We start from the raw sequence: 57,671 nt of genomic DNA on the forward strand, positions 1-57,671 counted from the left end.
CCATTACACAAACTTTATTTGGAACGCAATTTGGTTAATAAAAGAAAACTGGCTCTGGGATACAAAGCCCAAAACCAGTTTGTCTACAGTCTGAGGCAGCAGCAGCTATCAATGATTATCATTGATGCTGCTGCTGCCTTTTGGCATATTTAGATTGTGGTTTTCCAGAAACCGTGAAGATTGCAGTATGCGTATGCGGCAACCGGACGGTCGCCGTCACATAGGAAAAATTCTGCTACAGGTTCCTCGTCAGCCTTCAGATTAATTCTCTGGCAGCCTTTTTCTGTTTCCAGATAGACCCACTCAATGCTGTGTTCTTCAGACATGGGATGGAACACGCTGCCTACTTTGACAGTTACCTGATTGCCGCTGCACTCTACAACCGGCAGATGCTTTTCCTGTGCCCCGTCAGATGTGTTGGGGGTGAGCTTGTTCAAAGGAATACCGCAGCAGGAAAATTCTTCTTTCTCCCCGCAGATCTCCTCGATCATAATGCCGCACTTATCACAGGCATAAAAGGCAGGTTCTTTTTTCGCCATAATATAGCCCTCCTTAATTTTATAATATGTCTCATGAAGATGACGCTTATAGTTTCCGCAGTTTTTTTGAAATCATTCTTTTTTCTATATAAGAGGAGTCAATCCCCCGGGGAGGCTTGCGGCAGAAAAGAGAGGGTGTGTATAATCAAAGGTATGAAGATAGAAGTAGGATAATGCAGGAGGTGCTGGGATGAAAGACAGGGAGACTTTGTGGAAGGAATGCGCAGCATTTCACGGACATGAGTGCGGAGGGCTGGCCATTGGATATCAGGCTGCCCTGTATGCGGCTGAGCTGCTGGAGCTGGGATTTTCAGATGATGAAGAGGTGGTATGTGTGACGGAAAATGACTCCTGCGGAGTGGATGCCATCCAGGTGATACTGGGATGCAGTGTGGGAAAAGGAAATCTTTTGTTCCGGCTGAGGGGAAAGCAGGCGTATTCCTTTTATAACCGATCCGCAGGGACCGCAGTGCGGCTGGTACTGAAAACAAACCGTGGAAAACGGGGAGGAGACTGGGAGAATACAGTAAAAAATGTATCCCCCAAAGAGCTTTTTGATGTGAAGGAGGCTAAAATGCAGCTTCCGGAACGAGCCAGAATCTTTAAGTCTTACGAATGCGAAGTATGTCATGAGAATACGGCAGAATCCATGCTGCGCATAGAAGATGGCAGATATGTGTGTCTGGACTGCTGGCATACATATGACAGATTTGGGCTTTAGGAACCTCAGGAAAGAATGGGTGCCGCTATCCCCCCATGGGGCTTGTGGCGCCCTTTTTGATTTGTTAAAGTAATTCTATAAAATAAATTGGAGAAAAAGAGAATACTATGGCGGAATTATTGGAAAAAATTGCAGAATATTGGAGCACCCGTACCGAGGGGTACTCTGAAGTAAACCATAAAGAACTGGAGGGCATGCAGAAGGAAGCGTGGCTTGGGACGCTCACCGGGCAGTTTCCGCAGGTCCCCAAAGAAGAACTGAGGATTCTGGATATCGGAACAGGTCCCGGATTTTTCCCTGTGATATTGGCAGAGGCAGGGTATTATGTGACGGCAGTGGATTACACAGAGGAAATGCTGCACAAGGCTGCGGAGAATGCCGGCCCTCTCGGAGAACGTATCTCCTTTTACCGGATGGATGCACAGAACCTGGAATTCGAGGACGAGAGCTTTGATGTTATTATTTCCAGAAATCTTACCTGGAATCTGGAGCGGCCGGTACAGGCGTATAAGGAGTGGTACCGGGTGCTGAGGCCAGGCGGACGTCTGCTGAATTTTGATGCCAACTGGTATGGATATCTCTACGATGAAAGCCAGCGTGAGGGATATGAGCGTGACAGAAAAAATGTGGAACAATATCAGCTGGACGACCACTATCTCTGTACAGATATTGACGCAATGGAGGAAATTGCTTTAGAGGTTCCTCTGTCCCGGATGCAGAGGCCCCAGTGGGATCGAAGCGTATTGGACAGGATTGGATTCTGTGAGATAAGGGCTGATATGGATGTTTGGAGGCGGGTGTGGAGCAAAGAAGAAAAGCTGAATTATGGCTCTACGCCGATGTTTATGATTCTGGGGAGTAAAGGACAGGTAGATGTACATGCATAAAGAAACGGAAAATACCATCAGAAAATTTTGCCTGGAGGGGCTTTCCCTAAGTCCGGGAGAACGTATAAGCGGAGAACTGGAACTGGCCGGAGGAAAATTCTCCCTTCCGGCTGCTGTCGTCCATGGGACAGAAGAGGGAAAAACCGTAGTAATTACAGCAGGCATCCATGGGGGAGAGTATGTAGGCATTCAGGCGGCTGTGGAGCTGTCGCAGAGCCTTAAGCCAGAGAAGCTGCAGGGAACAGTTATCATTGTAAAGGCAGTGAGCCGCCGGGCATTTGAACACCGGGCCGGAAGTATGGGCACGGAGGACGGCAGAAATCTGAACCGGGAATTTCCCGGGGATTCCCAGGGAAGTGAGACTCAGCAGCTGGCCTGGGCAATTTCAGAGGAACTCTTTGGGGCAGCAGATTATTACATCGATCTGCACAGCGGCGATGACTATGAACAGCTGGCACCCTATGTGTATTATGCAGGAAAGGCCAGTCCGGAGGTTGTGGAGGCCTCCAGAAAAATGGCGGAGCAGGTGGACGTTCCTTATATGGTCCGCTCCACAGTGTCTACCGGAGGCGCGTATAATTATGCAGCATCCAGAGGAATTCCCGGGGTCCTGATTGAACGGGGCGGCATGGGCACCTGGACACCGGAAGAGGTGCAGTCAACCAAACGGGATGTGCGGAGTATTCTATGCAGTCTGGGGATTTACCGGGGGCAGCGGGGGTACAGAACCTATTATCCTCTGGATGTATCGGACATTGTGTATCAGGCCGCGGAGCATACGGGGTTCTGGTATCCCAGAAAGATGCCTGGGGATCTGATCCGGGGCGGAGAGGAACTGGGGGTTGTGAGAGATTACGAAGGGGAACTTCTGGAAGTGTGCCGGGCGGAGTACGATGGTGTGATTCTTTATCAGACGGGCAGTCTGCAGGTACTGGAAGATGGTCCTATGATAGCCTACGGCAGGATTGTGAGACGGCATGATGACAGAAAAGAACGAATTACTGAGTATTGGACAAAACGAAGTGAAAGCTTTCTGGAACAGAGAAGGGCGGAGCTTGACAGTCCTCTGGCCAGGCGTTGGATGGAAAGGATAGAGGAACAGATTGGCACTGGAAGGAGGCTGAAGATACTGGATGTGGGCTGCGGAAGCGGTTTTTTTTCCATTCTTCTGGCCAGACGGGGACATGAGGTGATTGGGACAGACTTGACGCCTGAGATGGTGGTGAACTCCAGAAAGCTGGCCGGAGAACAGCAGGCAGGCTGCAAATTTTTGGTGATGGATGCGGAGGCACTGGATTTTGACGACGAAACCTTTGATGTTGTGATCTCAAGGAACCTCACCTGGACTCTTCCGGATGCGGAAAAAGCTTATACGCAGTGGTGCCGCGTGCTGAAGCCGGAGGGGATTCTTCTGAACTTTGACGCAAATTACGGGGCTTCAGATTTTTCTGATACTTCGGAGCTTCCGGAAAACCATGCTCATTTTGAGGTGGGAGATGAGATGATGCGGGAGTGTGAAGAAATTAAGCGTCAGCTGCCGATCAGTACCTATATGCGTCCGGCCTGGGACTTGGAGGTTTTGGGGCGAACTGGTCTGGAAAGGTTTGAAATTGACCTGGGAGTGAGTAAAAAGGTATATCTGGAAAAAGATGCTTTCTATAATCCCACGCCTATGTTTATGATTTGTGGAAAAAAGGGAAATACTGTATGAAAAAATATATAGCAAAACGGCTGCTGCAGCTGATCCCCATCTTGCTGGGAATAACACTCCTTTCGTTTGCACTTATGCACAGCGCCTCCGCAGATGCGGTGGACGTACTGGAGGCAAACAGGGGCGGGGTGCTGTCGGAGGAGGCAAAGGCTAAAGCCAGAGAGGAGCTTGGACTGGACAAACCGTTTCTTGAGCAATATGCAGTCTGGATGAGACAGGTTCTTACCGGTGATATGGGAAAGTCCTATGTGTCTGGAAAACCTGTATTTTCTTCCTTTGTGCAAAAACTGCCGGCAACCATTGCTCTTACCATATCCTCTGTGATTGTGACCATTCTGCTGTCTGTTCCCCTGGGGGTTCTTGCAGCAGTGAAGCAAAACCGGTTTTTGGACTACCTTATTCGTTTCCTGAGTTTTATCGGAAACTCCCTGCCTAACTTTTTTGTTTCCCTGCTGCTGATTTATTTCTTTGCACTGAAGCTGGGATGGTTTCCGGTTATGGGGAATGCGCAGGGCTGGAAAAGTATCATTCTCCCTACTTTGACTCTTGCCATTGCTATGGCATCTAAGTATACCCGACAAGTGAGAGCCTCTGTGCTCGAGGAGCTGAACAAAGAATATGTAATGGGGGCAAGGGCCAGAGGGGTAAGAGAGGGGAGGATCCTATACTTCAGTGTCCTGAAATCGTCTATGCTTACCATTGTGACGCTTCTGGCTCTGTCTATCGGATCACTTCTGGGAGGAACGGCTATTGTAGAATCCATTTTTATGTGGGACGGTGTGGGAAAAATGGCGGTGGATGCTATTACTATGAGGGACTACCCGGTGATACAGGCCTATGTAATCTGGATGGCTGTAATCTATGTGGCAGTCAATCTTATCACGGATATCCTCTATCATTATCTGGATCCGAGAATACGTCTGGGACAGGAGGAAGCTGCATGAGTAGACAAAAAGTAAAGCTGTATGTTCTGCTTGCACTGGTTCTTCTGCTCCTGGGAATTGCGGCCTTTGCTCCTTATCTGGTTCCCTTTGATCCTTATGAACAGAATCTGTCCCAGGCCCTGCAGGCTCCCGGGGGCAGTCATCTGCTGGGGACAGATCGGTATGGAAGGGATATGTTGTCCAGGGTGATTATGGGTTCACAGACGACTATTTACTCCGCGCTCCTGCTGGTGGCGGTGATAACAGTCACGGGTACGTCTGTGGGCCTGTTCTGCGGCTGGCGGGGAGGAAAGCTGGATTCTTTGATCATGAGGATATCAGATATCTTTTTGGCTTTTCCCGGTATGGTATTTGCCATAGCGGTGGCGGGAGTTCTGGGAGGGGGAATACTCAATGCGGTGATCGCTCTGGCCTGCATCTCCTGGCCAAAGTTCGCCAGGCTGGCGAGAAGCCAGGTGCTTATGATCAAAGATGCCCCGTTTTTGGCCGCGGCCAGGTTGTCCGGATCAGGGGGAACAAAGATTGTATTCAGACATATACTTCCCAACATACTTGGGCCTGTTCTGGTGACAGCAACACTGGACATCGGTACTATGATGATGGAAATTGCAGGCCTTTCCTTTTTGGGGCTTGGGGCCATGCCTCCCATCGCAGAGTGGGGATCGATGATGAGCAGCGGGCGCAGTATGCTTCAGACGTCACCGTGGGTGATTCTGGCTCCGGGATGCGCTATATTTGTAACAGTAATGCTATTTAATCTGCTGGGAGACACTGTGAGAGATGTGATGGATCCAAGACAGTCGGTACAACATGTGGAGAGGAGATAAGGAATGAAGAGAAGATTGACAGCAGTATTGCTTTGCGCTGTTATGGCAGCGGGAATTCTTGCCGGATGCGGAGATTCCGGGGATAAAAAGGCAGAGGAAGAGAAACAAGGGACCACGGCCCAGGCGGGGGAGAAGATATTTAACTATGGAACCACTGCCTACGGAGTAGAGATGGGAAATACAGGTCTAAACCCTCATGACAATTACTCCGGTTGGTCCGCAGTGCGTTATGGCGTGGGGGAGACGTTGTTTAAATTTACGGAAAATATGGAATTAGAGCCCTGGCTGGCAGAGAGCTATGAACAGGTGGATGAGTATACGGTTAAGATTACACTGAAGGATAATATTATGTTTTCCAGCGGACGAAAGATGGACGGCCAGGCGGTGAAGGAATGCCTGGAAGACCTTGTGGCAGTGCATGACAGGGCTCCCGGGGATCTGAAGATCAAGGAGATTGCAGCAGACGGCCTGACAGTAACGATAACATCGGAGGAAAAGGTTCCTGCGCTCCTGAATTATCTGAGCGATCCTTACGGTGCAATTATTGATATGGAATATGGAGTGACAGAGGATAAAAACGTGGCCGGAACCGGGCCGTTTATCGCAGAGAATGTTTCGGATACGGAGATAAGCCTCAGGAAGAATCCTGAATATTGGGGCGGAGAGGTAAAGATGGACAGGGTAAATGTAAAAGAGATTATTGACGGTGATACTCTTACCATGGCGCTTCAGTCCGGGGAAATAGATGCCGCTCAGGGGCTGCCTTATGCAAGTCTGCCTCTGTTCCAGGAGAATGAAAGCTATAAGGTGAGTTCTGTAAACACCTCACGGGTATTTTTTGCGCAGCTGAACTATGATACGCCGGCTCTCCAGGATGGCAGGGTGCGAAAGGCAATTGCTATGGGGATTGACAAGGAGGGCTTTACTACAGGACTGCTTGGGGGCAACGGGACACCTGCAGTGGGGATATTCCCCTCTAACTTTTCCTTTGGAAATGAAGCGGTGAATGCGCCCCAATACAATCCGGAGGAAGGAAAAAAGCTTTTGGAGGAAGCCGGCTATACAGATACAGACGGCGATGGGTACGTGGATAAAGGGGGAGAACCTCTGGTTATCCGCTGGCTTACGTATCCGGGGCGCCAGGAGCTGCCGCTTCTGGCTGAATCCGCACAGGCAACCTTAAAAGAAATGGGTATAAAGGTGGAGGTAAACAATACGGCAAATCAGCAGGATTTTCTGGATAAGGGAGAGTGGGATATCTATGCCAGCGCCTTTGTGACAGCGCCTACGGGAGATCCCGAATATTTCTTTACCACCCATTGCCTGAAGGACTCTGCCAAGAACAGGGGGAAGTATTATAATGAGGAACTGGAAAAATTGGAAACACAGCTCCACGGAGAATTTGACCCGGCAAAAAGGGGAGAACTGGCGGTGAAGATGCAGCAAATTCTCCTGGATGACGGAGGCTTTATCTTTGCGTCCCATTTGAAAATGTCCTTTGCTATGAAGGCAAACGTGACAGGATTTGAAGCCCATCCGTCAGATTACTATGAAATCACAGCAAATCTTGATTATGAATAGAGGACAGGCAGATATGAAACAGCCGCTGCTAAAACTGGAACAGGTAGAAATCTGCTACCGCAGAACTCCCGTGGTGCACGGCTTAACCTTAGAAGTGGCGCCAGGGGAGATTCTTGGGATTGTAGGGGAGTCCGGGAGCGGAAAAAGTACAGTCATCAAAGGGATTATAGGACTGCTGGGTAATGAGGGAGCTGTGACAGAGGGAAAGATCTATTACAAAGGGGAGGAGCTTCTGCATGGGACACCGGAGGAACTTAGGAATATTCGCGGCCCTGAGATGGGGATGGTATTCCAGAATGCGGGAGCATCTCTTTGTCCGATCCGTAAGATAGGAGATCAGCTCTATGAGGCAGTGCTCCAGCACGAGCGGGTCAGCCGTACAGAGGTACGCCGCAGAGCCATGGAGCTTTTCGAGAAAATGAAGCTGTCTGAGGGCAGCCGGATACTGGACAGTTATCCTTTTGAACTGTCGGGGGGCATGAACCAGAGGGTGGGGATTATGATGGCCATGATTCTTAAACCTGCTCTGCTCCTGGCAGATGAGCCTACCAGTGCCCTGGATGTTACCATACAGGCGCAGGTGGTGAGGGAAATGATGAAACTGCGGGATACCTTTGGGACCAGTATTATTATAGTCACCCACAATATTGGTGTTGTGGAGCACATGGCAGACAACATAGCGGTCATGTGCCAGGGAAAACTGGTAGAGTATGGTACAAAGCACGAAGTGATCCATTCTCCCAGAGATCCTTATACCAGAAAACTTCTGGGAGCTGTGCTGCGTCTGAACCGGAGGTGAGGATATGAAAAATATTTTAGAAGTCCTTGATGTAAAAAAAACATATTATAAGGGGAAACAGCCTTTTATGGCAGTGAATGGACTAAGCTTCTCAGTAGGAGAAGGGGAATGCCTGGGCCTGGTAGGAGAGAGCGGGTGCGGGAAAAGCACTGCGGCGAGGATTATTACAGGCCTGGAGAAACCAGACAGCGGAAGCATCCGGCTGGAGGGCAGGGAGATCCTGGATGCGGGGAGAAAAGAATGGAAGCGGATTTATTCCTGCATACAGATGGTGTTTCAGACACCTCAGGATTCTTTTGACCCAAGACAGAAACTGGAGGACGGTATCCTGGAGGCACTGTGCAACCAGGGGTTGAAAAAGAGGGAAGCGCAGGTGCGTATTCGGGAGCTTCTGGAGATGACAGAGCTGGAGGCAGAATATGCAGGCAGATATCCCCATCAGGTCAGCGGCGGCCAGTGCCAGCGTGCTGCCATTGCCAGAGCACTGGCGGTTTCCCCGAAACTTCTCATCTGTGACGAGGCCACCAGTGCTCTGGACGTCACTGTGCAGGCCCAGATTGTAGATCTGCTGAAAAAGCTTCAGAGGGATACACAGATGTCTTATCTGATGATCAGCCATGATCTGGCACTGGTACAGGCCATGTGCGACAGAGTTTTGGTGATGTACCAGGGAAGGGTTATAGAAGAGGGCACACCGGATGAGGTGATTCGCTCCCCCAGGGAGGAATATACCAGAGTATTAGTGGATTCGGTGTTTTAAGGGGTATCCATTTTCAGCAGTGGGAGAAGAAAGGTAAAGGCTGCTCCCTCTCCTTCCCTGCTGTCAACCCGGATTGTCCCTCCGTGAGCCTCGACGATCCACAGAACCATAGAAAGTCCCAGACCGGAATGGGTTTCCTCTGTTCCTTTTCTGACTTTATCTTCCCGATAAAAACGTTTCCAGATGTCTTTCTGGTGCTCCGGTGCAATGCCTATGCCGTCATCTCGCACACAGCCCTCCACATAACTCCCTTTTTTTCGAAGAGTTATCCACGTGGAACCTCCGTGTTTTCCATATTGAATACTGTTTTCTATTAGATTAACCATCATGCGCATGAGCAGATTCTGATCTCCCTTCACAACCAGACTCTCCTCTAATTCCAGACTCAGATGAATATTGTTTCCGGATGCGGACTCTTCCAGTTCGCCGGCAACAATCTCAGTCAGCATACTTATGTTTACTGGCTCCAGCTCCAGCCTTTCCTTGGCCGAATCCTGCCGGGCAAGCATAAGAAGCTGAGAGATGAGGGCAGATATTTTTCTGCTCTGGCCCAGTATCACTTCTATACATTCGATCATTTCCTCTCTGGTAGTATCCGGGAGAAGGGCATACTCACACTGGGACAGAATTACAGCTGCGGGTGTGCGCAGTTCGTGAGAGGCGTCGGCAGTGAAGCGCTTTTCATTTTCAAGAGCTGCCTCTACGGGTTTCAGTGCCTTTCCCGTGACAAAATACCCGCTGATGATTGCCAGTACTGCCAGTAGAGGACATACGATAAAAAGCAGGTTAAGCAGAATGGAATTAATCTGTGAAAATGCGCTGAGTGAGGCCACACCTCTTACCCAACAGACGACCTGTGTCTCATGAGTCATAGCCATATCGTATGTCAGCCAGCGATGGCCTTCCCCCTTAATACTCTGTACCTTAAGATTTTTTAAGGTAGTATCCAGGGGAAAATCAGCAGGGACACTCCCTCCGGTCAGCCGTCCCTGAGTATCATATATGCTGAAAAAGAATCCGCCATCATAAAAATCACTGGTTTCCTCTTCTTCATCATCCACATCTATATCATCTGCGAATTCGCGCACATGTTCAATTAAGTCTTTCTCTGTGCCGGAGAGCAGCAGGCTTTCCGACAAGGAGGCCACAATCCCCAGAACAAACAGGGAAATGGCTATCACGAAGCAGGCATACCACAGTGTTATCTGCATCTTAACTGACATTTTTTTCATGAGTCTCTCCTCAGCACATAACCGCTTCCCCGAACCGTATGAATCAGCTTCTCTTCAAATCCGTCATCCAGTTTTTTCCTGAGGTAACGGATGTAGACGTCAATCATATTGGAGCCGCCCATGTAGTCATAGCTCCATACATGCTCTTCTATGGCGCGCCTTGAGAGAACGATTCCTTGATTTCTCATTAAATATTCCAGTACGGCATACTCTCTGGAAGACAGCTCGATTTGCTGTCCTCCCCGCCATACCTGGTGGCTCTTTGTGTCTACCTTCAGATCCGCGGCTTCCAGTACATTTACTTCTCCGGAGGATTCACAGGGCACGCCCCGTCGTATCATGACACGGATTCTGGCAAGAAGCTCTTCAAAGGCAAATGGCTTCACCAGATAGTCATCTGCCCCCAGATCCAGTCCTCTGACCCTGTCTTCTATGCTGTCCTTTGCGGTCAGCAGAAGTACTGGCACAGGGTTACCCTCCGCCCGCAGTTTCCGGAGTACCTCCAGTCCGGATATACCCGGCAGCATAATGTCCAGTATGACTGCGTCATAGGCTGTCACTTCTGCGAAATCCAGAGCCTCCTTCCCGTCTGCACAGGCATCTACGCTGTAGTATTCCCTCTGCAGTCTCTTTTTTATAATAGTAAGCAGATTGACTTCATCCTCTACGACTAATACTCTCATATCTTCCTCCTTTTCCTGTTAATGTTTATTATATACCACAACCTGTCTGATTTCCTTAATTGTATTGCATAAAAATGAAATTCTGATTAAAATTTGCGTTTTAATACTGTTTTAATCTTTTCCCTGTATGATGAAAATATAAATACTAAATACTATCCATAAAAGGAGGATGCTAATATGAAAGCGAAAAAAATTGGCACATTTGCCGCCGCTGCTCTCTTGGTATCTGTGACTCTTTTCAGCGGCTGCGGGGATGACGGCCGTGAAAAAGAGCTGGAAAACCAGGTGGAACAGCTGGAACAAAAGGTTACAGACCTTGAAAAGAAGAATACGGAGACAGAAAATACCGGAACAGAATCGGCAGATAAGCCGGGGGAGAGCACATCAGAAACGCAATCCGGTGCGGAGCCCCAGGTAACGCCGGAACTGCCCTCCCTGGAAGAACTGACGCAGTCGGTCAGCGCTGCGGCAGAAAAAGTGAAGGCTGCAAAGCCTGCCGGAACAAAGGAAGAGCAGCTCGCCCAATACCGGGAACTGAAAAAGGAGATTGACGCCTTAGATCGCAATCTGGATGACTGGGATGATACTGTTGAGGCTCAGTACGAACAGGGAGCCATGACACGTGAGGAATACCGGGCAAAAGACCGGGAGATAGATTCCCTTGAGGATCAGCTGGATGGGAGTGAAGAACAGCTGGAATATCTCTTTGGTATTGATGACTAGGCGCAGAACGTAAAACTTCCAAATATAGGGATGCATTTATTTCTTAAATTTCAGTAAAGAATCCAACCTTTTTCCAATCGTAGTCCGACGAAAATCTGAAAATGAACTGATAAAATATAAAATAGTACAAAATGGACTGCGATCTGTCCGCTGGCTGCTGCCAGTTTACAGATAAATAGCCTTTGCTGCAGACAGAAGAAAGCAGGGAGTGTCTCAGCAAAGAGGAAAAAGGAGGAAAACATGAAGAAGGCAAAACGAGCGATCGCCTGGATGCTTTCGGTGATTATGACTGTGGGCTGCTGCATTCCTGCAGGAGCTGCACCGAATGAGCTGGAAGGCGGTGCAAAACCAACACCACTGGCCTGGTATCCCCTCACAGAGGATGTCGGTGATTACAGCGGAAACGATTTTAACGGAGAACTTGTGGGCGGGGCCACTGTGGGGGAAGACGGCCTGTATCTTCCGGGGGGAGGTAAACGGCGCGACTATGTAAAGCTGCCGGGAGAGATCTTTCAGGGAGAGGATAATCTGACGATATCTGTATGGCTGAAGAGTAATACAGATAAGGGGAATTATGCAGCGCTATTTTTCGGGACACCGGCAAACGCCAACAGCGTTCCCACCAATTATTGGCTGTTCAACCCAACAAACCCAAACAATCTCTTTAAATCTGTGTTTACAGATTCCGACAATGAGACAAAGCCATGGGAGACAGAAGCGGGAGTAGCGGCACATGATACTTCGGTCTATAAGAATAAGTGGGTGCACTACACCACAGTACTGACGCCTGACTCAGTGGAAGGATATGTGAACGGCAGACTGATAGGAACTGCAGAGAAGACGAAGACAGTCGCTGAATTCGGGGATGTGCTGGAAGCATACATCGGGTGTTCAAACTATCTGAATGACCCGGACTATTCCGGAACCTTCCAGGATTTCCGTGTCTACGGGGAAGCCTTGGATGCTCAGGGCGTGGCGGATGTCTATCAAGACACAGAAACAGTTACAGAGCCCATTATTGACAGCCTGCTGGAGGATGCCAAAGGCCAGCTGGATCTGGGAGAACTCAGCGCAGTGACTCATAATCTGGAACTGCCGTCTGAGGGCGCCAATGGAACAGCAATTACTTGGGAGACATCTGACCCTACCGTGATCAGTACGACCGGTGAAGTATTTCTGGGAGATGAGGCAAAAGACGCCATACTGACAGCAACCCTGTCAATCGGCGGGCGGTCAGTCCAAAGGGAGTTTCCGGTACACACCCTTCCCCAGAGCGAAGTGTCCGGATATATACTGGGCAAGCTGAGTCTGCCCTATACCATTTCCGAACACACTGTTCTTCCGGAGTCCATTGAGGGAAGAGCTATTACCTGGACCAGTGACAATCAGGCCATTCTTGGTGATGACGGAGTTCTCCACGGGCCGGAATCCGGCTTTGAAAAAGTAACGCTCACTGCCCAGATCGACCTGGGAGCAGAGGGCATACAGTCCAAACAGTTTCAGGTACAGGTGGCGGAAACAGGGGCTTCTCTGGCGGCAGGCTACACAAGAAGTACGAGCAACAAAGAAATCGGAAAAAGCATGCATCTTGCTCTGAGCGCGGATGGTTCGGCCTACGAAGCACTGCACAACAACATGGGGCTGCTTTTTGCCAAAACATACAATGTAGATGCAGAGGGGGATGAATCCAAGATTCTCTCAGAACCTTATATCTTCCGTATGCCGGACGGCACCTTTGGCATTGTGGCTGTGAGAGCACAGACCTCAGGCACAGATGCGGAGGATGCAGGAAAATTATTGTTCTGCACATCAGAGGACTTAATTGATTACCGGGAAATTGGTATGATTGATCTGAAAACAGAAGGGCTCATCAAAGCACCAGCCTGTGAATACGACGGCGCAAAGGATCAATACCGCATTACCTGGAAGGGGGAAGATGGTAATACATACAGCAATACCATAGGGGATCTGAACAGTTTATCCTGCGATGACACACCGAAGGAGAGCATTGCGGCGGATAAAGCAAGTGCAGACCTTGGCATTCCTAATGCAGAATCCGGGAATGTGATTCCTGTCACAAAGGCAGAGGCAGAGCGTCTGCAGAACCGTCTTGGAGAAATTGTTAATACTGGTGTCTCCCTGAATCAGGAACAGATTACCACCAGCACCGGGGAAGCAGCTGACCTATCTGGTATTAAGGCCAGCCTTACCTACAGTGACGGACAGACCTTCCAGCGTTCTGTTGATTGGGATACAACAGATGTGAACTGGAATCAGCCGGGTACTTATACGGTTAAGGGCACCATTCGCCAGTCCGATATTGACTTTCCGGTAATTCAGGATCGGGCAGATCCTAATATTTTACATTACAATGGTAAGTATTATTTCATTGCCACAGATGAAAATGGGCAGGGCAAACTGTATATCCGCAGCGGAAAAACAGTCAGTGAGCTGAAGAATGCTCAGGATCATTTAATCCTGAACAAAACCGGCGGCGGTGATATGTCCGGGTGCCTGTGGGCGCCGGAACTGCATGTGGTAAATGGGGAACTGTATATATTCTTTGCTGCATCTACCAATGGAGCCTGGAATGCGGTGCAGTGCAGACTGATGAAATTAAAAACACCGGATGCAGATCCCACCAATGCGGACAACTGGGAGGCTCCGGTACGGGTAGTCAGAAAGGATGGAAGTGCCCTGTACAGTGAGGGAATTACACTGGATATGACTTACATAGAGGAGAACGGTGTTTCCTATGTAGTATGGGCAGAGCGCCGGATTAATCCTACATGGTCCTCTAATATTATGATTGCTACGATCGATCCGGAAAAACCATACCAGCTCACCAGCGATCCGGTAAGGCTATGCGCTCCGGATTATGGATGGGACAGAAATACCACACCGGTGGATGAAGGACCGTTTGCGATACGAAATAAAGACGGACAGCTTTTTATCACCTTTTCAGGAGCGGGAGTAAATCCTTCCTACTGTGTCGGTATGCTTGCCTGTACCAATGCCGATGATATGCTGAATCCGGACAGCTGGCAGAAGAGCAATTATCCTCTTCTTCTGTCGGAATCCGTACCCGGAGAATATGGTCCCGGGCACAACTCTTATTACGTGAATGAGGACGGCAATTATGTAAATGTATACCATGCACTTCCCCAGAACAGCGGAGGAAAACGCCATGCGGGCATCCGTGAAGTTTACTGGTCTGTAGACGGAACGCCTGTGCTGGATATGACCGCAGATGAGGCCGTGCTTCCGGAGAACAAAGAAGTTTCTGTAGAGGTAGTTGTGGAAGGCGAGCCTGTCGTTGACGAAAAGGAATTGATTCTGAACTATGATTTTTCAAGCGTGGAAGGCAATATCGTCAAGGATATGTCCGGAAAAGGAAATGACGGAGAGATTAAAGGAAAAGGGGCCGCGGTTGAAAATGGAACGATGACACTTCCCGGAGGGGCAGCAGGAAGCAGTGCCGGATATGTACAGCTTCCTACCGGTATGTTCGACAACCAGGATACTCTGACAATTTCAGTATGGCTGAAAAATCAGACCGGAAAGGGAAATTATGCTGCTATGTTCTTCGGAACAACAGAGAGCCTTCCTCTCCAGTATTGGCTGCTGAACCCCTGCAATCCAAGCGGAAGAATGAAATCCGTAGTAACCAACAGTGTGAATGCCGGCCAGCCATATATGACAGAGTATGGATTCTCTCCAACGGATGGAAAGAATGGTGTAAACGGTCCTGTGACGGATGACTCCTGGGGCCTCTATACAACAGTAATCCAGCCTGGATTTATCACCGCATATTTTAACGGTGAAAAAGTTGGCTCTGTGAAAACAGCGAGAAATGTAAGTGATTTTGGGGAGGAACTGGTAGCTTATATTGGACGTTCTTCCTATAATGACATGTTTTACAAAGGCCAGGTGCGCAACGTTAAGGTTTCTGCTGATGTCTGGACTCAGGATGATATAAGCAAGGAATACGGAAAAGGTCTGGCGGAACTGGACGCACTGACACTTCAGATGGACAAGACCACGGTTGTGGATGACATTGCGCTTATTACAGAGGGTGCATACGGTTCCACGATTTCATGGGCTTCTTCGGATGAAAATGTGATCGCTAAGGACGGAACAGTAACCCGCCCTGCCAAAGGGAAAGGCGATGCCAAGATCACTTTGACAGCAACGGTTACTAATCTGGAACAGAGTGTAACAAAAGAATTTGTCATTACAGTATTAGAAAATGATCCTTCCAAGGATCTGATGCTAAAAGCACAAGAAATTGATCTGAATACGTACTTTGTAACCTCTAATGTGAAACTTCCCGCAGACATTGACGGCATCCCTATCACATGGAGCTCCAGCAGCGAGCTTATTAAAAAGGACGGGACGGTTACCAGGCCAGAGGCAGGAAAAGGCAGCCAGGAAGTTACTCTTACCGCAACCCTGACCCAGAATCAGGCAAGTGCAAAGAGGGAGTTCAAGCTGGTAGTTGTAGAGAAGTACAGCTCCCTGCTCACCTATGTGACAACAGGAAATACCCAGCGGTCTGACGCGTTGTTCCTGGCAGCTTTGAAGGATGGAACGTATGAGGCATTAAATAACGGGAAAGCCATTTTGTATGGAAACGGCGGTACCCAGATGGGGTCTCCAAGCTTGTTCAGAAAGGCAGACGGAACCTATGGATTAATTGCATCGGTCAACAACGACAGCAGTTCGGTGCTGATCTATGAGTCCGGGGATCTGATTAGCTTTACCAATGGGAAGCAGGCAGAGCTGGCACCCGGCAAGAAAGTGAAAAATCCGGTATGTATCTATGATGGATCAACAGAAACATATAAGATCTACTGGGATGGAAGCGATGGAAAATCCTATGTGACAGGTACCAAAGACTTTAATGTATTTGGTGAGACAAAAGAAGCGGCTAAACCGGACAGCTTATTTGGAATTACTCAGACTCTGCCGGGGAATGCAGTAAAAGGGGAGTCTAATGCTTTTGAGGTAACAAAGGCAGAATACGATGCAGTGACAAAGAAATACAGCAGAATTAAGAATACCGGAATCAGCTCTGTGGATGGGGTGACGGTAGAGAAAGGCGGAGATATTGAACTGCCCTCTAAGGTAACCGCTTCTTACAGTGACGGATCCTCAAAGGATATGGCTGTTGAATGGGATACCGGCAGTGTAAAACTGAATGAACCGGGTACTTATCAGGTGACAGGAGAAGTAGCCCAGACGGAATATTTCAATCCTCTTATTGAGGAGCGCGCAGATCCGTGTGTTACTTACGATGAAGAAAATGACTGCTACTATTTCACTGCTTCTTATCCAACCCGAAAAGTAAACGATCCGGAGGGATATGACAGGATTGTGCTGAGAACGGCAAAGACCATCAATGGATTAAAGGATGCGGAAGAGATCGTCATCTGGGATGAAAAAGATCATCCTCAGGGAAGATACATCTGGGCGCCGGAGATTCATAAGATTGGGGATACCTGGTGTGTGCTGTTTACCGCGAGCCTGGTGGAGAATAATGTATGGAATCTGAAGCCGCATATTATAACCTGTGAAGGTACGGCAGAAGGCGGAGTGATGAACCCTGACAATTGGGGGGAAGCGCAGAGAGTGGATCTGGTAGAAGGAGATCAGGACTATCAGGGATTGTCTATTGATATGACATACTTTGAGACAAACGGACAGAGCTACTATGCATGGTCCGAGAAACCGGGATCTGCAAATATTTACATTGCCACAGTAGATCCTTCCAATCCCAGCAAGCTAACCAGCAAAAAGGTTATGCTTTCCTCACCTGACTTTGCATGGGAATGGAACGCCGGACAGTATATTAACGAAGGTCCGGCAGTGATACAAAATGACGGTAAGGTTTATCTGTGCTTCTCAGGAGCTACCGTGGATGATAAGTACTGCGTAGGCATGCTGAGCGCAGACGCTTCTTCTGATCTTCTGGATCAGGAAAGCTGGACGAAGAATCCATACCCAATCTTTACAACCTCAGACTGTGAAGTGTTCGGCAATGATGAACTGGGCAATACACAGGTAGGACCTGGCCACAATTCCTTTACCGTGGATCAGGCAGGAAATCCTGTTATTGTATATCATGCCCGTACCAAAGGGCAGAAGTTAGGCCCTGGAGACGGCGGATTAGATGATCCGGGACGTCATGCGAGAGCAAAATCAGTTAACTTTGCGGCAGACGGGACACCGGTACTCTATATGACAGCAGAGGAAGAGCTTGCACCAGAAAACCGTACCATTACAACAACAGTAACGGTAAGTGGTGACGTGGAAGAACCGGTAGAAATCAAGATAACACCCGCAGAGGCAGTGATACCCGCAGAGAGCAGTCTGCCTCTGACCGCGGCAGGTAATTATGAAGGAGAACTCACATGGAGTTCCTCAAACAGCAGAATTGCTGTAGTGGATCAGAACGGTGTGGTTACCGGTGTGAGAGTGGGAACCGCAACTGTCACAGCAGAGGACAGCAAGGGAAATCAGGGTAGTGCAAAGATTACCGTGACGAAAAAGCTGCAGCCTCACTGGGTGGCAGAGAATGGCAAGTGGAAATACAGCAACGGTGACGGCACATATGCTGAGAACTGCTGGAGACAGATCCGTGGCCAGTGGTACCATTTTGATGGAGAAGGATATATGCAGACCGGCTGGATCCTGGACGGCGGCAAGTGGTATTATCTTAACAGGGATGGCATCATGGAAACTGGCTGGATCCTGGACGGCAGCAAGTGGTATTATCTGAGAGAGAATGGTGTGATGGCAACGGGCTGGCTGTCAGAAGGGAATACCTGGTACTATCTGAAGGCCAACGGAGCAATGGCGACGGGCTGGCTGCTGGACGGAAAGACCTGGTACTATCTGAAAGCTAACGGAGCGATGGCGACGGGCTGGCTGCTGGACGGAAAGACCTGGTACTATCTGAAGAGCAGCGGGGCTATGGCTACGGGCTGGCTGCTGGACGGAAAAACCTGGTACTACTTGAACAGCAACGGCTCAATGGCTACCGGCTGGATTCAGGTCAGCGGAAAATGGTATTACTTAAAAGATAACGGAGCAATGGCTGCAAATACCTGGATTGGCAAGTATTATGTGAATAGTTCAGGCGTATGGACTAAGACAAAATAGCCTAGCTGAATAATGAAGAAGAGATTCCCCCATAGGGCAGGCATATGCCTGCTGTATGGGGGAATTTGTATAAATTTTAACCCCCGGGGAGGCTTGAGAAACATCTTGCGGTGTAGTATCCTTAAACCAGCCAGGATAACAGAGAGAAAATAGAATTCACTGGCGGGGGACCATGGGGCGATGGTACCCCGCTGCCTCCACCAAAAAGGATGAGTATACATGGAAGACAGAAAAGAGGATAAGATTACAGGATATGACAAAGCCATCGTTCATCGGTTATCTAAGGTCATCGGCCACATGAAGTCTATACGCACTATGGTTGAAACGGGGAGAGACTGCAGTGAGGTCCTCATTCAGCTTTCTGCAGTAAAGTCAGCAGTGAATAATACCGGCAAGGAAATTTTAAAAACCTATATCACTCAGAGCGTAAGGAATGCTGTTGACGGAGAGGAACGGGACTCCATCCATAAATTGAATAAATCGATAGATAGTTTTATGAAGTAGAAGGGTTTAAGTAAATATTAAAAAAGGGTGCTTGGGAGCGAAGATATATTTGCTCTGAAGCATCCTTTTTTATGTGAGACGAAACAAAAAAACTTCTTTGTACGGATACCCGCTGGGGCATATCAGGCAGATGGGGCCGGCGCAGGTGAAAAGGTTAGATAACGGAACTGTGTTTCACTTATTAATGAAAAAAATATACAATCAATATCTTGACACATGTAATATGTTTTCAATGGATTCCAGTTAATACCAGCAATAAATGAAATATTCTTTGTAAAAATGCACAAAAAAATAATTGCAACTTGAAAACTATTTACAAAATAAAATAAAACTATTGAAAAATATTTTCATTTGTGATATAGTCTTTATAAATAAAAACGAAGTAAAAGTAAGGAAATAGTAAGGCTTAGATATGTCACAGTTTGTGTTTCTAACAAAAGTGAAATTCCACGGGAGGGATAAGAATGAGCGTAATAGAAACCGTGACCGGACAGTCAGATGTAAGAGATGCAGGGCACTGCCAGCCGCATGAGCATGTGTACATCACGCAGACCCCGGCACTGCTTACAAATCCGGAATTGCGGATCAACAATCTGGCTGCGTCCATAAACGAACTAAAGCTTTATAAAGAGGCGGGAGGGAACACTTTAGTAGATGCAAACCCACTTGCCACGGGAAGGGATGCCCTTGCCCTGAAAACAGCCTCAGAGGTTTCCGGAGTACAGATCATTGCGTGTACAGGCTATCATATCCCTGTGTTTTATACTAAGGACCACTGGATATGGGATACTCCGGAAGAAAAACTAGAGGATATATTCGTAAGGGAATTAACAGAGGGAATGTTTCTGGGCGGATGCTATGGCTGGCCTTCTTACCAGACAGATATTAAAGCCGGTCTTGTAAAGGCAATGCTGACACAAGAAGGGGTAAGAGGAAGAACCAGAGTCCTTTTAAGGGCGGCAGGTCGTGCGGCAGCAAGAACAGGAACTTCTCTCATGCTCCACACAGAGTATGGGAAAGGCGCTCTGGAGGCTATACAGTATTTGAATGATCTGGGACTTGCACCGGAACGGATTCTTATATGCCATGCAGACAGGCAGGTAAAGGATCTGGACATACATGAAAAGATAGCTTCAACCGGAGTGTTTATGGAATATGATACCATAACCCTATTTGAATTTCATGATAACGAAACGGAAATCCGGATGCTTAAACACATGGTGGGCAGGGGCTTTTTAGACCAGATATTGATTTCCACAGATCCCACTGCAGATCGGCTGAAATCATACGGCGGCAGATATGGAATGGACTATATTCTAAAGACATTTATTCCCAGATTAAAGGAATGTGGCTTTACGGAGGAGGAAATACGCCGGATTACACGGGAAAATCCGGGGAGAGCCCTTGGAAGACAACGAGTTAACTTAGTATTAACTAATTAAAAAGTATATGGAGGAAAAGCTATGAAGAGAAAGGTTGCATTTTTGTTATGCGCAGTGCTGACAGTGTCAGCTGTTTTTACCGGATGTGGAAGTTCAAATGGAGATTCAGAGGGAGACAGTAAGAGCGCATCAAAAGAATCCGGAGGTACGAAATGGGCATCCACGGATGAGACATTTAATCCCCTCGAAGAGGAGGATGCCATTACTTTTGAAGAGCTAAGGGAAAAAGCGGGAGATATTGCGGCATCAGACAAAGAATTCAGTTTTGCGGGAAATGTAAAAGCGTTTGAAAATGTAGTGTGGCAGGAAATAGCTAACGGGTATGAAGGATTTGCAAAGGACGCAGAAACGGCAGGCAGGAAGCTTACAGTAGACACCACATCCCCTATGGGAGAGGATGATGAAGAAGGGCAGCTCTCTATCCTGAAGGATCAAGTGAGGCAGGGTGTGAATGCTGTGCTTTTATCACCTATTTCTGACGCTAACTGCCTTCCGGGGATCGAGGCGGCCCATGATGCGGATATCCCGGTATTTGCAGTGAATAATGAATTTAATGGCGCAGACATGTTTGTGGGACCCAATTCCCTGGAACAGGGACAGATCGCGGCAGAATGGGTAAACGAGAAAATAGGCGGAAAAGGAGAAGTCGCAATCGTCATGGGGATGGCGAAAACAGGTGTGACGAGAAACAGAACGGAAGGATTTGAAGGCTGGTTTAAAGAGAACAATAAGGACGTCGAGGTTGTTGCCAAGCAAAATGCTGACTGGGACCGCTCCAAGGCAAAGGATGTAGCGGCTACCTTTCTGAAGACATACCCAGAGCTGAAAGCAATTTTCTGCAATAATGATGTCATGGCCCTTGGGGTCGTTGAAGCGGTGAAAGAGGCAAATCTGGAGCTGAATAAGGATATCTATGTAGTTGGGTGCGACGGACAGTCAGAAGCATACGACTCCATCCGTGCGGGAGAGATGGCAGCGACAATTGATTCTTTCCCATACTATGAGGGATATATGGCAGCTGAAGTTTGTTATCGCTGGATGATCGGACAAGATGTGCCGCGTGTTGTATTTACACCCAGTAAGATGCTGGATTCTGAGAATGTAGATAACACAGCAGAAGAAAATCTGGGATGGGAAAATCCGGTATTTGAATAAAAGGGGCTGGCTGTCTGCCGGTGCTGTTATGCCCGGCAGGGCTGCCTTTGGCTGCATCTTCCAGAGGCGGCCGAATCAGAAAGGAGCAGTGTTTTGTGAGTGATACGATGATTCGTTTTGATAATATACAGAAAAGGTTTCCCGGGGTTTATGCTTTAAAAGGAGTGTCATTCTCGGTAAAAAAAGGGGAGGTACATGCACTTCTCGGGGAAAACGGAGCAGGAAAATCGACACTGCTGAATATTCTCCACGGTGTCTTTACTGCTACAGACGGAGACGTTTATATAGGGGAAGAGAAAGTGAACTTTGAGACCCCTGTCGAGGCGCTGAAGTATGGAATTGCAAAGGTACATCAGGAGATACATATGGTAGAATGTCTGTCCGTAGGACAGAATATCGCACTGGGGTTTGAAATGCAGAAGCACGGGATGCTGGATTATCAGGACATTTACAGAAAAACAGATGAAATACTAAAACAGCTGGGCTGCAGGTTCAAAAGTAAAGACAGCATCAGCGGGCTGAGTGTGGGGGAACTCCAGATGATAGCCATAGCCAAATCGCTTTATCATAATGCAAAGATTATATCGTTTGATGAGCCTACGGCATCTCTTTCTAATGCAGAGACAGAGAAATTGTTTGCAATTATTGAAGACTTAAAGAAAAAAGGAATTACAATACTGTATATCAGCCATAAACTGGATGAGATCTTCCGCATTGCCGATCGGGCAACGATCCTGCGGGATGGGACTTATATCATGACAACAAAGGTTGCGGACATCACAAAGGAAGAATTGATTAAAAATATGGTTGGGCGTGATGTTTCCAGCTATGCTGTACGACTGAAACCATCCTGTGTGCAGGAGGAGGTTGTGCTGGATGTTCGGAAACTCTGTGGGAATGGTTTCAGTGATATCAGCTTCGTACTTCACAAAGGCGAAATCCTTGGCGTTTCAGGCCTGGTGGGCGCCAAACGCACGGAAGTCATGAGGGCTGTTTTCGGAATAGATAAAAAAATAAGCGGGGAGGTTTTCGTACATGGGAAACCGACAGATATAAAATCTCCTCAGGATGCACTTAAAAATGGAATTGGCCTGATATCGGAAAATAGAAAGAGTGAGGGTTTTGTCCCTGTTATGAGCAATGCCATGAATATGGGGCTGGCAGCCCTTCCTTCTTTTTATAAGGGGATCGGTTTAGATAAACAACTTATTTATAAGAGCTTTGAAACCTATGGTAATAAGGTACAGCTCAACATTATGGACCCGGAGCATCTGACACAGAATTTGTCAGGCGGAAATCAGCAGAAGGTAATCCTGGCAAAATGGCTGGCAACAAGTGTAGATATCCTTATTTTCGATGAGCCGACCAAGGGAGTGGATGTGGGTGCAAAGGCTGAGATATATGCTTTGATGGAAGAATTTGTGGCGGAAGGAAAATCGATTATTATGATTTCTTCGGAGCTTCCTGAGGTCATTGGGATGAGTGACAGAATTATTGTATTAAAGGAAGGGCGCATGTCGGCTCAGGTAAACAGGGACGAGTTCAGTGAAACTGTATTGCTGGGACATGCGATAGGTGAGTAGTGAGATGGAAAAGTTGAGAAAAGTCATGAAGTCATATACGCGGGAATTATCCACTTTGCTGGCACTTATGATTATTATTGTGATATTTTCTGCCATAGCTCCAAGATATCTAGAGATCAGCAACTTGATGGATATTGTGGAGCAGGGGACGGTAAACGGATTTCTTGCAATCGGTGTTACCTGCGCTATTATCACGGGAGGCATTGACCTGTCGGTGGGTTCTGCCATGGCGGTCAGTATTGTCACATGCGGCAGGCTTGCCGTGGCGGGAGTACCGCCTCTGGCTGTTGTAGTCATAGGCCTGGGGCTCGGGGCATTAATCGGAACAATCAACGGTCTGCTTGTCACAAAAATGAAATTGCAGCCATTTATTGCCACAATGGGAACAAACAGTGTTCTCAGGGGAATTGCCTACTTAATTACCGGTGGCTGGCCAGTGCTGAATATTCCGAAGGAATTCCGTCAGATATTCCAGTATTCGATAGTGCCGAATCTGAGAATGTCAATGATCGTACTTGTGCTGATGGCAGTGGTATATTCATTTATTCTCAAGAAAAGAAAAACTGGTGTGTACATATATGCAATTGGGTCAAATGAAGAGGCAACGAAGCTTTCCGGTGTGAACACAGATAAATTTAAGATTATGGCATACATGCTATGCAGTATGGGCGCGGCAATGGCCGGTATGGTAACGCTTGCCCGGCTGGGAACAGGGGAGCCTACAGGCGGCGAGGGATACGAACTGAATGCAATCGCGGCTGCGGCAATCGGAGGCACCAGTCTGGCAGGAGGAAAGGGAAGCATACTGGGGACAGTTCTGGGTGCTCTGATTCTCTCGGCACTTAAAATCGGACTGGTAGTGGTAGGCATGGACACCTTCTATCAGTATATTGCAACCGGATTGATTATTATCGTAGCTGTATATCTTGAAGTTGTACAGCAGAAAGTTTCGGGAATTTTTTCAAAGAAAAAGAAAGCTGCACAAAGAGCTTAAATAAAGAAAGGGTGTGACTGATGAGTCGCACCTTTTTTTCTGACACCAAGATCTTGTTCTGCGGTGTGCTGAATTGGGAAGGCGGACACCCCCGGATGGGGATAGGGACAGGAAAAAAGGTCCCCAAAAGCCCCGGAAAAAGCGTCAGAAAAAAAGTGTATTTATCACCCATAGGGGGGCTTGCAAAGAAAAATACCAGGATTTATGCTGTGCATATGCCAATTGTGAAATAGACGGCACAGGACTGGCAATACGCAAGGAGGAGACTATGGGACTGGATCATGTAATAAAGGTAATTGGTGACTATTGGGATGAACATTCTTCTGAATTTGATAAGGAGCATGACACGGAAGACAGCAAGGCGTGGGAAACCACTTTATCAGAGCTTATAGGAAAGGATACCAATAAAAGTATAGTGGATTTGGGAACTGGAACAGGATTTCTGGCAAATATGACTGCCCGGCTGGGCTATCCCACCGTGGGCATAGACCTGTCCAGGGAGATGATGAAATATGCTGTCCGTCATGGAAAGAAATGCGGTTCCCCGGCTGTGTACATGGAGGGAAGTGCACTGGAACTGCCGTTTATGGAAGATTCTGTGGATTACATAATAAACGCGCGTCTGCTCTGGACTCTGATAGAGCCCAAAAAGGCCCTGAAAGAGTGGTGCCGGGTAATCCGTCCGGGAGGAAAGGTAATGTGTTTTAACCGGATGCAGGATGGAGTTGGACTCACTGTCTGGAAAGATAATATTTATCAGGACAGGGAAACAGACCGCAGTCTGGAAATAATGAGTGCCGGGATGGAGGAGCTGCGGGAATTGGTGGAGAACAGCGGTTTTGCAGAAGTAGAAATCAGAAAGCTGCCGGGGCTTACAAGACCTGGATACAACTATGAGCCGTGGTTTGTGCTTATGGGGACTAAGCATTGAGTGGAGACTTGAAAGAATAATCTAAGAATTCAGGAGGAGTTTATGAATTACAAAGGAATAACAAAGGTGTTGGCAGCAGGGCTGTGCATAGCTATGCTGGCAGGATGCGGTGACAACAAATCAACAGAACCGAAAACTGACACAGATGCTTCCCGGGAGACAGGTAAGGAAGAGGCCAAAGACAGTGCTTCGGATAAGAAGGTGCTTCGCCTGGCATTTCCTTCCACCATTACGTCTCTCGACGTAATGGATGGAGACGGCGCTACTATGCTGAAAGAAGTAGCGGGTGTCATTGAGACTTTAGTGAACGTAGATTCTAATTTTGAGCTTCAGCCCTCTCTTGCCACAGAGTGGGAGCGCACAGGAGATAAGACCTGGGTATTCAAATTGAGGGATGATGTTACATTTCATGACGGAACCTCATTTAATGCGGAAGCAGTTAAATGGTGTCTGGACAGAAGTTTGAAGGATAACGAGTCTCTCAGACAAACAACAGGGATTGACACCGTGGAGGTTATAGACGACTATACAGTGCAGTTTGCTATGATTGAGCCTACCGGTGAACTTCCGGAGGCATTTACGAATGTAGGTACGGCCATTGTAGCAAAATCATCTGTAAACGATGCAGGAGAATTCGTGACAGCCGTAGGAACCGGGTATTTTAAACAGGAGAGCTTTGATGTTGGTTCCGGTACATTTACCTGTGTCCCTTATGACGGATATTATAAAGACGTCAAAACCAATGTAACAGAACGAAAGATAGTGAGCATAGCGGATGCCAGCACCCGCTCTCTCTCTGCCCAGAATCATGAGATAGATGTCGCCACAGATGTTCCCTTCAGTGATTTGGAGACGCTGAAGGATGCGGATGGGATACAGGTGCAGCAGTTTAACACCGCCAGGACCTATTTTTATTCCTATAATGTGAATAAAGAGTATCTGAAAGATGCAAATGTGAGGAAAGCTTTGATCTATGCCATCAACAGAGATGAGTTGGTGAAAGACGTATTGCTGGGAGTAGGCGCAGTACCAGAGGGTATATTTATCAAAGATATGCCATGGGCCAACATAGAAGTAGACAATTATGATTACGATGCTGAGAAAGCAAAAGCTATGCTGGAGGCAGCAGGGTATAAGGACAGTGACGGAGACGGAATCCTGGATAAAAATGGGGAAAAACTGTCGCTGAATATAGTAACTGGTTCCCGCCGCCCGGGAAACGCGCTGATTGCCCAGGCAACCCAGGGATATTTTGAGAACATCGGGGTTGAGGCTGCCGTAGAGGTGCTGGACGGAAATGCATACAATGAAGTGATTGAAAAGGGCAGCTTTGATCTCTGTCTGAATTCAGCGGCAACTGGCTATGTGCCATCTGCTTCCTACTACCTGGAAACCTATTATCATTCCAAAAGCAGCAATGGGAAGAACATCGGATACTCTAATCCGGAACTTGACAGGCTGATAGAACAGTGCAAGGCTGCCGACAGAGGAGAGGAAAAAAATGAGCTGAGCAGGAAAGCCCAGGCAATCGCTCAGGAAGATGCAGTTGTCTACACGGTAGCAGACTATGGTGCGGTTTTTGTACTTTCGGATGCGGTTGAGAACTTCTCGTACAGCGCTGCGGTGCATGATTTTATCGTTCCGAATGAAGTTAGTTTAAAATAGATAGTAAAAGGGGGCTGATAAAAAGCTCCCTTCTTTATTATAAAGAACAGGAGGAACACAATGGCAAAATACATAGTAAAAAGATTGGGCGTTGTATTTATCGTGCTGTGGCTGGTATCTACTTTGACTTATTTTATGGTGCACATTACCCCGGGAGACACAGCGAAAGCAATTATTGTCTCCGTATACGGGGAAGATGCAGTATCAGAAGAGACCCTTGAGCGGGTAAGAGATAAATTTGATTTGAACAGGCTTGTATATGTGCAGTATCTGGAGTGGCTGAAGGATGTGGCGACAGGAAATCTGGGAACATCCTATCAATATGATAAACCAGTGCTTCAGATGCTGGCCGTCAGGGTTTTGAATACCATTGTGCTGGGGGGAGCGGCATTTCTTCTCTCTGTAATCATTGCACTGCCCATAGGAATACTCAGCGCCCTTCGTCATAATGGTATTCTGGATCATGGAGTCAGGGGATTTGTACTATTGACTTCCTCCTTCCCATCCTTTTGGATTGCACTGATTTTAATTATCATATTTTCTATTCGGCTGAAATTGCTGCCTGTAAGCGGAATGACAGGGGCGGCCAGCATCGTTTTGCCTGCTGTGACCTTATCTGTTGGTATGGTTGCAACAACAACCAGAATGATGCGGTCCAGTATGCTGGATGTACTGGGACAGGATTATATCACGGTGGCAAAACTCAAGGGATTAAAACCGGGGAAAATAGTATGGGGACATGCCATCCGCAATGCAATTCCCCCTATTGTAACCGTTCTAGGGTTACAGATTGGCCATATTCTTGGAGGCGCCGTTATTGTAGAAAATATTTTTTCCTGGCCGGGGATCGGCGCTTTGTTTATTGATGCGGTAAACGCTAAGGACTTGCCTATGATAGAAGGATGCGTCCTTTTGATTACTTTTGGATATGCCATAGTGAATGTAATTGTAGATATCATATATGCATGTATCGATCCCAGGGTGAGATATACGGGAGGAGAGAGAGCATGAGACAAATTCGGAGTTTTTTCAATATGCTGACCCGTAAAAATATAATTTTGATTTTAGGTATTATCATCACCGGATGTATGTTTGTGATCGTAATCTTCGCACCCTATCTGGAGATGTATGATCCTACAAAGATGTCTCTTGGAGATAAATTCATTCCTCCCTGCAGAGAACATTGGTTTGGTACCGACCATATGGGGAGAGATATTCTAAGCAGGGTCATTGAAGGATCCCGGGTATCTCTGACAACAGCTGTGGCAGTAGTGCTTGTAAGCGCAGCGCTGGGGACGGGAATCGGATTGGTATCAGGATTTTTCGGCGGTTTTATGGATATGATACTGATGAGGCTGGTAGATGTACTGCTGGCGTTTCCCACCATTGTATTTGCGCTGGCGATATCAACTCTGCTGGGTACAGGTCAGGGGAATCTGATTCTAGCGATCTGCTGTGTCCAGTGGGTGAGGTATGCAAGAATCGCAAGAGGTGAGGCAATTCTATTAAAGAATGCGGAATATATTGAGGCTGCAAAAGCCATAGGGAGCAGTAATCTGCAGTTGCTGGCAAAATACTTTTTCCCCAATGTTATTTCTAAAATCCTAATTATGGTTTCCCTGGATATTGGCAGTATTATCTTATATTGTGCGTCATTAAGCTTTTTGGGACTGGGGGCCCAGCCTCCTTCGCCGGACTGGGGGGTAATGATAAGCGACGGAAAGAATTATATGCAGTATGCTCCCTGGATGACACTGTTTCCGGGACTTGCTATTGCAGTCTCGGCCCTCGGATTTAATATGATGGGGGACGGTATCAGGGATCTGCTGGATCCCAGAATTAGAGAGTCAGTGCAGTCGGAGTGAGGAGGATGAAATGAAGGATTTATTACAGGTTAAGGATCTGAATGTAGGATTTCTGGTAGAGAAGAGAGAGGTTCAGGTACTGAGAAATGTTTCCTTTTCTATTGGAGAGGGAGAGATTCTGGGAGTAATCGGAGAGACCGGATGCGGAAAGTCTGTGACAGGAAGTGCGGTTCTCCGGCTGCTTCCCGAAAATGCCCTGGTAAAAGGCGAGATATTGTATAAAGGGAAAGAAATTTTATATATGGGGGAGGAAAACTACCGTGAACTCAGGGGAAAAGAGATTTCTGCAATTCCCCAAAGTCCCGGTACCTCTCTGAATCCTATGATGAGGGTTGGAAACCAGGTGGCTGAATGCATCACGGGAAAAGTAAAAAGAAAAAGCGTCCGTACTGCTGTATATGATATTTTCAGGCGTCTGCAGCTTCCCGGAAAGGACAGATGCTACGGAAATTACCCGTGGGAACTGAGCGGAGGTATGTGCCAGCGGGTGCTGATTGGCATGGGAATGATAACACATGCCCGTCTGCTGATTGTTGACGAGCCTACGAAAGCCATAGACTGGGCTCTCCGGAAAGAGGTTGCGGATATCCTGCTGAGGTTAAAACAGGAAATGGGGTGTGCTATGATGATGATTACCCATGATATTGGGGTGGCAAGTTATGTGGCAGATCGTGTGGCGGTCATGTACTGTGGTGAGATCGTAGAAGTAGGCAAAACAGAAGACATTCTGCATCATCCAATCCACCCATATACCAGAGGTCTTATCCGGGCTATGCCTGCCAATGGATTTGAGGTAATGGAAGGGTTCATGCCTTCTTTTTCAGAACTGCCCGAGGGATGTAAATTCTGTACAAGATGCAGGTACAGAGATGCAGTGTGCAGCCACTCTCAGGAGATGGAGGAGGCGGATACCGGACACTGGGTGAGATGCCGCCGCTGGGGAGAGATAATAAAAAGCAGGGAGGAACAGCTATGCTCTTAGAAGTAAACCACGTAAGCAAAGAGTACCGGTCAGGCGTCATCCGCACCCGGACAGTCCATGCGGTGCAGGATGTGTGCTTTGAAATGAAAAAGGGTGAGATTTTCGGACTGATCGGCGGAAGCGGCTGCGGCAAAACTACCATTACAAAAATGATCCTGGGATTATTAAAACCATCAGAGGGAAGCATTCTGTTTGAGGGCAGAGATCTTACAAAACTGAGGAAAAAAGAGTGGAAGGAGGTGCACAGAGACATCCAGGTTGTGTTCCAGCATCCCCAGATGACATTTAATCCAAGAGGGACCATCCGGTTCGCCTGTACCGAACCGGCGTCCAATTACGGTCTGGTGAAAACCAGGGGGGAGAGGGACCGTCTGGCGGAGGAATTAATGGAGCAGGTTGGACTCACCAGGGACCAGCTTAAGAAATATCCCCATGAAATCAGCGGAGGACAGGCTCAGAGACTCTCTATTATCAGAGCACTGTCACTAAATCCGAAATTATTAATCTGCGATGAACCTACATCGATGCTGGATGTGTCTGTACAGGCGCAGATTCTCAGTTTGCTGAAAAGCAAACACCGGGAACAGGGGCTTGCCATGCTGTTTATCTCTCATGATTTGGAGGTGGTACAGTCTTTTTGCAGCAGGGTGGCTGTGATGAATAACGGAAAGATCGTTGAATCAGGGGCTGTAAAGGATGTGTTTTCTAATCCGCAGCATGTATATACAAAGAAACTGCTGCGATCTTATATGCACTGTTAAATACGCCGTAAGAGTGTGAGTCAGAACTTGGAAATGGGCTGCCGGTGAGGGAAGGCATTGGCTGATTAGTAAAATAGATTTTCCCTTGTGTATTCTGCCGGATCCCATTATAATGAAGAATAGTACGATTAATTGAAAGAAGGTGAAGCTGTGGTTGAATTAGATCAATTCAAATATACATTGAATACGTACGCAGAACCATTAGTGGAAGTGGGGGATTCACTTTGACTTGGCTAACAAGGAAAAGCGGATTCAGGAATTAGAAAGAGAAATGGAAGCTCCCGGCTTCTGGGATGACACAGAGCGCTCCCAGAAGATGATGAAGGAATTAAAGGGAATGAAAGATGATATGGACACGTATCATCGTCTGAAAACCCAAATGGAAGACATGGAACTGATGATCGAGATGGGATATGAGGAAAATGATCCCGCGGTTATCCCGGAGATTCAGGAAATGCTGGAAGAGTTCACAAGGGATTTTGAAGATATTCGGATTAAGATTCTTCTGTCAGGGGAGTATGATAAGAATGATGCCATTGTAACGCTCCATGCAGGTGCAGGGGGAACCGAGTCCTGTGACTGGGCCGGCATGCTGTACCGGATGTATGGAAAATGGGCAGATAAGCATGGATTTACTACAGAGGTCATTGACTATCTGGACGGCGATGAGGCCGGGATTAAGTCGGTAACCTTTGAGGTAAGAGGGATCAATGCCTATGGATATCTGAAATCGGAAAAAGGGGTCCACCGACTGGTACGGATCTCTCCTTTTAATGCAGCGGGGAAACGCCAGACGTCTTTCGTGTCCTGCGATGTGATGCCGGACATTGATGAAGATATTGATATTGAGATTCGTGACGAGGATCTAAGAATCGACACCTACCGATCCAGCGGCGCCGGAGGACAGCATATTAATAAGACGTCTTCGGCCATCCGGATCACCCATCTGCCTACCAATATTGTAGTGCAGTGTCAGAATGAGCGCTCCCAGCATATGAACAAAGATAAGGCCATGCAGATGTTAAAAGCAAAGCTCTATCTTTTAAAACAGCAGGAAAATGAAGAAAAGCTTTCCGGCATCAGAGGAGAGGTGTCAGAGATTGGCTGGGGAAATCAGATTCGTTCCTATGTGATGCAGCCGTATACTATGGTCAAGGATCACAGGACCAGCGCGGAAACAGGCAATGTGGATGCTGTTATGGACGGGGATCTGGATTTATTTATCAATGCATATCTCAAATGGATAACCCTTTCCAAAAAAGACTTGCAGAACTAAGCAGTTTATGCTAATATCTTTTGTGGAAAAACAAATGTATTTCGTGAACGAACAAGGTGATAGACATGTCTGAAAAAAGTAAGTACTTTGTAATAAAAGAGAAGGCTGTGCCGGAGGTACTGGCAAAGGTGGTAGAGGCTAAGCGGCTGCTGGATTCCAAAAAGGGGATGACTGTGCAGGAAGCTACAGAGCAGGTTGGAATCAGCAGAAGCTCTTTTTATAAATACAAGGATGATATTTTCCCCTTTCATGAGAATGCCAGAGGTAAGACCATTACCTTCATTATTCAGATGGATGATGAACCCGGTCTGCTCTCTGAAGTGCTGCAGGCCATTGCCGAGAATCACGGAAATATTCTGACGATACATCAGAGTATCCCCATCAATGGAATTGCCAGTCTGACGTTAAGTGTGGATATTCTCCCCAACAGGGGAGACGCGGAAGCTATGGTGGATGATATCGAAGCATGTCAGGGTGTACATTATTTAAAAATACTAGGCAGGGAGTGAAAAAACGATGATTAATATCGCAGTGTTAGGGTATGGAACGGTTGGTTCCGGAGTTGTGGAGGTTATCAGGACGAACCACACCAGTATTAATAAAAAAGCCGGTGAGTATATTAATATTAAATATGTTCTGGATTTGAGAGACTTTCCGGGGGATCCGGTGGAGGAAGTTCTGGTACATGATTTTGAGACTATTATAAACGATCCGGAGATACAAATCGTAGTAGAAGTTATGGGCGGAGTGGAACCGGCATATACCTTTACAAAAAGGGCGCTGGAAGCCGGTAAGAGCGTATGTACTTCCAATAAAGAGTTAGTGGCAAAGCATGGGGTAGAGCTCCTTGCGATAGCGAAAGAAAGGGATATCAATTATCTCTTTGAGGCAAGCTGCGGCGGCGGAATTCCTATCATACGTCCCCTGAATTCTTCTTTAACAGCGGACGAAATAGATGAGATCACTGGTATCTTAAACGGTACTACAAACTATATCTTGTCCCAGATGGCAGAAAATGGGTCTGATTTTGATGAAGTATTAAAGGATGCCCAGGACAAGGGATACGCAGAGCGCAACCCTGAGGCGGATGTGGAAGGCTATGATGCCTGCCGTAAGATTGCTATTCTTTCTTCTCTGGCCTTCGGGGATCATGTGGACTATGAGGATATTTATACAGAAGGTATTACTAAGATAACAGCTACAGATATCAAGTATGCCAAGGTTATGGGCACCAGCATTAAGCTGCTGGCCACCAGCAAAAAGGTGGGAGACAAGTTCTATGCCATGGTATCTCCTGTTATGATTGACCGCAAAAGTCCGCTTTACAGTGTGAATGATGTATTTAATGCTATTTTTGTGCACGGCAATGTGCTGGGAGATGCCATGTTCTATGGCAGCGGCGCCGGCAAACTTCCCACTGCCAGTGCAGTGGTGGCGGATGTGGTAGACTGTGCAAAGCATCTTCACAGAAATATTATGATGAGCTGGAGCAGCAAGAAGTTAGATCTTATGGATGTGGAAGAAGTAAAGAACCGTTTCTTTGTCCGGGTGAAAGGAAGCATGACCGGTGATATCTCTAAGGTGGAAGAAGTATTCGGAAATGTACAGCCCTATGGAGTGGCAGATGTGGCAGATGAGTTCGGATTCCTGACGGAAGAGATGACAGAGAAAGAGTTCAGGGAGAAAGCTGCCCGCGTGGAAGGCGTGATCAGCAGAATCAGAGCAAGAGTATAGGAGTAAAATCATGAAATATATAGTGGTGTTAGGCGATGGTATGGCCGATGAACCATTGGAGGCGCTCGGCCTTAAAACGCCGCTGGAGTATGCCGACACGAAAGCCATGGACGCAATGTCAAAAAAGGCTGAGATCGGCCTGGTACATACCATACCGGAAGGGATGACTCCCGGCAGTGATACGGCAAATCTTTCCGTGCTGGGTTATGATCCCAAGATCTATTATTCCGGCCGTTCTCCCCTGGAGGCACTTAGCATCGGTGTGGATATGAAGCCCGATGATGTGGCTCTTAGATGTAATATTGTAACCATAACCGAAGAGGATAAGCCCTATGAGGAGCAGAGAATTATGGATCACAGCTCCGGGGAAATCAGTACCGCGGATGCTAAAATCCTGCTGGAGGCTGTAACCAGCGAGCTTTCAGATGAGATTTACCAATTTTATCTGGGAACCAGCTACCGTCACTGTCTGATCTGGGCTAAGGGAAGCGTGGTGCCTCTGACCCCTCCCCATGATGTACTGACCCAAGTGATAGGGCAGTATCTTCCTCAGGACGAGAAGCTTCGCTACATGCAGAAGAGGAGCTATGAGATTTTAAAGGACCATCCAGTGAATCTGGAACGAAAGGCGAAAGGATTGAACCCTGCTAATAGTTTCTGGTTCTGGGGCGCAGGCACCCGTCCGGCCTTGTCGTCTTTTGAGGATAAATACCACAAAAAGGGTGTTATGATTTCCGCGGTTGATCTGCTAAAGGGTATTGCGGCAGGAGCGGGTATGCATAATATATCGGTAGAGGGCGCCAACGGAGGGCTTCATACTAATTACGAAGGGAAGGCCCAGGCAGCAGTGGATGCACTGACAAAGGACGGATATGATTTTGCATATATCCATGTGGAGGCACCCGATGAGATGGGGCACCAGGGAAGTGTAGAGAGAAAGGTACAGGCTATTGAATATCTGGACAAGAGAGTGATTCAGTATGTGAAAGATCGTATGGATGCTTCAGGGGAAGACTATCGTATGATGGTACTTCCGGATCATCCCACTCCAATCTGTGTGAGAACTCATACAGGGAATCCAGTGCCGTATATGCTCTATGACAGTACAAAGCTTCAGGATAATGCCTGGAACTACAATGAAAAAGAAGCCGGAGCCAGCGGCAATGTTATTGCCCACGGCTATGAGCTGATGGATTATTTGTTTGCCAGATAAATAGGGTGAAAAGATATACCTGGCTGCGATTTGCCGAGAGTAAATGCAGCCAGGTTTTTTGCAGATATTCATAATTGGAGGTAACTATGCTGATTGTTAAAAAGTTCGGAGGGACCTCGGTTGCTGACAAAGAGAGGATTTTTCATGTGGCAGGCCGGTGTGCCGAAGAGTATAAAAAGGGAAATGACGTTGTTGTAGTGCTTTCGGCCATGGGAAAATATACGGATGAATTGATTGAAAAGGCCAAAGACATCAATCCCAATCCACCCAAAAGAGAGATGGATATGCTGTTTACCATCGGTGAACAAATGTCTGTGTCTCTCATGGCAATGGCTATGAACCAGCTGGGGGTTCCGGCGGTGTCTCTCAACGCCTTTCAGGTTCCAATGTATACCACCAGCAATTACGGCAGCGCCAGGCTGAAAAGAATTGACAGCGATCGCATCCGCAATGAGTTGGAAAACAGGCGAATTGTTATTGTCACCGGCTTTCAGGGAGTCAACAAATACAATGATTATACCACTCTGGGCAGAGGGGGTTCGGATACCACAGCAGTTGCACTGGCAGCGGTACTCCACGCAGATGCCTGTGAGATTTATACAGACGTAGACGGAGTTTACACGGCAGATCCCCGAATAGTAAAGACAGCCAGGAAAATGGCAGAGATCACTTATGACGAGATGCTGGATCTGGCCACTCTTGGAGCTGGGGTACTGCACAACCGATCCGTGGAAATGGCAAAGAAATACGGCGTGCCTCTGGTGGTACGCTCCAGTCTGAATGACTCAGAGGGTACTGTGATTAAGGAGGAAGTAAAAGTGGAACGAATGCTCATCACCGGGGTGGCCCTGGATAAAAATGCAGACCGGATCTCAGTTATCGGCTTAAAAGACGAACCGGGAATCGCATTTAAATTATTTGATACACTGGCAAAAAAGAACATCAATGTAGATGTAATTCTTCAATCCATTGGCAGGAACAATACAAAAGATATCTCCTTTACCGTAGCGGATACCGATCTGGAAGAGGCAGTGCAGGCAATCCGTGAATCCGGAAGATTTGCTTATGATGAAGTAAAATATAAGACAGATATTGCAAAGCTCTCCGTAGTTGGTGCCGGGATGATGTCCAATCCCGGGGTGGCGGCAAAAATGTTTGAGAGCCTGTATAATGAGGGAATTAACATTAATATGATTTCCACCTCAGAGATACGTGTAACCGTACTCATTGAAGAAAAAGATGCAGAGAAAGCTATGAATGCAGTACATGATGCCTTTGGGCTTGCCGAATAAGGGACAGGCCGGTCTGATTTTGGGACGTGTTCTTTCTAGAAAGAACACGTCCCAAAATCACTTCAAAAAAGCCGCTCATCAAATGAGCAGCTTTTTTATTTTATACAATTATCCAATATTGTTATAATTTCCATAATTGTTTTCATATTCAGAATGTACCTCCTGAACCGGTTCGTCAAGTTCTCCTGTCACATCCAGGTAGAAAAAGACCTGGGTTGCCGTCATGTAGGGTACTACCCATAAAAGCCCAATGTAGCAGGAAAATACAGATAATACCAGCATTCCCAGAAAGCTTAGTTCAATGTACAGCAGGCGTCCTCTGTACCCTTTCAGCAGCCTTAAGCTTTCCTTCAGGGAGTCCAGAGCTCCTAGTTCCGGATTATCCAGAAGCATAGGAATAGAGAGGAAAAACAGCAATTTCACAAATAGATTCACCAGACCGCCTGCCAGTGTAGTTCCCAGCATAATCAGATTCAGGGAGAGGTTGGTCATCCGCTCCGGATGCTGATAGTAAGTCATCAAGGCAGCATACAGGGGAACCTGTACAATGAATCCCGGAATGGACTGCAAAAACGCAGAGATAATGATCCTATCCGGATGATGGGAAAAGGCATAGGCAATATCCCCTGCGCGAAATGGCTGGTTCCTGCACAGATTCAGGTGAAGCTTAAAAAAACCGGCGGAGAATACGGAGAGGATCAAGGAGATAACAATGGTAAATATCTGCTCCATCACCATGGTTGAAATGCTGTAGCCCCCAAAAAGTGCGGTAGACAGCATGTATAGGGAGACGGCGATTACCGCCAGCAGAAGAAAGCCGGCCATAGGTGTTCCGTATTTTCCATTCAGCGCCATTCTGGCTGATTGCTTCAATTGGGCGGATGTTCTTTTCATAGATGTTACGACCTTTCCTGTAGGATTAAATGTTCCATGTTATTATAGCAATAATATGCCAAATTAACAATATCACTTTCCAGTAAAAAAATATACAAAAATAAGAAAATAATTAAACTTTCCCTTTATAAAAAACAGACGGTATAAAAGCGGGTAAGATTTCCTACCTTTTTAAAATCATAGTCATAAGAGGACCTGACTGTATTTGTTAAAATGAAAGCAAAGTATCTCTTTTCAGGGACACTTCTGCCCGTCAGGACAGAGAAAAATCAAATAAGAACAGGAGGATGAAGATGAGGAAAAGGAAACTATCTACGAGCATTACCGCGTGGATACTCAGCGCAAGCATGCTGTTTTCCATGATCCCGCCTACGGTTGTAAGCGCGGATCCGGGAGGGAATGACAGTATCGTCAGAACGTTGGCGGCTTCTTATGACATGAGCCATGCAGAAGGTATGCTGACAGACACCAGCGGCAACGGGATGGATGCAGAGCTGGTAGGCTTTACGGACGACGACTTTGGATTCAACGAAGAAGATGGGACAGACGAGGTACTTAATTTTGCAGCTGACAAAAGCAAGTACGTGAAACTCCCAGCGGGGTTAATTACAGGTGAAAGCTTTTCCATTGAGGCAACGTTCAAAACCGGCACAGCCGCAGGACATTGGTTATGGTGCCTTGGTACGAAGGAGAACACATGGCCGAATGTGAATAATTACGTATTTTTAAACCCTATGCAGGATAACGGCACCATCCGCGGAGGTATGAAGGATGGGGCTACAGAATTGCTGTTCGGCAATATGCCTTCTTTGACACCGGATACTTACAGCACAGTGCGGATGGATTTTGACAGGGGCACCATGCAGCTGTATGTGGACGGCGCCAAGGTGGGAGACGATATCGCAAGCAATTATTCTATTCAGGATATCCTGAATGCGGGAACAAATGAGGGAGAAGATTTCTGCGGATATATCGGAAAATCACTTTATACACCAGATAAAGCATTTGCCGGAACTCTGACGGAGTTTAGCGTGTACTCTCCGGTTGAGAACCCGGACAGAGACACAGCGGAGGCTGATGTTAATGAGCTTACACTTCCTGAGGTAATTGAGGGAGATATAGAGCTTCCTGTGGCGGGAACAAACGGGAGTGTAATTACATGGACCTCAAACCGGGAAGATGTAATCAGCACAGACGGTACCGTTACCCGCCAGCCATTTGATACCAAGGTTCTGCTGACGGCAACCGCAGACTGTAACGGCACCACGGCAGAGCGTTCTTTTGAGGTGCTTGTAAAGGCCAGTGAGGACAAAGACGATAGAAATCTGGTGGCCTCTTATGATATGAGCCATCAGGGGGATGCACTGACAGATACCAGCGGGAATGGAATGGACGCCAGGCTTGTGGGTATGACAGATGCTGATTTTACAGAAGACAGCGGCCCAGTGCTGAACTTCACTGGTGATAAAAACAAATATGTGGAGCTTCCCAAGGGATTAATCCAGGGAGAAACATTTTCTGTTGAGGCGACCGTTAAGACCAGCAAGCAGGCAAACCACTGGCTGTGGTGTCTGGGAACAAAGGTCAGCGGAACCGGAAACAACTATGTGTTTGTGAATCCAATGCAGGGCGGCGGAGCCATTCGTGCCGGCATCAAGAGCGGATCAGAAAAGCTGCTTGCCCAGACGGCCAAGCTTACACCGGATACTTATGCTACCGTTCGTCTTGATTTTGAGAATGGAACCATGCGCCTTCTGGTGGATGGAGTGGAAGTGGTCAGTGGGATGGAAACGGGATACTCTATACAGAAGATACTCACAGACGGTACAAATGCAGAGGAAGACATCTGCGGATATATCGGAAAATCCCTGTATTCTGCAGATCCTGGATTTACCGGAGCTCTGAAAGGCTTTAAGGTATACTCTCCCACAATGGCTGAGGACAAGCTGGCAGCAGCTGATTTGGAAAAAATCTCTCTGCCGGACTCCGTGTATAAAGATCTGGACCTGCCCTCTGTTGGCGGCAACGGAAGCAGCATTATCTGGAGCTCAGACAGGAAAGATTTGATCACTGATGCCGGAGAGGTTTCTCCAGCACAGCAGGATGCAGAGGTGATTTTAACTGCAACGGCTGACCTGAACGGCGCTACTGCAGAAAAAACGTTTACCGTGAAGGTTGTCGGGACGGACTCTATATTGGAGGAGGCCATGAATTCACTGACCTTTGCGTATACAGAGATCTACGGGAATATTACACTTCCTACAGAGCTTGCAAACGGGGCAGCTGTTCAGTGGTCTGTGAACGAAGCCGGAAAAGATCTAATTACCGTGGAAGATCAGACATCCGAAGGCGGAAGAACAATTCCTGCCGGTGTGGTAACCAGACCGGCAAAAGACACGGAAATTCAGCTTACCGCAGATGTTTCCGTGGGCGACAGTGCGGACAGTAAATCCTTTACGTTTACTGTAAAAGCAAAACCCGAAGAAAAAGGGGAAACCGCAGCATATCTGTTTGCGCATTTCACCGGATCGGAAGGCAGAAGCACCGACGAACAGATATATTTTGCCACAAGCGAGAACGGAAGCCAGTGGACAGATCTCAGAGAAAATGGAAACCCTGTCCTTTCTTCTGATCTGGGAGACAAAGGTGTCAGAGATCCCTATCTGGTGCGTTCTCCCGAGGGCGATAAGACGTACCTGATCGCCACAGACCTGAGCATCTATCACAGAGGCGGCTGGGGCAATGCTGCTGCTACTACTACCGGAAGCACCAGTCTGGTGGTATGGGAATCTTCTGATCTTGTAAATTGGAGCGAACCGCGTCTGGTGGATGTGGCATCCAGGATTCCGGGTGCGGGCTGTGCATGGGCGCCGGAAGCATTTTATGATGAAGAGACCGGCCAGTATGTAGTTTACTGGGCTACGGCATCGGGTGAGAGCAATGAACTGGGTGATCCCATGAATATGTATTATGCCACTACCCGTGACTTCTATACATTCTCAGAACCCGTGCTTTGGATTGACAGAGAACACTCCATCATTGATACCACAATGATCCAAGCCAACGGCAAATATTACCGTGCATCCGGCGACGGACAGATCACTATTGAAGAAAGTGATTCTATATACGACGGATGGAAAATCATCGGAACCTTAAAGGATATCTTTAACAATAACAATTACAGCGGGGCAAAGCTTGAAGGCCCGGAATTCTTTAAGTATAACGACAGAGACTTCCTGACAGACAAAGACGGAAACAAGGTTGACACCTGGGGTCTTATGTGTGATCAGTATGCCGAGGGAAGAGGCTATCTGCCATTCCGGACAACGAATATGGCAGACATGAGTACAGACAGCTGGTCTCCGGCATCTGACGTAAATTTTGGATCCCTGAAGAAGCGCCACGGCACCATTCTTCCCATTACAGAGGAAGAATACCATGCTGTCCGGAAAGCCTTTGCCAACATTGAGCCCCCCACAGGGGATAAGAAGGTATTGGCAGACTTTACCTTTAACGATGAGGAAACAGGGCTCTCCAGTGAAAACGCAAAAGCAGAGGGTACCTATACACTCAAAGACAGCTATGACGGCAAAGCGCTGTACCTGGACGGATCGGCATCTAATTATCTGACGGTTACAGACAAGGACGGAAAGAGCCTGCTGACAGGGGCTCAGGAGCTTACGGTATCCTATGATATGAAACCAGACAGAACCGAGACAAATTGGGCGTTCTTTGCAGCCCCGGACGGCAATCCGGTTTCCTATATGAATGAAAAATATCTGGGCATTTTGGAAGCAGGGGGCCGCACCACAGCAGAACGTTACAATAATTCGGGAAGCAGACCTGTTAATCCATATGCAGACACAGGCTCCGGCTGGTACCATGTGGATGTTGTATTCGGCAAAACAGATACTTCTGTCTATGTAAACGGTGTGAAACAGGCCGGCGAAGCCAGCAGCTATACACTGGAGGGGATTCTCGGAACCAGCAGTATCCTGCAGATAGGAAAGGCGAACTGGAACAGCGGTGAATATTTCAAAGGCTGGATTGACAACTTCAGAGTGGCTAATTATACTCTGAGCGATGAGGAGATCAAAGCCTTAGCTGATAATTTACTCAGTAAGCTGCCGGCAGTCAAGGATGTACTGGTAGGGACAGCACCTGACAGGGAGACGGCCCTTGAGTACAGAGGGACCGATGATCATACGGCAATTCTGACAGAAGTAGATCAGGAGAATATGACAGTGACATCCTATATCCGGAAGACAGCTGACAGTAAAAAAACTCCTGTTACCTTTTATTTGAACAAAGAAGTAGACGCCATCCTTGTAAATGGAGAGTCTTTTGAAAACGGGACGGCTCTGGATCTGTCCGAGGATGTGCAGGTGGTTCTGCAGTCAGGCGGTACGGAGGAAATCTGGACGATAAAGAAACCTGTGATCAGTAATAACCCTGTATTACCCGGTCAGTATGCAGACCCGGATCTGGATTTCTTTGACGGTAAGTTCTGGATCTTCCCAACCACAGACGGTTATCCCTCCTGGAGCGGATATCAGTTCCATGCGTTCTCTTCTCCGGATCTGGTAAATTGGACGGATGAAGGCGTCATTATGGATTTGAAGGAAGATAATCCCGGATTAAATGAGAACGGGATACAGATTGCAGCGTCTAAATGGGCAGTGGGAAGTGCCTGGGCACCTACCATTGAAGAGAAAAATGGAAAATATTACTTCTATTACTGCGGAAAGCAGTTAAACGGGGAGTCTGCCATAGGTGTTGCAGTAGCAGACAGCCCAAAAGGCCCTTATGTTGACAAAGGGGAGCCCCTGATGACAAAAACCATCAGTTCAGAGGGCGGAGCAGGGATCGGTCAGGCTATTGATCCGGGCATCTTTACCGATGACGACGGAAAATCCTATCTGCTGTACGGCAACGGCGGAGCAGGGATCGTAGAGCTGGGCGATGATATGATGAGTATTAAGAAGGATACCATCCGGAAACTGAATGGCCTGACAAACTTCAGAGAATCTGTAAATGTAATCAAGGTAAACGGAGTCTATCACTGGACTTGGTCCTGCGATGATGCCAACAGCCCTAACTACCATGTAGAATACGGAACTTCCGATACACTGGACGGTTCCATTACAAAACACAGTACTCTGCTTGAGAAGGATACGGAAAAAGGAATCCTTGGAAGTGCCCACCAGTCCTCTATTCTTTATATCAGAGACGAAAAAGGACAGGATCATTACTACATGGCTTACCACAGATTCTATACTCCATTGAATATTTTCACCTCAGGGGATGGTCTTGGGAAGCACAGGGAAACCTGTATTGATGAGATATTCTTTGACAAAAACGGCTACATGACTATGACGCCCACGCTGGAGGGCGTGACGGCTGTAACCCCTGCGTCTGACAATCCTACGGTGAAGTATATCACAGTAACTCCGGGTATCACCATTGTGGGAAAAGGAAGTACACAGTCCTTTGCAGCAGAAACAAAAGAGGAAGCTGACGCATCCGTTACATGGAAGGTGGAAGGGAACAGCAGCAGCAGTACCTCGATGACGCCGGAGGGTGTTCTTACAGTTGGAGCGGATGAGACGGCAAAGCAGCTTACCGTCACGGCAGCGTCCAAAGCAAATCCGGGCAGAATCGGAACCGCACAGGTAAATGTAGTTGAATTCTTCGGAGAGGCGCTGGAGGAGCAGGGGGTCATTACTGCCAGAAATGGTGCATCTGTGGAAAAAGATGCCGAGAGAGGCAATGTACTTAGAATTACGTCCGGATGGATCGAGGGAGGCAACAGCCCGGCAAACGGCGGCGGTGTTTTTGAAAAGGCACAGGCAATCTTTAAAAATACAAACTTTACTCTGGGCATGGATGTGAACATTGACGGACTTGATGACAATACATCCATGGCGATGATTGGAAACAGTGACAATCATTTCCGTATTATTCCCCAGCGGAAGGATAACAAAGGGTATTTGAAGGTATGTGCGGCAGGGACAGAGACAGAATACGAATTATCCGAACCAGTGAAGCTGAACGAATGGCAGAACATAAAAATCATATACAGTGAGGATGATGCCACAGGAAAAGTCTCAGTAGTGGCAGGCCAGAAGACACTGATAGGCGCACAGGAGCTTGGCTTTAAGCTGAGCGCTCTGGACACAGTAGATGCCAGTCTGGGATGCACGTATAAGACAGGATTCCTGCGCACAGGAACTTATGACAACATTATTGTTACAAGGGATGAGGAACCAGAAATAACGGTAACAGGAATTCAGGTCAAAGCCCCGGAGAAGACAAAGTATCTGGTGGGTGAAGAACTGAACACCGCAGGTCTGGAGGTGACCGCCCAGTACAGTGACGGAAGCAGCAAAGATGTGACCGGTGAATGTGAGCTGAGCGGGTTTGATTCCAGGATACCGGGACGTAAAACTGTAACGGTAAGCTATGGAGGATTTGAGTCCACCTTTGATGTTATCGTGGAGGGTACCCAGGATGACAGTTTATTGGCTGACTTCCACTTTAATGATGAAGAGACCGGATTGACAAGCGAAAAGGCAAGAGCAACGGGCAGCTATACGTTAAAAGAGAGCTATGACGAAAATGGAAAGGCTCTGTATCTGGATGGTTCTGCTTCCAACTATCTGACAGTGACAGATCAAGACGGAAAGAGCCTTCTTACCGGTGCAGAGGAACTAACGATCTCCTATGAAGCAAAACCAGATCGCACAACAACGAACTGGGTGATGTTCGCCGCTCCCAACGGAAACAGGCAGGAGTATGGGAAAGAAAAATATATTGGTATCCTTACAAATAACGGCACAACAACTGCTGAACGGTACAATAACACAAACGGCCGGCCGAAGAACCCATTTGTAACCACTGGAAGTGACTGGGTGCATGTGGATGTAGTCATCAGCAAAACCGACACAGTCATTTATCTAAATGGAGTAAAACAGGCGCAGGAGACAAGCACTTATGGAGTGAAAGAACTTCTGGGAAACAGCAGCATTCTTCAGATTGGTAAAGCAAACTGGGGCAGCGGCGAGTACTATAAGGGCTGGATTGATAACTTTAAAATCTACAGCAAAGCCCTCACAGCGGAAGAGATAAAAGAGATTCCGGATGACAGCTTTGTAAATCTGATGCTTGAAAAGAAGGCAGAGGAAGTCAAAGACGTTGTCATCAGCGATGCCAATACAACGCTTCCTGATTATGACGGAACCGTGACCTGGGAATCTGCAATGGAGGAAGTATCAATTGCTGAAGACGGACTGTCCGCAAAAGTGGTTCAGCCGGCTGCGGGAGAAGAACCTCTGGAAGGAAAACTTACTGCCGTTATCTCTATCTGTGGAAAGCAGATGAGAAAGGAAGTAAATGTGACGGTAAAACCAGAAGTGGGCGAGGAGGATCCTTACGGGTACATGATGGTCCACTTTATTGAGGACAGCAACGGATACTGTGAGAAGATTTACCTTGACATATCCAGAGGAGATAATCCGGAGCAGTGGGATCCCCTCAACGGCGGTGAGCCGATACTGGCATCCAACATGGGAACCACCGGTACCAGAGATCCCTATATCACTTACAATCCGGAGACAGAAACTTATTATATCATAGCAACGGATCTTCGTGTCTTTGGCGGCGACGATGCAGGTTGGGGTACATGGTCTAAGAGCTACAGCACAAAGATGAATGTGTGGGAATCCAAGGATCTCATCCACTGGAGCGATGTACGTCAGTTTGACGTGGCCCGTGATATGGATGGAAACAAGGTAGCGGAGCTTGGTATGATGTGGGCACCGGAAGCTACCTGGGTACCGGACTACTATGGGGAAGGAAAAGGCGCTTTTGTCGTATACTGGTCCTCTAAAACCTATGCAGAGGATGATCCCAACCATGATGCTTCCAGTGTTGAGAACATAATGTGGGGAGCAACCACGGATTTCACACAGGAAACCTTTGAGTACGGCGGAAAATTCCTGGATGGAGGCGCCAAAGGCTGGATCGATACCACCATTATTCAGAACGAAGGCAGAACCTACCATATAACAAAGAGCAATGAATTACAGATTATCATGGAATATACGGATGACAAAGAGTGGTGGAAGGAAGGTACGCAGTGGACCAGAGTGCAGGAGAGAATCGGTCAAAGCCGTTTTGGATCGGTAGAAGGCCCTGCAGTGTTTAAAGATCACAGCAATGACAACCGCTGGTATCTCTTTGTAGATGATCTTCCCTCTCCCGGTTATCAGCCGATGATATCTACGGACCTGAACCAGGGATGGGATTATCTTGACAGTCCTGATTATTTCCTGACGCCGAACACGAAGCACGGCGGAGTGATTTCACTGACGAAAAAGCAATATGATGCAGTCAGAGGGGCAGATGCTGTATCCCCAGTGACAGAGGAACTTGACAGTGTAGAAATCAGCCAGGGAAAAGCAGCAGAGGAGCTGGCAGAGCTACTGCCGCAGACTGCACAGGTGAACCTGGCATATAATATGGGCACCTCAGAACTTCCGGTAATCTGGGATACTTCTGATGTGAATCTAGACGAGGCCGGAACCTATAAGGCTGTGGGTACGGTACAGTCCATCAGTGCGAACAAGGGGCAGTGGGTTGGAAAAGACGGATCCACTAAGTATGACGCAGAGGATAAACAGCTGTACAGCAGCAGAGCAATAAAGGTATCTGCAGAAGTGGTGGTCAAGGCAGAGACACCGGATGTGACAGTAACCAAGATTCAGGTCAAAGCCCCGGATAAGACTGAATATCTCGTAGGGGAGGAGCTGAACACAGCCGGAATGAAAGTTACTGCTCTGTACAGTGACGGAACAAGTAAAGATGTGACCAAAGACAGCAAACTTGAGGGATTTGATTCCAAGACGCCGGGGACCAAGACGGTGACTGTATCCTATGAAGAGAAGACGGCTGACTTCCAGGTTACTGTGAAAGAAAAGATTCAGGCCGGCTGGGTACAGGAAGGAAGCAAATGGAAATACAGAAATCCGGACGGAAGTTTCCTGGCTGAGACATGGAAGCAGATTGACGGACAGTGGTATTACTTTAATGAAGACACGTATATGGCTACCGGTTGGCTGCTGGACGGAAAAACCTGGTATTATCTGAAAGCAAGCGGAGCGATGGCCACGGGCTGGCTGCTGGATGGCAATACCTGGTATTACCTGAAGGCAAATGGAGCAATGGTAACCGGCTGGCTGCAGTTAGGGGAAACCTGGTATTATCTGAAAGCAAACGGAATGATGGCCACGGGCTGGCTGCTGGACGGAAAGACTTGGTATTATCTGAAAGCAAGCGGAGCGATGGCCACGGGCTGGCTGCTGGATGGAAAGACCTGGTATTATCTGAAGGCAAACGGAGCAATGGTAACCGGCTGGCTGCAGTTAGGGAAGACCTGGTATTATCTGAAATCCAATGGAGCAATGGCCACGGGCTGGCTGCTGGATGGAAAGACCTGGTATTATCTGAAGGCAAGCGGAGCGATGGCCACGGGCTGGCTGCTGGACGGAAAGACCTGGTATTATCTGAAGTCCAATGGGGCAATGGCCACGGGCTGGCTGTTGGATGGAAAGACCTGGTATTACCTGAAAGCAAACGGAGCAATGGCCACGGGTTGGATAAAAGTAGGAAGTAAATGGTACTATTTGTACAGCAGCGGTGCAATGGCATCCAGTAAGTGGATAGGGAAGTATTATGTCAATGCTTCCGGAGCCTGGACAAAGACCAGATAAGAAAAATTGAGGAATAAGATTATTACCGGCGTCATTTTAATGGCAGCCGGTAATAATTTTATCCGCCCGTACTTCCTTACGGAAAGTATGTTATAATTGCAGTAAAAGCACAGCCAAACGGAGGACAAAAGGTGTATTTTTTTCGCAGATTAAATATAAAAAGCCAAATTGCAGTACTGATTGCCATCATCACAGTCTTTATGCTGGTTTCCTTTGGAATCATAGATTTTATGACAGGAAGGGCAGTAAAGAGAACAACTCTGGAATCAAATGAAAAGCTTCTGCAGCAGGTAGAAGGGAGAGTTGCCGCTTTTACAGATGATATGGAGAACATCTCACTTTCCCTTTTCTACAGCCCTACCATTATCAATTATATCGGTCTGTCTCAGGAGGTTGACAGAGTACTTGCGTATGAGGATGTATCCGCGGTGTGCAGCAATGCTATGTCCCTGAAAAAGGGGATAAAAGGGGTAATGATATATGACGGCAAGGGAGAATTGTGTGCCGGCGTGGGAACTAACCGTACGATACCTGCCGGGATTGAGAGCGTTTCCCAGGTAGTCTACACCGGATGTCTGGGGAAGGACAAAAAATATTATGCGATTGTTTACCCTATCTATGACTTGAAGAGTACAGAGACTAAGAAAAGGCTGGGAAGCGGAGTGCTTCTTATGGACTGCGGACAGTTGGGGGATATCCTGGAGAATTCTCTGGTGACACAGGGTTCTGCCATATCTATTCTGGATAAGAATGACAGGTGCATGGCCTTCCGGGGGGCAAAGCATGATGAGAAGGGACTGCATGGGGGAAAAGATGCAGAATATGTTACACGGCGCACACAGCTTTCAAAAGCGGGCTGGACCTTGGTCAGCGATGTCCCGGGAACTGAGCTACAGGCTGGCAGACAGACCATACGGAAATACTGTACAGCGGCCTTTGCGGCAATTGCAGTAATCCTGGCCTTTTTTGTATTTACCCTATGGACAGGTATATTAAGACCTGTAAAAAAGGCAACTGAATTCGCGAAGCGTTATCCCTTGGGAGAGAAAGACAAGCGTTTGGAGATGGACTATAAAAATGAAATCGGAGATATGGCAAGAAGTCTGAACCAGATGCTGGATGATATTCAGAGGCTGAGCAGCGATGTCCAAAGCTCTCAGAAGAAGATGTATGAAATGGTACTGGATCAAAAACAGATGGAGATCATATCATACAGAAACCAGGTAAATCCCCATTTTCTCTACAATACTTTTGACTGTATCCGTGGGATGGCAGCTTATTATAATGTGCCCCAGATTGCAGAGATAACCAGTGCGCTGTCCAGGTTTTACCGGTATACGGTGAAAGGAGACGATTGTGTAACTATCGCAGATGAGGTACTGAACATCCAGGAATATGCGAAGATTATTGAACACCGGTTTATGGGCAGGATATCTGTGAATGTAGATGCTTCGAAAGAGATTCTTTCCTGTACCACAATTAAGCTGCTGCTTCAGCCTCTGGTGGAAAATTCGGTTTTTCATGGGTTGGAACAGAAGGTAGAAGGGGGCCGGGTGGAGGTGTTTCTGACACCCCGGGGGGCCGGAAAGATACACATAAAGGTCAGGGACAATGGTGTCGGAATTGAAAAAGACAGGTTAGAAGAGATTCTGCAGCACCTGGAGCAAAGAGAAAAAATATTTCCGGGAGAACCTGATTCTGGGTATGGGATTGGGCTTGCTAATGTATACCACAGAATTAGATTGTTTTACGGTGAACATGCAGAGTTTGACATCACCAGCAAGAAGGACATAGGAACCACAGTAACTGTTTGTATTCCCAATTCCGCGGCAGGAGGCATAGATGTATCAGGTATTATTAATTGATGATGAACCATGGGCGCTTTATGGGCTGAAAACGCTGATTGATTGGGAGGCCCTGGGATACTGCATAGCAGGAGAGGCAGAGAACGGACTGAAAGCGATGGAACTTCTGAATAAAGGAAACATAGATGTGGCAATATCAGATATCCGTATGCCCGGGATGGACGGCATTCAGCTGATGGAGACTATTCAGGAAGAAAAACTTCCCGTGGAAGTGATTTTCGTGAGCGGCTACAGTGAATTTGAGTATGCCAGAAAAGCGGTCCGGTACGGAGCATTTGATTATCTCTTGAAGCAGGTGTCGGCAGAAGAACTGACAGATGTGCTGAGAAGACTCTCAGATGCACTGAAAGGCAGGGAACAGGGCGCTCCGGATCCATTGAAGGAAGGGGCGCATTTAAGCCATATGATGACAGAGGTTATGAGAGATATTGATGAGGGCTTTCCCAGGGATATCCTGCTGAATGAATTAGCAAAAAAATATAGTATCAGTTCAGGGCATTTAAGCAATTTGATAAAAAAGGAGACAGGGAGTACCTATACAGAGCACATTACCAGAAGACGTATAGAAAAGGCAAAAGAGCTGCTGAAAGATGATTCCCTGAGTATTTTAGAGGTTGCAGAACAGGTAGGGTACGGCGATTATTTTTATTTTACAAAGCTCTTTAAAAGGCAGACCGGACTTTCACCCAGCAAATACAGAAAAGAACAGTAGAAGGAAGATAGCATGAAATGGAATGTGAAAAAAACAGGGTACCTGTTTCTTCTTGTGCTCACAGCGGCAGTGAACGGGTGCAGCCAGGACAGACAGGGGGAAAACGATACACTTTCAGAGGTGCTTCCGCTTACCTGGTTTTCGGATGTGAGCTTTTGGCATCCCCCTGAAGATTGGGATTGTAGTGAGGATACTGTGCAGGGGGTGCTTACCCAAAAGACGGGCCTTACCTTTGAGATGGAAATACCGCCCGAAGATGCGGAGACGAAGTTAAGCTGGATGCTTGCAAATGGGGAGCTCCCAGATATAATTTCTATCACAGATGAAAAAATGATAGATAAGCTAACTGCTTCGGGTGAGGTATGGAGGATGGATGAATTTCTCGAAACATATGACCCGGATTCTCATCTTCTGAAAGACTTTCCCGGGGATATAAAAGAGGGATTGACGGAGAGAGACGGGGGCTGGTATGCGCTGCCGAGCCACCTTAGCTCAGAGGACAACAGGGCGCGGTATGCAGAAATCAGTACTTTTTATCAGGAACTGCAGAAATACCATGAGAATAATGCTGTTATCATAAACGAACAGCTCATGGAAGCCTCTGGAATAACTCTGGAGGAACTAAAGACAGAGACCGGGTTTGTGCAGGCGCTGCAGAAGGTGAAATCCATGGGATTGTCGGTCAACGGAAAACCGGTGATACCGCTTCTCTATGACGGCAATGCCTACCAGGAATCTTCCCTGCCATTTCTGCAGATGAATTTTGGCGCAGTGCCTGTAAATGACGAGAGGCACTATCAGGATATCCTTCGGGATCCCAATTATAAACATGCCCTGCATTTTATGAACCGTACCATCAGGGAAGGCTATGCAGATATGAAACAGCTCACCATGGATAACAGCGAAATAAAGAAGCTTTTTTCTGAGGAAAGAGTATTTGCCTTTATAGGAAATATTGCCAATACTGGATATGACAGTTCTCTCTGCTGGATATCACCGGGGGCAATTTATTCCGATACAGGTGCATCCCCTGTATATGGGAAAAATTTTCGAAATCTGGGATGGATCCAGACTTTCATATCCAAAGAGAACCCATATCCAGGGGAAACAGCGAAATTTTTAAGTTATGTAACCAGTGAAGAGGGGCTGATGCTTCTTTTTTACGGGATTGAGGGAAAAGATTATACGCTGGATGCCGCTGGAAAAGCTATCCGTGCAGAAAATGGGGAGAAGCGGGAAGAGACCGGACTGAATATATACTGGCCGTTTGTGAATACAGACTGGAGCTATACAGTGATGCCAGAGCCAGATCCGGATACCAGATCAGGCAAGTCCCAGATTATGACAAAAAATGCGGGAAGTGCATATGTTTTGGATGAAAGAACAGAAATGTATGACGCATCCCTAGTAAACCTTTCGGATAAATATTTGGATTTTACTGACGGGGAGGAAGAGACGCGGGAAAACCTGGAGGCATATAAGAAGAAGCTGACTGCTCAAATTGTTACAGCTCCGGATGAGGAAAGTGTTGAAGCACTGTATAGGGAGATGCTGGATACGATGGATGGGATGGGTCTTCCGGATATAGAAAAAAAGACAGACCAGAAGATGCAGGAGTGCTCACAGAGAATGCAGGGGGATGCCTGCAATGGAGAATGAGGTGGACTGGGAAATAAAAAATAAGACAAAAATATAAAAATAGAGCCATATGGACAGGATATCAGCTGCTTTATAATGATAAAGTGGACAGATATCCTTTTTTTGATGGACAATGGTACCCCCAGTGGTGCCGGATGGAGAGAATTCATGAAGGTTTTTTTAGTTGAAGATGAATCAATGATGCGCAGCGGAATTAAAAACAATATGCCCTGGGAACGAGAAGGGTTTGAGATAGTAGGGGATGCTGCAAACGGAATGCAGGCATATCCCATGATACGGCAGAAACAGCCGGATATTTTAATCACTGATATTTTTATGCCCTGCATGGATGGCCTGAAACTGAGCAGGCTGGTAAAAACTGAGCTGCCTCATATTAAAATTCTGGCACTCAGCGAACGTAAAGAATTTCAGCATATTCAGCGGGCCATTTCCATCGGTATTACGGATTTCCTGCCGAAGCCTGTAGACTCCGGGGAATTGATGAAGGCAGTGAAAAACGCTGCTGCCGATTTGATAAAAGAAGAAGCGGCACGAAGGAAGCTGGAAAGATTCCGGGAGAAGACAGAAGAAAACAGGAGGCTTCAGAAATACAAACTTCTTTTGGCCGTCCTTTCGGGGACTATGCCGGAACAAGAGATTCTGGGGCAGGGAAAAAGACTGGGCATTGATTTCCAGGGAAGCGAATTTGCGGTACTCTTGTTTGGTATGAGGAGTCACACTAATATCCCTGCAGATCAGGAGGCTGAAAAATGCATCAGGGAATGCATAAAAGAACTAAAACATACAATTGCCGTTGATCGGGGCCGGGACGGATGGGTCCTTCTGATAAAAGGAGACAGGCTGGGATCAGTGAACGACCGTTTAAATCTGTGCTGCACCCGTCTGACAGAGGTTCTCCAGCCATACAGAGAGGTAAGCTTCTTTGGGGGTATCGGAAGAACCGTGTCCTCTCTGTCTCATATTCCTTATTCCTGCCGGGACGCAGAAAAGGCGTTTTCCGGGAGACATTTCCAGGACCAGAACCAGTTCGTTTACTGCTGTAAGGAGGAAGGCGGTCTGCAGAGAAAAGAGTTTTATGCCAGTCTTCTTATGCAGTCAAAGGAGGCAAGATGCAGACTGGACCATTTTCTGCGAAATGGCCTGTGCGGAGAGGAGGAAGCCTTTGTGAACTCATATCTGGATGCAGTGGGGGAAGGGCTGTATAAGTTCAGAGTATTGAGGCAGTATGTTACGCTGGATGTGTATCTCGGCGTCATAACCTTTCTGGACGGCATAGGTGCAGAAGCCTGCAGCCTTTCCGCAGAGGCTTCTGATATCAACCGTGCGGCTGAGAACATTCATTCACGGGACAGTTTGAAGGCTTATCTGAGGATGCTGCTTAAGGAAGCAGTTGAACTCCGGGATGAGCAGTCTGGCGAGAAATATGGCTTTTCTGTAAAAAGAAGTCTTGCCTACATTGATACGTTTTACAGCAGAAGTGATTTATCACTAAATACAGTGGCGGCTCATCTGAAGATAAGTCCGGGATATTTCAGTTCACTGTTTCATCAAAAGATGGGAAAGACCTTTGTTGAGTATCTTACCGGGGTAAGGATGGAACACGCAAAGAAACAGCTGTGCGGTACAGATAAGAAGCTTTCCCAGATTGGGTATGAGGCAGGATACCAGGATAATCATTACTTCAGCTATATTTTTAAAAAGACGCAGGGATGCACTCCCTCTGAATATCGTAAGAGAAACAGAAAACAAAGGTAAAGCAGCATAATGTTTGTATCTGTTTTATTTGCTATAAGCAGTGATCATCCTGTATAATGAAATATTATACGCGGTTGCACAGCGAAGCGCAGAGAAAGGCAGGCACCAGTTATGCTGCAGTACATTGATCGGATAGAAAATAAAGGGATCCTGGGGATTATGAGAAGATCCTGCAATTATGTGGATCCCAGGCTTATGAACCATGGTTACAGGACTTCATATTTGGTGTCAAAGATATTGAAAAAGACAGGAAAATACAGCGCAGTTCAGATGAGGGATATTTGTATCCTGGCCATGCTGCACGATATAGGTGCTTATAAAACCGAAGAGATTAGCAGAATGCTGGAGTTTGAGACGGAGAATGTATGGGAGCATTCCAACTATGGGTATCTGTTTATTAAGTATTTTTCTCCCCTTGCCAGACTGGCCCCGGTTGTGCTGCTTCATCACACTTCCTGGAAGCAGCTAAAGGAGATGGGGAATGTAAGCGAAGAGATAAAGACACTTGCCCAGATTCTTAATATCGCGGACAGAACAGATGTGTACATGGAGGAAGAGGGACACCGCTGGGAGGATTTCACAGTACTGCTGAGACAGGAGAGCGGCAATAAATTTGCCCCCTGGCTGGTGGAACTTGTGACGGAGGCAGGGACGGAAGGCTTGTTAGAAAAGAGAGCCCTGGAAGACGAGAAATTTAAGAACTTGCTGGGCAGCCTTCCTTTTACAAAAGAAGAAGTGAAAAACTATCTCAGGATGGTGATCTGTACCATAGATTTCCGCAGCAGACATACGGTAACGCACACTATGACGACCACCAGTATCAGCTATGAGCTGGCTCTTCGAATGGGGATGAGTGAGAGGGAGATCACCAGTATTGTGCGGGGCGCCCTTCTCCACGATCTGGGGAAAATCGGAATACCTGTAGAGATACTGGAGTATCCGGGAAGGTTAAGCCCTCAGGCCATGCATATTATGCGGACCCATGTAAATATTACGGAAGAGATTCTTGGGACAGATGTGGATGAGACCACAAAGAGGATTGCCCTCAGGCATCATGAAAAACTGGATGGTTCCGGATATCCGGGAAAACTTACCGGCAGGGATCTGACAAAGGGAGAGAGAATTGTGGCTGTTGCAGATATTGTCAGCGCCCTCACAGGGACCAGAAGTTATAAGGATGCATATCCCAAAGAGAAGGTAGTCAGCATTATAGAGGGGATGCGAAGGGAGAACACCATTGACGCAGAATGCGTCAGCTGTATGGTGGCGGATTACGAAGGGATTATGGAACATACTCTGCAGCGGTGTCAGCCTATTTTGGATGCCTACTATAATATTAAAAGAGAATATCTGGAGAATGATAAGATAATAAAAAATTTATAGAGATGAAAAAGGTACCCTGAAGGAAATGTTATCTGCGGTGACATTCCCTTCAGGGTATCTTTTGCTGTTACCGGTATATTATAACCGCAGTCTTTCCATGCATTTCTTCACTTCATACGTTACTTTTTCCAAATCAATGGTCATAAATTCCCCTTTATAATACAATATATCCCCCCGAACCATAGTCATGGCCACATGATTTCCGTGGGCGGCATAAACAAGATTAGACACAGGTGAAGTAAGGGGTGAGAGGCCGGGATGACTCAGATCCAGGGCGATGATATCGGCATCCCGCCCCGGGGCAAGTATGCCGGATTCTCCCTCCCGTCCCTGTGACAGGAGTCCTCCCTGAACCGCCATGGAGAGCACTTGGCCGGCGTCCGCAAATTCCGGATCCTTATGGATTCCCTTCTGGAGCAGAGCAGTAAATTTCATAGTTTCAAACATATCGCCGGAATTGTTAGAACAAACCCCGTCTGTTCCCAGAGCAACAGGAATCCTCCGTTTAATAAAAGGTTTCAGGTTGGCAAACCCACAGCCGCATTTTAAATTGCTGCAGGGATCGTGAACAATAACGGCCCTGGAGGAACTGAGAATCTCAAGCTCCTCCTCTGAAACATAGATACCGTGAGCAGCAACCACTCTTGAACGAAACACCCCCGCCCTTTGAAGGGCGGTAATGGGAGAACAACCGTAACTTTGGATACAATTTTGCACTTCTTCACTGGTTTCGCAGATATGGGTATGTATCCCTATATGTTCCCTGACAGCCAGATCCCCGATAAACTCCCAGAGGGCCGGGGTGGTCTGAAATACACTTTGTATACTGGTATCGCACCGGATACGCCCCCTGTCCCAGCCGTTATAAGTATGAATCAGGTCAATGGATCGCCTGACAGAGGGAACAAGAGCCGGATCCTGGTCTGCAGAGCAGGTAATACTTTCGCAGATATTAGCCTTTATCCCGCTGTCCACAGCAGAGCGGAGAATGGTGTGGGAGGACCGATACATATCGCTGACAGAGGTTGTCCCGTAGGCCAGCATCTCTGCAATTCCCAGAAGAGAGCCATAGTAATAGTCGTCATCCGTGAGGGCTTCCTCTGCAGGCCAGATATGTGACAGCCACTGATCCAGAGGACAGTCGTCAGAAAATCCCCGAAGCAAAGTCATAGGCGTATGGGTATGGGCATTTACAAGTCCGGGACAGAGGAGAAGGTTTCTTCCGTCGATTTTCTTGTGCCGGGCAGGGAGCTGCTGGGGAGGTTCCTGTCCAATATGGGAGATACGCCCGTCTTCGGTTACCAGGCAGGCGTTATACCGTACAGGGGCAGTGTCATCCAGGGTTAGGATTGTGGTGTTAGTAAATACATAATTTTCTTTCATAGGTTCCTCCGATTGGATGTTAACGTAACAAAAATGAAAAACTCAATTATGTTTCTAATGTATACCTCACGGCCGGAAGTTGTCAATTGTGAAAAATGTCAATAAATGTGTGCGTAGATCATTAGAAAGTAACAAAAATGTAAACACAAGAAAAGAAATAGCGAAAAATAATTGACAAGTTTAGTAAAAAGATGTATGTTTGTTACGTAAACAAGATACGTAAAATTTACGAAACAGAAAAAGTAACAAAAGAAAAATATAAGGATAAGAAGGAGGAAATGAAATGAAGAAAACGAAAAAGGCTCTCGCCATGCTCATGGCCGCTGCTATGGCAGCAACAGTGTTCACTGGGTGCGGAAAGGAAGAAGAGCAAAAAGGCTCACAGGAATCTGCCTCGTCCAAAGAAGAGGGGGATTCTTCGGGGAAAAAGGAATTGTCCATGTGGTTCTGGGGCGCATCTGATTATCAGAGGGAAGCCATGGACAAGTATCTCATTCAGGCGTTTAATGAATCCCAGAATGAGTATGAGCTGACCGTAGAGTACCGGGCATCTGTGGACAATGATATTGCAGTTGCTCTGTCAGGAGGGGAGGGGCCGGATATTGTATATGGTTCAGGGCCGGCCTTTGTAGCAGGATATGCGGCGGAAGGCCTGTTTTTGAATCTGGACAAGTATTCAGAACAGTATGGCTGGAAGGATCGTGTACTGGATCCCTGTTATGAGATCTGTACGATTGACGGAAGTCTTTACAGTATACCGGGCGCGCTTACCTCCACCGGGGTATTCTATAACAAGAAGGTTCTCGAAGATAACGGCTGGGAAGTGCCGACAACTTATGAACAGCTGGTAGACATTATGGAACAGGCAAAGGAGAAGGGGCTTTATGCAGGTCTTACCGGAGCCAAGGACTGGCGGTATACCAATGAGATGTATGTGGGGATGATGCTGACCCATGTGGCAGGTCCTGAAGTCATGTATAAGGTTCTTACCGGTGAGCAGAAGTGGAATTCCCCTGAGGTTGCTGAAGCCATGAATGTGTTGGTGGACTGGTATAAGAATGGTTACCTTGCCGGGGAAGATTACTGGAATTTTGACTTTAATGAGGCTGCTATGATGCTGGCCAATGAGCAGTCTCCTTTCTTCTACGGCGCTCTTAATGTATTTCAGTTTATAAAAAACATAGCTACCGAGGAACAGTGCGATAACATTGGATTCTTCCCATTGCCCAATTATGACGGCAGTACGGATCACAGAGCATCCCTGGGTTCCATCTGCTCTTTCTCTATTAATTCCCAGTGCAAAAACCCGGATGGGGCGGCTATGGTTCTGGATTATATGCTTACCTCTGATTTTTCAGCGGGAATGTCCTCCCAGTGGCCCGGATATTGGGGAATGCCTCTGAAGGATCTTACGCAGATTGATTTGGAACAGTATCAGGGAATTTACAAAGAATATATGAAAACCTGTACGGATATTGTGAAATCTCTGGATGAGGGTGATTTTGCCTATGGCGCGGCTACCTGTTTCCCGGCGTCCACTTATGAGGCCTGCATTGATATTGATACGGTATGGTTTGGAGAGGCTACGGTGGAGGAATACCTGGATAATATGGATAAGGCCTTTGCAGAGGATGTAGAGAAGAAATCTGTTGCCACCATTCCTAAACCTGCATTTTAATTTACTTAGCATAACTGCGGAGGGGCAGGGACCTGCCCTCCCAGTGAGACGGAGAAGCTTATGAAGAAAAAAGATTCAAAATATATTCTTTTTATGATGCCCGCTATCCTTATCAGCGCCAGCGTTGTGGTTTTACCGGGAATAAATACCATATATTCCTCTTTTACAGACTGGAATGGATTTGCAGCCAAAAAGAATTTTATCGGACTGGCAAACTATATCAGCCTGTTCCAGGACAAATATTTCTGGATCGCCCTGAAAAATAACCTGATCTGGATGGCTCTGTTTTTAACCGTGCCGGTGGTGATAGGAATGGGAGTTGCCCTTCTTCTTTTAAATAGAAAAAAGGGGCGGAATATGCTGCAGATGGTTATGCTGATTCCATATGTTCTGGCGCCTGTGGTGACTGCTATGATTTGGAAAAATATTATATACAGTCCTACCTCTGGCCTCCTGCAGTTTATCAATCAGATGGACCTGGGATTTGTGCTGAAAACGCCTCTGACCAGCAAGAACTTTGGACTTATTGCTGTGGCAGCCGTAGATATCTGGCACTTCTGGAGTTATCTGATGATTATCTATCTGGCATCTCTGCGGCAGGTTT

Annotated in this window: 39 protein-coding genes (1 of these 39 running past the window's edge); 34 read left to right on the forward strand and 5 right to left on the reverse strand. The window is 47.2% G+C overall.

Annotation, left to right across the window (positions count from 1 at the left end; genetic code table 11):
* Positions 1-149: 149 nt before the first annotated feature.
* Positions 150-539, reverse strand: a complete 390-nt coding sequence (locus GKG41_RS11055; RefSeq protein WP_154258610.1) for a desulfoferrodoxin family protein — start codon at positions 537-539, stop codon at positions 150-152.
* A gap of 190 nt (positions 540-729) precedes the next feature.
* Here GKG41_RS11055 and GKG41_RS11060 point away from each other — a divergent pair, with 190 nt between their 5' ends.
* The 8 genes from GKG41_RS11060 (at position 730) to GKG41_RS11095 (ending at position 8,769) form a co-directional block, all read left to right on the forward strand.
* On the forward strand, positions 730-1,260 hold the full coding sequence (locus tag GKG41_RS11060; RefSeq protein ID WP_154258612.1) for an FmdE family protein: 531 nt from the start codon (positions 730-732) through the stop codon (positions 1,258-1,260).
* Positions 1,261-1,367: 107 nt separating this feature from the next.
* Positions 1,368-2,147 (forward strand): class I SAM-dependent methyltransferase, encoded by a 780-nt coding sequence (locus GKG41_RS11065; protein WP_154258614.1) that lies wholly within the window; start codon positions 1,368-1,370, stop codon positions 2,145-2,147.
* Complete coding sequence (locus tag GKG41_RS11070) at positions 2,140-3,858, forward strand: succinylglutamate desuccinylase/aspartoacylase family protein (protein ID WP_154258616.1); 1,719 nt, start codon at positions 2,140-2,142, stop codon at positions 3,856-3,858. The genes GKG41_RS11065 and GKG41_RS11070 overlap by 8 nt, the downstream gene beginning before the upstream one ends.
* A complete protein-coding gene (gene nikB, locus GKG41_RS11075; RefSeq protein WP_154258618.1) occupies positions 3,855-4,802 on the forward strand; it encodes a nickel ABC transporter permease in 948 nt (315 codons plus the stop codon). Before GKG41_RS11070 ends, nikB begins: the two co-directional genes overlap by 4 nt.
* Entirely contained in the window at positions 4,799-5,629 is an 831-nt protein-coding gene (gene nikC / locus GKG41_RS11080; protein ID WP_154258620.1) for a nickel transporter permease, read from the forward strand. Before nikB ends, nikC (GKG41_RS11080) begins: the two co-directional genes overlap by 4 nt.
* 3 nt (positions 5,630-5,632) lie before the next feature.
* Entirely contained in the window at positions 5,633-7,210 is a 1,578-nt protein-coding gene (locus GKG41_RS11085; protein ID WP_154258622.1) for an ABC transporter substrate-binding protein, read from the forward strand.
* Positions 7,203-8,009 (forward strand): ABC transporter ATP-binding protein, encoded by an 807-nt coding sequence (locus GKG41_RS11090; RefSeq protein ID WP_226902242.1) that lies wholly within the window; start codon positions 7,203-7,205, stop codon positions 8,007-8,009. Before GKG41_RS11085 ends, GKG41_RS11090 begins: the two co-directional genes overlap by 8 nt.
* A 4-nt stretch (positions 8,010-8,013) precedes the next feature.
* Entirely contained in the window at positions 8,014-8,769 is a 756-nt protein-coding gene (locus GKG41_RS11095; RefSeq protein ID WP_154258624.1) for a dipeptide/oligopeptide/nickel ABC transporter ATP-binding protein, read from the forward strand.
* Here the strand turns inward: GKG41_RS11095 and GKG41_RS11100 are convergent.
* Both GKG41_RS11100 and GKG41_RS11105 read right to left on the reverse strand, forming a co-directional pair.
* Positions 8,766-10,001, reverse strand: a complete 1,236-nt coding sequence (locus GKG41_RS11100; RefSeq protein ID WP_154258626.1) for a HAMP domain-containing sensor histidine kinase — start codon at positions 9,999-10,001, stop codon at positions 8,766-8,768. The two genes, GKG41_RS11095 and GKG41_RS11100, sit on opposite strands and share 4 nt — an antisense overlap.
* Positions 9,998-10,684: a response regulator transcription factor gene (locus GKG41_RS11105; protein ID WP_154258628.1), complete on the reverse strand. Its 687-nt coding sequence runs from the start codon at positions 10,682-10,684 to the stop codon at positions 9,998-10,000. Before GKG41_RS11105 ends, GKG41_RS11100 begins: the two co-directional genes overlap by 4 nt.
* Before the next feature lie 177 nt (positions 10,685-10,861).
* Between GKG41_RS11105 and GKG41_RS11110 the strand changes: the two genes are divergently transcribed.
* The 18 genes from GKG41_RS11110 to GKG41_RS11195 all read left to right on the forward strand — a co-directional run bounded on the left by GKG41_RS11110 (position 10,862) and on the right by GKG41_RS11195 (position 35,968).
* Positions 10,862-11,407 carry a hypothetical protein gene (locus GKG41_RS11110; RefSeq protein ID WP_154258630.1) on the forward strand — a complete coding sequence of 182 codons (546 nt, stop codon included), beginning with the start codon at positions 10,862-10,864 and terminating at the stop codon, positions 11,405-11,407.
* A 240-nt stretch (positions 11,408-11,647) separates the two neighbouring features.
* Positions 11,648-18,571 (forward strand): family 43 glycosylhydrolase, encoded by a 6,924-nt coding sequence (locus tag GKG41_RS11115; RefSeq protein ID WP_154258631.1) that lies wholly within the window; start codon positions 11,648-11,650, stop codon positions 18,569-18,571.
* Positions 18,572-18,790: 219 nt separating this feature from the next.
* Positions 18,791-19,075 carry a metal-sensing transcriptional repressor gene (locus tag GKG41_RS11120; protein WP_154258632.1) on the forward strand — a complete coding sequence of 95 codons (285 nt, stop codon included), beginning with the start codon at positions 18,791-18,793 and terminating at the stop codon, positions 19,073-19,075.
* A gap of 464 nt (positions 19,076-19,539) precedes the next feature.
* Positions 19,540-20,517: a hypothetical protein gene (locus GKG41_RS11125; protein WP_154258633.1), complete on the forward strand. Its 978-nt coding sequence runs from the start codon at positions 19,540-19,542 to the stop codon at positions 20,515-20,517.
* A gap of 21 nt (positions 20,518-20,538) precedes the next feature.
* On the forward strand, positions 20,539-21,672 hold the full coding sequence (locus GKG41_RS11130) for a substrate-binding domain-containing protein (RefSeq protein WP_154258634.1): 1,134 nt from the start codon (positions 20,539-20,541) through the stop codon (positions 21,670-21,672).
* 95 nt (positions 21,673-21,767) lie between these two features.
* The gene (locus GKG41_RS11135) at positions 21,768-23,255 is read left to right on the forward strand and encodes a sugar ABC transporter ATP-binding protein (protein ID WP_347563310.1); all 1,488 of its coding nucleotides are present in this window, start codon (positions 21,768-21,770) and stop codon (positions 23,253-23,255) included.
* A gap of 4 nt (positions 23,256-23,259) precedes the next feature.
* Positions 23,260-24,249, forward strand: a complete 990-nt coding sequence (locus tag GKG41_RS11140) for an ABC transporter permease (RefSeq protein WP_154258635.1) — start codon at positions 23,260-23,262, stop codon at positions 24,247-24,249.
* Between the two features lie 268 nt (positions 24,250-24,517).
* Positions 24,518-25,180 carry a class I SAM-dependent methyltransferase gene (locus GKG41_RS11145; protein WP_154258636.1) on the forward strand — a complete coding sequence of 221 codons (663 nt, stop codon included), beginning with the start codon at positions 24,518-24,520 and terminating at the stop codon, positions 25,178-25,180.
* 42 nt (positions 25,181-25,222) lie between these two features.
* Positions 25,223-26,845: an ABC transporter substrate-binding protein gene (locus tag GKG41_RS11150; RefSeq protein WP_154258638.1), complete on the forward strand. Its 1,623-nt coding sequence runs from the start codon at positions 25,223-25,225 to the stop codon at positions 26,843-26,845.
* 60 nt (positions 26,846-26,905) lie between these two features.
* A complete protein-coding gene (locus GKG41_RS11155) occupies positions 26,906-27,856 on the forward strand; it encodes an ABC transporter permease (RefSeq protein WP_154258640.1) in 951 nt (316 codons plus the stop codon).
* Complete coding sequence (nikC, locus tag GKG41_RS11160) at positions 27,853-28,710, forward strand: nickel transporter permease (protein ID WP_154258642.1); 858 nt, start codon at positions 27,853-27,855, stop codon at positions 28,708-28,710. The genes GKG41_RS11155 and nikC (GKG41_RS11160) overlap by 4 nt, the downstream gene beginning before the upstream one ends.
* Positions 28,711-28,720: 10 nt before the next feature.
* Positions 28,721-29,692 carry an ABC transporter ATP-binding protein gene (locus GKG41_RS11165; RefSeq protein WP_154258644.1) on the forward strand — a complete coding sequence of 324 codons (972 nt, stop codon included), beginning with the start codon at positions 28,721-28,723 and terminating at the stop codon, positions 29,690-29,692.
* Entirely contained in the window at positions 29,683-30,453 is a 771-nt protein-coding gene (locus tag GKG41_RS11170) for an ATP-binding cassette domain-containing protein (protein WP_154258646.1), read from the forward strand. The genes GKG41_RS11165 and GKG41_RS11170 overlap by 10 nt, the downstream gene beginning before the upstream one ends.
* A 150-nt stretch (positions 30,454-30,603) precedes the next feature.
* Positions 30,604-31,729, forward strand: a protein-coding gene (gene prfB, locus GKG41_RS11175; protein WP_226902258.1) for a peptide chain release factor 2 whose coding sequence is annotated in 2 segments (ribosomal slippage) — positions 30,604-30,678 and positions 30,680-31,729 — 1,125 coding nt in all. Because the reading frame shifts where the segments join, the coding sequence is not laid out codon by codon here.
* A 65-nt stretch (positions 31,730-31,794) separates the two neighbouring features.
* Entirely contained in the window at positions 31,795-32,238 is a 444-nt protein-coding gene (locus GKG41_RS11180) for an ACT domain-containing protein (protein WP_072849632.1), read from the forward strand.
* A gap of 7 nt (positions 32,239-32,245) precedes the next feature.
* The gene (locus GKG41_RS11185) at positions 32,246-33,463 is read left to right on the forward strand and encodes a homoserine dehydrogenase (protein WP_154258650.1); all 1,218 of its coding nucleotides are present in this window, start codon (positions 32,246-32,248) and stop codon (positions 33,461-33,463) included.
* Between the two features lie 10 nt (positions 33,464-33,473).
* Positions 33,474-34,676, forward strand: coding sequence for a cofactor-independent phosphoglycerate mutase (locus GKG41_RS11190; protein WP_154258652.1), 1,203 nt, complete (start codon positions 33,474-33,476; stop codon positions 34,674-34,676).
* Between the two features lie 86 nt (positions 34,677-34,762).
* A complete protein-coding gene (locus GKG41_RS11195; protein ID WP_154258654.1) occupies positions 34,763-35,968 on the forward strand; it encodes an aspartate kinase in 1,206 nt (401 codons plus the stop codon).
* Positions 35,969-36,076: 108 nt separating this feature from the next.
* Here the strand turns inward: GKG41_RS11195 and GKG41_RS11200 are convergent, their stop codons facing one another.
* Complete coding sequence (locus GKG41_RS11200) at positions 36,077-36,862, reverse strand: DUF975 family protein (protein WP_154258656.1); 786 nt, start codon at positions 36,860-36,862, stop codon at positions 36,077-36,079.
* A gap of 293 nt (positions 36,863-37,155) precedes the next feature.
* Here GKG41_RS11200 and GKG41_RS23310 point away from each other — a divergent pair, with 293 nt between their 5' ends.
* The 6 genes from GKG41_RS23310 (at position 37,156) to GKG41_RS11265 (ending at position 54,006) form a co-directional block, all read left to right on the forward strand.
* The gene (locus GKG41_RS23310) at positions 37,156-46,632 is read left to right on the forward strand and encodes a family 43 glycosylhydrolase (protein ID WP_206672013.1); all 9,477 of its coding nucleotides are present in this window, start codon (positions 37,156-37,158) and stop codon (positions 46,630-46,632) included.
* Positions 46,633-46,763: 131 nt separating this feature from the next.
* Positions 46,764-48,497, forward strand: coding sequence for a histidine kinase (locus GKG41_RS23885; protein ID WP_154258658.1), 1,734 nt, complete (start codon positions 46,764-46,766; stop codon positions 48,495-48,497).
* On the forward strand, positions 48,475-49,209 hold the full coding sequence (locus GKG41_RS11250; RefSeq protein WP_154258660.1) for a response regulator: 735 nt from the start codon (positions 48,475-48,477) through the stop codon (positions 49,207-49,209). Before GKG41_RS23885 ends, GKG41_RS11250 begins: the two co-directional genes overlap by 23 nt.
* A 12-nt stretch (positions 49,210-49,221) precedes the next feature.
* Positions 49,222-50,868: an extracellular solute-binding protein gene (locus tag GKG41_RS11255; protein WP_154258662.1), complete on the forward strand. Its 1,647-nt coding sequence runs from the start codon at positions 49,222-49,224 to the stop codon at positions 50,866-50,868.
* Between the two features lie 147 nt (positions 50,869-51,015).
* Positions 51,016-52,623, forward strand: coding sequence for a response regulator (locus tag GKG41_RS11260; RefSeq protein WP_173015606.1), 1,608 nt, complete (start codon positions 51,016-51,018; stop codon positions 52,621-52,623).
* A 111-nt stretch (positions 52,624-52,734) separates the two neighbouring features.
* Positions 52,735-54,006, forward strand: a complete 1,272-nt coding sequence (locus GKG41_RS11265) for an HD domain-containing phosphohydrolase (protein WP_173015607.1) — start codon at positions 52,735-52,737, stop codon at positions 54,004-54,006.
* Between the two features lie 78 nt (positions 54,007-54,084).
* Here the strand turns inward: GKG41_RS11265 and GKG41_RS11270 are convergent, their stop codons facing one another.
* On the reverse strand, positions 54,085-55,389 hold the full coding sequence (locus tag GKG41_RS11270; protein WP_154258666.1) for an amidohydrolase: 1,305 nt from the start codon (positions 55,387-55,389) through the stop codon (positions 54,085-54,087).
* A 283-nt stretch (positions 55,390-55,672) separates the two neighbouring features.
* On the opposite strand from GKG41_RS11270, the gene GKG41_RS11275 reads away from it, so the two are divergent.
* Together GKG41_RS11275 and GKG41_RS11280 are read left to right on the forward strand one after the other, a co-directional pair.
* Positions 55,673-57,067: an extracellular solute-binding protein gene (locus GKG41_RS11275; protein WP_154258668.1), complete on the forward strand. Its 1,395-nt coding sequence runs from the start codon at positions 55,673-55,675 to the stop codon at positions 57,065-57,067.
* Between the two features lie 60 nt (positions 57,068-57,127).
* Positions 57,128-57,671: the 5' portion of a sugar ABC transporter permease gene (locus GKG41_RS11280; protein ID WP_154258670.1), read on the forward strand. The gene runs 329 nt beyond the window's last position; the window shows 544 of its 873 coding nt (coding positions 1-544); the start codon lies at positions 57,128-57,130; its stop codon lies beyond the right edge, outside the window.

The organism is Lactonifactor sp. BIOML-A5 (assembly GCF_009677585.1).
Lineage (GTDB): Bacteria > Bacillota > Clostridia > Lachnospirales > Lachnospiraceae > Lactonifactor.

Coding starts and splice junctions, on each gene's coding strand:
- GKG41_RS11055 (WP_154258610.1), bottom strand. CDS start 539: ATGGCGAAAAAAGAACCTGCCTTTTATGCCTGTGATAAGTGCGGCATT.
- GKG41_RS11060 (WP_154258612.1), top strand. CDS start 730: ATGAAAGACAGGGAGACTTTGTGGAAGGAATGCGCAGCATTTCACGGA.
- GKG41_RS11065 (WP_154258614.1), top strand. CDS start 1,368: ATGGCGGAATTATTGGAAAAAATTGCAGAATATTGGAGCACCCGTACC.
- GKG41_RS11070 (WP_154258616.1), top strand. CDS start 2,140: ATGCATAAAGAAACGGAAAATACCATCAGAAAATTTTGCCTGGAGGGG.
- nikB (WP_154258618.1), top strand. CDS start 3,855: ATGAAAAAATATATAGCAAAACGGCTGCTGCAGCTGATCCCCATCTTG.
- nikC (WP_154258620.1), top strand. CDS start 4,799: ATGAGTAGACAAAAAGTAAAGCTGTATGTTCTGCTTGCACTGGTTCTT.
- GKG41_RS11085 (WP_154258622.1), top strand. CDS start 5,633: ATGAAGAGAAGATTGACAGCAGTATTGCTTTGCGCTGTTATGGCAGCG.
- GKG41_RS11090 (WP_226902242.1), top strand. CDS start 7,203: ATGAATAGAGGACAGGCAGATATGAAACAGCCGCTGCTAAAACTGGAA.
- GKG41_RS11095 (WP_154258624.1), top strand. CDS start 8,014: ATGAAAAATATTTTAGAAGTCCTTGATGTAAAAAAAACATATTATAAG.
- GKG41_RS11100 (WP_154258626.1), bottom strand. CDS start 10,001: ATGAAAAAAATGTCAGTTAAGATGCAGATAACACTGTGGTATGCCTGC.
- GKG41_RS11105 (WP_154258628.1), bottom strand. CDS start 10,684: ATGAGAGTATTAGTCGTAGAGGATGAAGTCAATCTGCTTACTATTATA.
- GKG41_RS11110 (WP_154258630.1), top strand. CDS start 10,862: ATGAAAGCGAAAAAAATTGGCACATTTGCCGCCGCTGCTCTCTTGGTA.
- GKG41_RS11115 (WP_154258631.1), top strand. CDS start 11,648: ATGAAGAAGGCAAAACGAGCGATCGCCTGGATGCTTTCGGTGATTATG.
- GKG41_RS11120 (WP_154258632.1), top strand. CDS start 18,791: ATGGAAGACAGAAAAGAGGATAAGATTACAGGATATGACAAAGCCATC.
- GKG41_RS11125 (WP_154258633.1), top strand. CDS start 19,540: ATGAGCGTAATAGAAACCGTGACCGGACAGTCAGATGTAAGAGATGCA.
- GKG41_RS11130 (WP_154258634.1), top strand. CDS start 20,539: ATGAAGAGAAAGGTTGCATTTTTGTTATGCGCAGTGCTGACAGTGTCA.
- GKG41_RS11140 (WP_154258635.1), top strand. CDS start 23,260: ATGGAAAAGTTGAGAAAAGTCATGAAGTCATATACGCGGGAATTATCC.
- GKG41_RS11145 (WP_154258636.1), top strand. CDS start 24,518: ATGGGACTGGATCATGTAATAAAGGTAATTGGTGACTATTGGGATGAA.
- GKG41_RS11150 (WP_154258638.1), top strand. CDS start 25,223: ATGAATTACAAAGGAATAACAAAGGTGTTGGCAGCAGGGCTGTGCATA.
- GKG41_RS11155 (WP_154258640.1), top strand. CDS start 26,906: ATGGCAAAATACATAGTAAAAAGATTGGGCGTTGTATTTATCGTGCTG.
- nikC (WP_154258642.1), top strand. CDS start 27,853: ATGAGACAAATTCGGAGTTTTTTCAATATGCTGACCCGTAAAAATATA.
- GKG41_RS11165 (WP_154258644.1), top strand. CDS start 28,721: ATGAAGGATTTATTACAGGTTAAGGATCTGAATGTAGGATTTCTGGTA.
- GKG41_RS11170 (WP_154258646.1), top strand. CDS start 29,683: ATGCTCTTAGAAGTAAACCACGTAAGCAAAGAGTACCGGTCAGGCGTC.
- GKG41_RS11180 (WP_072849632.1), top strand. CDS start 31,795: ATGTCTGAAAAAAGTAAGTACTTTGTAATAAAAGAGAAGGCTGTGCCG.
- GKG41_RS11185 (WP_154258650.1), top strand. CDS start 32,246: ATGATTAATATCGCAGTGTTAGGGTATGGAACGGTTGGTTCCGGAGTT.
- GKG41_RS11190 (WP_154258652.1), top strand. CDS start 33,474: ATGAAATATATAGTGGTGTTAGGCGATGGTATGGCCGATGAACCATTG.
- GKG41_RS11195 (WP_154258654.1), top strand. CDS start 34,763: ATGCTGATTGTTAAAAAGTTCGGAGGGACCTCGGTTGCTGACAAAGAG.
- GKG41_RS11200 (WP_154258656.1), bottom strand. CDS start 36,862: ATGAAAAGAACATCCGCCCAATTGAAGCAATCAGCCAGAATGGCGCTG.
- GKG41_RS23310 (WP_206672013.1), top strand. CDS start 37,156: ATGAGGAAAAGGAAACTATCTACGAGCATTACCGCGTGGATACTCAGC.
- GKG41_RS11250 (WP_154258660.1), top strand. CDS start 48,475: ATGTATCAGGTATTATTAATTGATGATGAACCATGGGCGCTTTATGGG.
- GKG41_RS11255 (WP_154258662.1), top strand. CDS start 49,222: ATGAAATGGAATGTGAAAAAAACAGGGTACCTGTTTCTTCTTGTGCTC.
- GKG41_RS11260 (WP_173015606.1), top strand. CDS start 51,016: ATGAAGGTTTTTTTAGTTGAAGATGAATCAATGATGCGCAGCGGAATT.
- GKG41_RS11265 (WP_173015607.1), top strand. CDS start 52,735: ATGCTGCAGTACATTGATCGGATAGAAAATAAAGGGATCCTGGGGATT.
- GKG41_RS11270 (WP_154258666.1), bottom strand. CDS start 55,389: ATGAAAGAAAATTATGTATTTACTAACACCACAATCCTAACCCTGGAT.
- GKG41_RS11275 (WP_154258668.1), top strand. CDS start 55,673: ATGAAGAAAACGAAAAAGGCTCTCGCCATGCTCATGGCCGCTGCTATG.